Below are 57,671 nucleotides of genomic sequence, written 5' to 3' on the forward strand. Positions count from 1 at the left end.
GTACGTCCAAGGTACGTCCAAGGTACGTCCAAGGTACGTCCAAGGTACGTCCAAGGTACGTCCAAGGTACGTCCAAGGAAGGTAGTGAACTAATGAAAAAACAAATGCTTCCGAAGGCAAATTGCACACTCATTTTTCGCAGGACGTTACGACCGACGTTGTTTGGCTGAGCCGTTTTATCTTCAGCTGTTGGCGTAATATACAGATAATCATGCGCAGCGTTAGATTATGCGGTTTTTAGGGTCTACGAATAAGAACATTCCGACAATATCGAAGATTAAAATGCTGTAATTGTAGATTGTTGCCATTATGAACTTTTCCCTCATATCTTTAGTGCTCATGGCGCAATCGAACTCTGTGAATTTTCTTTGGGCTATTATATCAGTAAAGATGCTTATTACAAACAACATAACACCTGTGGCAATATATATTATAAAGAGAAGATTTTCTTTTTGGGGTAAGAAGAGGTTCATAAATAATGTCTCGATAACAAAAAAAGTCAGAAGTGAGAGAAATGAACGCAGACCGATGGCATTGCAAATAATGTAATCTCTGTCGTAAGAACCGTGAGAAGTATTTCTTAAGAAATTGAAAATAACATAGTTTGTCATCAAATAGAAATCTATCATCTTTTTTATGCTAAATACGTTTTTGCCTAATTCATGAGAATATTGCAAAGTTATACAAAAAACGCCAAAGTTTAGTGGATATTAGCTTTATTTTATCGAATAAGTGATATTCGCTTAGTGAGTCGGCAGGGAATGCAACGCCGGTGCTATAAGGCTGTCGAACCGTGCAATGTCTTGCGGTTTAAGCCAAAGAATATCGGCTATGGTAAAATCTCTCCTGAATGTGTGTCTTGTCCTGATGTTGTAGACAAGGCATACCTTTTCTTTGATTCTAAGTGTGGCATAGTTAGTCTTTGCGCAAAGCGGCTCAGCAGTAAAAATGAAAGTATGGCAAGTGCTTTCTTCATTCCTTTAATTCTGAAGTCTTGGCTTTGTAGAACAAATTCGGTCCATCCCATTTCTTGCACATCATAAAATAGAAGTCGTGATTTTGGCTGAAGAAATAGCAGCCAGAAACGCAATAAGTGAAAGTCGAAGCAATCTCGGCACATAGCGTTGCGCCTGATGTTGACAGGCGATAGAAGCGAAACCACACAAATTCGTCGGAGTCGAATTCTTCGGAAGCCGCGCAAAGTGTGCCGTCAAAATTGTAGGAATTAAACATGTCTTGGCTTATGCGCTGAGCCTTTGAGTTGTAAAGGTAGCTTCGGCTTTCCATCGGCATTGGAATGTGCAGAATGTAGAGTGAGTCGCCTTCGTCGGTTATTATTCTGTGGGCTTTGTCTATTTTTAAGTCATCGCAACCTACGGTGAAGAATATTCCGTTTTGTTTATGGACATCGTAAATTTTCCGAAGCGAGTCCTCCTTGTAAAACTCTCTTGCCAACCGTTTCACGAATGCGGTGTTCTGTAGCGGTTCGGGCTGTTTAAGAGGATGACGGGCGGCTTCTTCGTATTCTTCTTTTGTTATTCTTTCGATTTCTACTCCGGTGACTTTCCTCATCAGTTTGTTGGAAGATGTGGTGGATGCGTTGCCGATTGTGTCTGTTGTTATGTAGATTGATTCGGCATCGCATATTGTTTCTGGCTTTTCTGTATTGCTATGCGCCTGAGGTGCGATGCGTTTGCTTCTTGAACACGAAGTTGCTTGCAACAGCATTGCGATTGTTAAGATGTAAAAGAGTGCTTTCATTTTTTGTGTTACTATTCTGTTAATAATAAATAAAATCATCATGACTGACGTAAATCACATTGTCGAATTGAGGCTCGGTAATAAAATTACTGTCCATGTCAATGATTCCCCATTTGCCGTTTTGCTTGGCGAAGATAACGTTTTTGTGTATTGTTACATCCTCGAATTTAGGTTCGATGACGAATTTGCCAGTTCGGTCGATGCAACCGGATTTACCGTTAAGTCTGACTTCTGCCAGACCGTTTTCTTTAAAAATGCCATGTCGTGCAAACATAGGTTTGACGAGCACCCTTCCTGTACTGTCAACAATTCCCCATTTGTTGTCTGTTTCAATAAATACGATGTTTTTGTCTGAATAACTGTCTATTTGGTCGAATTGAGGCTCTGTGGTGAAGTTGCTGTTTTTGTCAATGATTCCCCATTTGCCGTTTTGCTTGGCAAATATTGCGTTTTTGTGTATTGTTACATCCTCGAATTTAGGTTCGATTGCGAATTTGCCAGTTCTGTCGATGCAACCCGTTTTTCCGTTAATGGTGACCATTGCCCAACCGTTTTCTTCGAAGTTGTCGGCTTTGTCGAAAATGGCTTCTGTAAGCATTTTGCCCGAAGTGTCGATGAAGCCGAACTTGTTGTCCTGTCTTATTTTAGCCAATCCTTTTTCGTCGAAATCGTAAACTTCGTCAAAAGAGGCTTCGGCAAGCATTTTTCCTTTTTCGTCTATGTAGCTGTGCTTGCCGTTTAGTTTTACTATAGCCATGCCATTCTTGCTGAAGTTTAAGGCATATTCGAATTGTGGTTTTATAACCGTATTGCCGGCTTTGTCTATGTAGCCCCATTTCCCGTTTATGGCAACGGCAGCCAGATTGTTTTCGGCAAAATTCCTTGAATAGTCAAATTGGGGTTTTATTACAAATTGGTATGTTGTGTCGATGATGCCATATTTGTTGTCGGATTCAACAACGGCTAAATCATTTTCGAATTTTCCGACAGACGTAAAGTTGAATATTTTCCCGTTTTTATCAATGTGGCATGTCTTTGAATTTAGCGTTGCCCTCGCCAATCCGTTCTCTTCAAATTGATTTATGTAATCGTATATCGGTTCTACAATCACTTTGCCTGTAGTGTCAATTATTCCGCACTTGCCGTTTAGTTCGATGCGTGCCAGTCCTGCTTCCGAGAAAGAGAATAAATCATCATATTTTGGTTTGATAATGGTTTTGCCATGCTTGTTTATGCAACCGTATTTCCCTTTCCGGCAAACACATGCCAGACCGTTATTCTGGAAGTAATATTCAGCTTCGTCGTACTTGGCTTTTATCGCCATCTTGCCAGCCATGTTGATGTAGCCCCATTTCCCCTTTCGTTTAATGCATGCCAATCCGTTTTCCGAGAAATGGAATACTGTTTCGTATTTTGGCTTTATTATTATTTTTCCAGATTCGTTTATTATGCCGTATTTATCGTTCTGTTTTACGATTGTCTGCCCGATGTCCGAGAAGTTAGTCACGTCATCATACTTAGGCTGAATAATCCATTTCCCAGTTTCGTTAATCATTCCGCATTTGCCATTTATCTTGGCTGGGATAAGGACGCGGTATTTGTTGCTGTCTTGAGCCGACAGATTAACCGATAGGACTAACATACAGATGAATAGCAGTTTAATTCTCATGTCTATTGTACTAAAAATAACGTTTTTGTGGTATGAGTTGTAAAAGTTTGTTCGATGACGGTAAGGTTCATCGCTTACAAAACACAAACAAAGATACAACAAATCTTTGTGATTGGTTGTATCTTTGTTGTTAAAAAGCAGTTCTGATGTTCTTTTTTAGTAATAGCAGATGATTCCGGCAAGTGCGCCGGCTGCCAGAACAATCAGAATGTTTGTCTTGAAGAAGCGTGTGGCGATGAAGGCGGCGACAAACAGCACAACGCTCACCACAAACTGGTATAGGTCGGTCTTTGGGTTGCCGAAGTTCTCCTCCGTCATCAGCACGAGGGCTGCAGCCGCAATCAGTCCGACGATGGCAGGACGCAATCCGCCGAAAACCGACTTCACAACGTAACTTTCCTTATTCTTTATAAGGTAATGGCTAATCATCAGCATCAGAGTGAACGGAAGCCATACTACCGACAGCGATGCGAGCACCGACCCCACGATGCACCATTCGTATGAGTATCCTGCATTCTGCACGGCGGTGAATCCGGCGTATGTGGCGGCGTTTATTCCAATAGGGCCGGGCGTCATCTGGCTCACGGCAATCATGTCGGTAAACTCCTGCGGAGTCATCCAATGCTCCTTGGTTACCACCTCGTTCTGGATGAGCGAAATCATGGCATATCCGCCTCCGAAGTTGAATATGCCTATCTTGCTGAATATGAGAAACAGTTTCAGAAAAATCATTTTACTTCTTTTTTGTTGTTATAAATTCCGTAGAGATATCCGCCCACGGCAGCAACGATTATGATGTAGATTGGCGACACGCCCAAAAGCCATATCAGCATAGCCGACAGAACAGGAATCCATGCGTTGTGCCACGATATCTTTGCCGTCTGCATCATCTTGAACACCGGCGATGCAATAAGGGCTACAACGACAGGGCGCAGTCCCATAAAGATACATTGAACAATGTGGTTGTCTTTGAAATGCTGAAAGAAGAATACTATCAGCAGAATGCACACGATAGACGGCAGAAGGTTGCCAAGCAGCGCGATTATTCCCCCCTTTATGCCAGTTAGCTTGTAGCCTATATGACTTGCCATGTTGGCTGCGAAGATTCCCGGAGTTGCCTGCGACACAGCCATGATATCCATAAACTCGCCCCTTTCCAGCCATTTGTACTTGTCTACAATTTCTCTTTCCATCATCGGAATCATAGCATAGCCTCCGCCAATGGTTGTGGTTCCAATCTTAAGGAATGTAAAAAATAATGTTGTGTTTACTCCCATTTTTATACCTTATAATAATGCGTAATGTAATGCTCTGCAAAAATACAACTTTTTTGTTTACCGTGTATTTCGTTTGTGTTGCTATTTCCGATGATTTAAAAACGTTTTGTTATTGCTGATTTTTGCACTTTTGTGCGCTTTTTGAAAGGTTGAAAATCTTAATGCTTGAAAAATGTAATCAAAAATATGGTAAATAGTGATAAAATGTAATTGTAAATAAGAATTATCTATCAGATAATAATTAAGAGTGGGATTTGACAAATATAATCATAAAAATATATTTTATCTATCTAAATGTTGTGTATCTTTGCAAAAGAAAAATAAAAAGATATTCTTTTAAAGAAAAAACAAACCATAATGTAATTCAAGTATGAGAAAAATTGAAGCAATTATCAGGAAGACAAAGTTCGAAGACGTGAAAGAGGCTTTGTTGGCTGCCGACATCGAATGGTTTTCTTACTACGATGTTCGAGGCGAGGGTAAGATGCGTCAGGCACGCATCTATCGCGGAGTTTGTTACGATACAAGCTGCATCGAGCGAGTTTTGGTCAGCGTGGTTGTACGCGACAAGAACATAGAGAAGACAATCAAGGCAATTGAAGACGCCGCAATGACAGGCGAGATTGGCGACGGCAGAATCTTCGTAATCCCAATCGAGGATGCCATCAGAATCAGAACAGGCGAACGAGGAGATATTGCTCTATATAATGCCGAGCAGGAGAAATAAAAACGATTCCTGCCCAATTACCGAAAGGGGCTGATGCCCGACAGATTTTTTACAACACATACACAAAATAAAAACACTGACATTATGAAAATATTTATGAAATATAGAAAGATGCTTGCCGTGGTTGCGGCGATAGCATCATGCACAATGGCTCATGCCGACGAAGTAGCTGCAGCAGCAACACTTGCCGAAGACAACAGCGTATCTATCAACACCGTGTGGATGCTGGTTGCGGCAATGCTCGTATTCTTCATGCAGCCGGGATTTGCCTTGTGCGAGGCCGGATTTACACGTTCAAAGAACACGGCTAACATCCTGATGAAAAACTTCTGCGATTTTATAATAGGTACAATAGTTTTCTGGTTTGTGGGTTTTGGATTGATGCACGGAAGCGGTGATTTTGTAGGAATGCCAAACTTCGGCAGCCTTGATTTCTGGAAATCTGACGACGGACTGCCTGTTGAGGGCTTCCTGATTTTCCAGACCGTTTTCTGTGCCACAGCAGCCACCATCGTTTCGGGTTGTATGGCTGAGAGAACAAAGTTCTCGATGTATCTTGTATATTCGTTCTTTATCTCGCTGATAATCTATCCGGTAGAAGGACACTGGACTTGGGGTGGCGGATGGCTCTGCAATGATGCTGCCGACGGATTTATGATGAGCACCTTCGGGGCAGCGTTCCACGACTTTGCAGGCTCAACAATCGTTCACTACGTTGGCGGACTCTTGGGACTTGTTGGCGCAGCCTTCCTTGGCGCACGACGCGGAAAGTACACAGCCGACGGCAGAAGCCGTGCCATTCCGGGACACAACCTTACATACGCAGCACTTGGTGTTTGGATTCTGTGGTTCGGCTGGTTCGGATTCAACCCGGGCTCACAGCTTGCAGCAACAGGCGAGGTTAACCGCTTTGAGATTTCGCTCGTATTCGTAAACACAAACCTTGCAGCAGCAATGGGCGGACTTGCAACAATCGCTCTCAGCTGGGTTAAGTACGGAAAGCCATCGCTTTCACTTGCATGTAACGGTATCTTGGCTGGTTTGGTCGGCATCACAGCAGGTTGCGACTGCGTAAACGAGTGGGGTGCAGCAGTAATCGGTCTTGTAAGCGGCGTTGCAATGGTTCTTGCAGTCGAGTTCATCGATACAAAACTTAAGATAGACGACCCAGTTGGTGCAGTATCAGTACACGGCGTTTCTGGATTCCTCGGAACATTGTGCGTCGGACTCTTCTCAACAGGAGCAAACGGAGTAGCACCGGGCTTGTTCTACGGTGGCGGAACATCACTTCTTGGTGCAGAGCTCTGCGGACTTGTTGCAGTTGGAGCATGGACAGTTTTGACAGGCGTGATATTGTTCTACAGTATAAAGAAGATTCATGGTTTGAGAGTAGATAAGAGGATTGAAGATGAGGGACTTGATATTTATGAGCATGGAGAGGAAGCTTATAACTAAAATGTAAGAGAGGTATAACAAAAAAGTGAATGATGTATCGTAACTATGAAGAAGACATGGAAAAGGCAGGACGCAAGTCTTGCCTTTTTTCGTTTTGCTCAATCTGATTTTAAGGAAAGACGCTTTCTGTGAACTTGAAATTTGAAACTTGAAAAGGGGGATTAATAATTCAAAATTCAGAATTCATAATTCATAATTGATAACTTAGAATATATAACGGACAATTTTGCTAGAAATTGTCCGTTTGGTATATACGAAAAAAATAAAAGGTAGGAAGAAGGTAGGAAGAAGGTAGGAAGAAGGTAGATAGAAGGAAGGTAGAGAGAAGGTATACGCAAGGTATATGTTAGATATATGTTAGATATATGTTAGGTATATGTTGCAGAAATCCCGAACGAATCCCGAATGCATCCCGAAGGACTGAAGAAGTTTCCCAACTGACTATTGACTTATCCCGTACATACGTATTTTTCTTGTGCTGGCACACGCAAAATTTTTATGCTGAAAATCACCCCCAAGTTTCGGGATTGTGAAAAATAACCACCCCGAAAAGTTGTTTTATAACATATTTTTAATTAGTTTTGCGGTGCTTTTCTGAAAAGAGAAAAGTTCCAAAGTTAAATGCCAAAAGTTTATTTATATGAAGTTATCTAATTGTATCGAAAGTTTCGATGGTTACATCTGGAAACGAGAAATTAATGTGCGGGATTTCATTCAGCACAACTACACACCGTATTATGGCGATGAGTCGTTTCTGGTTGGTCCTACGGCAAAGACTACTGCCGTGTGGAACAAGTTGTCGGAGATGTTTAAGGTTGAGCGCGAGAAAGGCGTCTACGATGCCGAGCAGAAATATCCGCAGAGCCTTACAACCTATGGTGCCGGCTACATCGACAAGGAGAACGAGGTTATCGTAGGTCTTCAGACCGACGCTCCGCTCAAGCGCGGAATCTTTCCAAAGGGTGGTATCCGAATGGTAGAGCAGGCACTCGACTCTTACGGCTACAAACTCGACCCTGAAACTAAGACAATCTACACAAAGTACCGCAAAACTCACAACGAAGGCGTTTTCTCTGCCTACACACGCGACATCCGCGCCGCTCGTCACTCACACATTATCACTGGTCTTCCTGATGCCTATGGTCGTGGCCGAATCATCGGTGACTATCGTCGTATTGCTCTCTACGGAGTTGATAATCTGATAGATGAGCGCAAGCGTTACCTTGATCGTCTCGACATTCAGGAAATGACAGAGGAGTGCATCCAGAAGCGCGAGGAGACATCGGAGCAGATTGCAGCCCTGAAGGATTTCGTGAAGATGTGTGCCAACTATGGTTTCGATGTAACTCGCCCTGCGCAGAATGCTCGCGAGGCCGTTCAATTCGTCTACTTCGGATATCTTGGCGCGGTTAAGGATCAAGACGGCGCAGCAATGTCGCTCGGCCGTGTCTCTACGTTCCTCGATATCTTCATCGAGCGCGACATCAAGGAGGGCAGACTCACCGAGGCTGAGGCTCAGGAGCTTGTTGACCAGCTCATCATCAAACTCAGAATCGTGCGTTTCCTTCGCACACCTGAATATAACGACCTTTTCTCTGGCGACCCTGTTTGGGTAACCGAGTCGCTCGGTGGTGCTGGCGTAGACGGTCGTCCGCTTGTGACAAAGACAAGTTACCGTTTCTTGCACACTCTCGAGAACCTTGGTCCGGCTCCAGAGCCAAACCTTACCGTTCTGTGGTTCAACGCTGCTCCAGAGAACTGGAAGAACTACTGCGCAAAGATGTCTATCAAGACTTCGGCAATCCAGTACGAGAACGACGACCTTATGCGTCCTGACTACGGCGATGACTATGGAATTGCCTGCTGCGTTTCTCCGATGAAGATTGGCAAGCAGATGCAGTTCTTCGGTGCGCGCGCAAATCTTGCAAAGTGCTTGCTCTACGCTATCAACGGTGGTAGAGATGAGATTTCGGGCGAGCAGGTAGGTCCAGACTTTGAGCCAATCAGAGACGAATATCTTGAGTACGAAGAACTTATGTCTAAGTTCGAGAATATGATGCGCTGGCTTGCAAAGACTTACGTCAACGCCCTGAAGATTATTCACTACATGCACGACAAGTACGACTACGAGGCTTATCAGATGTCGCTTATCGACGGCGATGTAGAGCGAACCCGGGCAACAGGTATCGCAGGCCTTTCAATCGTAACAGACTCGCTTGCAGCCGTTAAGTTCGGAAAGGTTAAGATTATCCGCGACGAGCGCGGCATTGCCGTAGACTTTGAACGCGAGGGTGAATACGTTCCTTACGGAAACAACGACGAGAATACCGACAAACTTGCTCTGATGGTAACAGAGAAGTTCATGGAATATATGCGTCAGCACGAGACATACCGCCACGCAACTCCAACGCAGAGTATCCTTACAATCACTTCTAACGTGGTTTACGGAAAGCGCACAGGTGCAACTCCTGACGGTCGTCCATCTGGCGTACCTTTCGCTCCGGGTGCAAACCCAATGAACGGTCGCGATACCAAGGGCGCGGTTGCGGCTCTTGCATCTGTTGCAAAACTTCCGTTCCAGCATGCGCACGACGGAATCTCTTACACATTCGCCATCTCGCCATCAACTCTTGGCAAGGACGATGCAACAAAGGTTGGCAATCTGGTGAACCTGCTCGACGGATACTTCACTCCAGACGGCGGTCATCACCTCAACGTGAATGTATTCGACCGTGAACTTCTTGTCGATGCAATGGAGCATCCGGAGAAGTATCCGCAACTTACAATCCGCGTTTCAGGCTATGCCGTAAACTTCGTCAAACTTACACGCGAGCAGCAGCTTGATGTACTTAGCCGTACAATCAATAAGAGCTTGTAATTATTGTTTTATTTAAATATAATTACCGTCAATTTTGTGAAAGAAATTGACGGTAATTTTTTGTTTGTTTTAACGATAATTGTTACTTTTGTTCACAAAGCATCAAAAATCAAACAAAATGGAACGAAACGGAATAATCTGTTTGGAAACAGAATGGGAACACACAAAGAAAGATAACAAAAGATATTTGTCCTCTGAACCTTTAATGCGCTTTTTGGAGAAATGTTTTTGCATGCCCTACATTTATCGCATAATTGCTACACGTGAAGAATTGGTGTATTATTTAAGGCAGTTCAACAAGGCAGATTATAGGCGAAAATATGGCTTTATGTACTTCAACTTTCACGGTTGGACTCATGGCATTCAATTGGAAGGAGATGCAAATCTTTTGCCACTAAACGAATTGCAAGAAATCGGAGGGGATGTTTTTCGAGACCGATTTGTGCATTTCAGTAGTTGTAGAACGTTTTTAGGCTCACAATCAGTAATTGATGATTTCAAAGAGAAATCTGGTGCAATGATGGTGTCTGGATACACTAAGTCTGTTGATACTGTTTTGTCGTCAATTTTTGACATTGCTCTAATCCGAGAATATCAAAATAGTCAACAAATCAGAACAATCATCCAGCATCTTAACAATCGATATGGCGGGCTTCAAGAAGAATTGGGCTTTAGAACAAACACCATATAAAGTTCTTTTGGGGGATTTGCGACAACAAAATACAATTTGAATATGATAAGCGTTAACGACATAAATTCCACCACCTCAACCATTGTTGATGATATAAAAAATATCATCAACAATGGTCGTAGCGCAGCGTATGCTGCTGTTAATTCTACAATGATAACCACCTATTGGAATATAGGACGAAGAATTGTGGAAGAAGAACAGAACGGTAACCAACGGGCGGAATATGGCAGGGAACTTATAAAAATGCTCGCGAAAGAACTTACTTACGAGTATGGAAGCGGATATAGTGAGAGATATTTGGCATATTTCCGGAAATTTTATATAACAATTCCTGATTTGAAGATTTTGCAAACATGTTTGCAAAATCTAAAATGGTCGCATATATTGACAACATTGCGCGTTGACGACGAAACTGCGAGAAGGTGGTATCTCGAAACAGCCTCTCGTGAAATGTGGACTGTAAGGACGTTGGACAGAAATATAAGCACGCAATACTATGAGCGGCATCTTCGGCAACCGACATTGCCATCTCAATCCGTAGACAAGGATGTTTGTGCCAATGAATTGATGAAAAGTCCAATCGTCGCCGAATTTTTGGGATTTAAACAGGATGTGCATTTCTCGGAATCAGATCTTGAATCTGCGATTATAGAACACATTCAAGAGTTTATTATGGAGATGGGGCGCGGATTTGCTTTTATGAAACGGCAACAACTGATTCGTACCGACGCACAGGATTATTTCATCGACTTGGTTTTTTACAATGTTGTATTGAAATGCTATGTCCTTGTAGATTTGAAAGTTGGCAAGATTACCCATCAAGATGTAGGGCAAATGGATATGTATGTGCGTATGTATGATGAACTCAAACGGACTGACGGAGACAATCCGACAATTGGCATTGTGCTTTGTTCCGAAACAGATGCTGATATTGCCCGCTATTCTATTCTGAAAGGTAACGAGCAAATTTTTGCATCAAAATACAAGTTGTATCTGCCAACAGAAGAACAATTACGTGCAGAAATCGAGAAACAAAAGGAAATATTTATGTTGCAACACCAAAACAAAAATAATCTCTAATTATATGCTCGCTAATATCCACTCTTTAGAATCATTTGGCACAGTAGACGGACCGGGCATCCGCTTCCTTGTCTTTCTTCAGGGATGCCCGATGCGATGCCTCTTTTGTCATAATCCCGACACATGGGACATCAACGCGCCGGTGAAGTACAAGATGACGCCCCAGCAACTTCTCGACGAAGTGATGAAGTACAAGAATTTTATTCGCACGGGCGGAGTTACGGCAACAGGCGGCGAGCCGCTGATGCAGGCCGATTTCGTGGCGGAATTCTTCGAACTCTGTCAGCAGAATGGTTTGCATACTGCGCTCGATACATCTGGCGTGGTTTTTTCGGACAAGGCGAAGCGCGTGCTTCAGCATACCAACCTCGTTCTGCTCGACATAAAGACCGTTGATGACAACCTTCATCCGCGCCTTACTGGATGCGAACGCACCAACAACGACCGCTTCATGCACTATCTTCAGGAGATAGGGAAGCCCGTGTGGATTCGCCACGTCGTGACTCCGACAATAAACGATGATGACGAACATCTGCAAGCCGTGGCAGACTATCTGGCGCAGTTTCCGGTTATTGAGCAGGTGGAGATTCTGCCATATCACACCATGGGAAAATACAAGTACGAGAATCTTGGCATCGACTACAAACTCAAAAATCTCGACGATCTCGACGGCGAGAAAGCCAAGCGCGCAGCCGAGATTTTCCGCCGCACCCTAAGTTGCAAGGTGATTGTTTAGCCGCGTGTGTGCAAAATGTACTTAACTGTTTGTTAATATGAACAATAAGTGCGAAAAATATAGCGAATTTTTAACAAAATTTAAGAATGTTTTTTTGTTATTGTTGAAATATATATGTACATTTGCAACAGAATAAAAAGAAGAACTTTTTAGAATTATATAAACCGAGAAATTTAAAGAAACCTTTTTTAATTTAAATGTTTTTGCGCTATGAACAATCGTAATTATTTCGCTGTTTGGAACACAGCCGACAAGAATGGAAACATTGTAGTGTTTGACGAGTTGAGGAGCGGGGATAACCTCAGTTCAGTTGAGTTAGACTTTGGTGTCGGAAGTCAGGTTGTAGATCAGGAGGAAGAGGTTGGACCTGAGATGTTTCAGGAGTTGTATTACTAACATTGCAATCTTATTTTATCTGTTTTATTGTATAGGGTAAAAAGAGGGGCATCTTTTAAACATAGTAAAAGATGCCCCCCTTTTTTTGTTTGCTATAATCCAAGCATTTCCTCCATTGTGCCAACGGCTTTCGCCATGTCTTCGCTAAACCGCGTGTGGTCGAGTAGAAAGTTGGGCTTGCCGTCCGAAATCTTGGCATATAGTTCCTTGTCCATGTCCTCGATATACGACGAGATGGCATATTCAATGTCATCTTTCTGCCAGTCGAGGTTTGAATACTGATATACCCTCAGTTTCTGGTGAAAGAAACTGTATGCCGTTTCTATGTTGTGCCGCGTAATCATCTAAGCCTCGATGCCCACAGGACGCATTTGCTTTTGCGATTCGTTGTATTCGTATCCGTTCTCGAACAGATATTTCTTCAACTCGTCTATTTCGCGGTCGAAATAGCAGCAGAGTGATTCGAGTGAGTCGAACTCATCATCGCGAAGAAGCATGTTTATGCTTGAAACCAGCATGGCTGGGTCGTTTGGTAAATATTCCATAATGCGTGTTTGAAAATTCCGGATGCAAAGTTATGAAGATTCGGCGAAATAACCGAATTAAATCAGTTTATTTCTGTCCTAAACCGAATGTAGTGAAAATTTGCGCCAAAATCGCTTGCTTATAACAATAATTTTTTTGTATATTCGCAGCAAAACGTAAAAAGATTCTGAGTTATGGCTAAAGGTAAGTGGATTGGTTTATTGGCTGGAAGTTTTCTTGGCGGACCGGTAGGTGCGTTGGCTGGATTCGTGTTGGGTTATTTGTTCGACGATGAATCCGCAGGAAAGAGTAGTTTCTTTGGTGGCGGAACAGACGGCGACGGCGGAAAAAATTCGGCGTTCGATGACAAAACACGTGCGCAGCAGACCGAACGCAACGGCTTCCTCTTCTCGCTGATGATTCTGGCAGCCCATGTCATAGCTGCCGATGGCAGGATAATGCACAGCGAGATGGAGTATGTGCGCGGTTTCCTCAAACACACGTTCGGCGAGGATGCAAGTCGTGAGGGTGACGAGATTCTGAAAAAACTGTTTGCGCAGAAAAAGCAGATAGGCGATTATAACTGGCAGAACCAGACAGCGCAGTGCTGTATGCAGATGGCAGGCGTTATGACCGTTGAACAGCGCACCCAACTCATGGCTTTCCTTGTTGAGATTAGTAAGGCAGACGGCAAGGTTACCGACGACGAGATAGACGCTCTCCGCATGATTGCCGTGAGCATGAACCTTGGTGTAAACATCGTAAGCCAGTTGCTTAATCTTGGCGGCTCATCGCTCGACGAGGCTTACAAGGTGCTCGGCATCTCGCCAGATGCTTCAGACGAGGAAGTGCGCAGAGCGTACAAGAAGATGGTTCTTCAGCATCATCCCGACAGGGTGGCTACTTTGGGCGACGACATTAAGGCGGCTGCCGAGAAGAAGTTCAAGGAGATTGTAGAGGCCAAAGACCGTATTTTCGAGGCTCGCGGAATGAAATAACCGCTATTTTTTTTAATTTTTCTGCAAAAAAATCCAGAAAAAGTTTGGAGATTCAGATAAAAGCAGTATCTTTGCACCGCAATTCAGCAGTAAGGTTGTTGAAACTGAATGTTGAAAACAAGATGCGTTCTTAGCTCAGTTGGTAGAGCAACTGACTCTTAATCAGTGGGTCCAGGGTTCGATCCCCTGAGAGCGTACAAAAAAGGCTATCGGATTTATCCGCTGGCCTTTTTCTTTTTCTGTAATTAGGGTAAAAATGATTCATTCTATTTTCTTTGATATCGACGGCACGCTGGTATCGTTCAAAACGCACACCATTCCCGAAAGCACTCTGGCTGCCATCAGGCGCGCCCGAAAGAAGGGCATCCGCATTTTTATAGCCACGGGCAGACCCCAGTATTTCATCAATAATCTCGACGGACTCGAATACGACGGCATTGTGATGGTGAACGGTGCAGTTTGCAAGGACTCCAAGGGCAACGTGCTTTACAGCGACTATGTAAGTCAGAATGATTTGCAGAGCTTGGTAGAATATCATAAGTCTAACCCTTTCCCAATTACTTTTGCAACTTCGCAGGGGCTTTTTGCCACCGCTTTCAGCAAGGAGACCGACGAGGTTTTCTGTCTTCTCAACGTGAGCGTAAAGGAGGTTAAGCCGATAGAGTATGTCCTTGGCAAGAATGTTGAGCAGATTATCGCCTTCTTTCCCGAAGAGCGTCAGGAAGAGGTGATGACGAATGCCCTTCCGGGATGCGACACGATGCGCTGGCATCCGTTTTTTACCGACATCATAGCGCGCAACAACAGTAAGAGCCACGGCATTCAGATGATGCTCGACCATTATGGTCTGCCGCTCGAAGGCACAGTAGCCTTTGGCGACGGTGGAAACGACATAAACATGCTCCGCTACGTTCCGATGGGTGTAGCCATGGGCAATGCCACCGACGAGGTTAAGGCTGCCGCCAATTATGTAACCGACACGGTAGATAACGACGGCGTAGAAAAGGCTTTTAGGTTTTTGGGGATATAATTCAAAGGAAGTTTATCTTGGAGAAAAGAATATTTAACGGTGCATCAAGTTGTTATAAACTTTTGATGCACCGTTAGTTTATCTTATAAAATTCGTGTACTTACCGCGCTCTCTTTCAGGACGTTTAGCTGAGCCGGAGGCAAACTGCTTGAGCATATAAGCCATGTTGTCGGCAAGCGTGCGCATGGTCTGCAAGCCCTCTTCGTCTTGTGAAGCCTCGCCCTCGGCTGTTCCGTAGCCGATGTTCCAGTATTGCGAAGTAACGATAGGCATGTTGAGCATCTGGAAAGGCATTTGCAGAGTCTGGAAAGCGGCAGTTGCTCCTCCGCGGCGGCATACCGTTACGGCGGCGGCTGGCTTGCCTTGCAGTTTTGCTCCGCCCGAGTAGCACATTCTTTGCAGCACGGCGAGAACCTGACCGGCTGGCTGTCCGTAATAGACTGGCGAGCCGACGATTATGCCGTCACATTCTGCCATTTTGTCGAGAAGTTTGTTGCAAACATCATCGTCGAACACACACCTGCCAAGGTGCTCGGCATGGCATCGTCCGCAGGCAATGCAGCCATGAACAGGAAGGCTTCCGATGTTTACAATCTCGCTGTCTATCGAATTCTTGTTCAACTGACCGGCAATCTCGGAGAGTAGGGTGAAGGTATTACCATTTCGTCGTGCGCTGCCGTTGATTAGCAGCACTTTAAGACTCTTCTTGGCCTCTCCCGATGAGCCTACGGTCGAAGCCAATGCCTCTACTCCCGACATGCTGATGGCTGCCGTTGCCGTGAGTGCGCCCATCTTTTTCAGGGCATCGCGACGCGAAATGTTCTGATTTTTGTCTGTTTTGTCGTTCATAATCGTTTGTTTTTGAAAATCGCTGTTATCTTATTCATATTAAGTTCATTGTGCGAATATAGCAAAAACGGAATGAAAACTCGTCTTTTTCGGTTTGATTTTATTCCGAAGGACAGAAAAAAACGTCCTCGATGCCGAGATATGACACCGAGGACGCAGATTCTGATATGTTAAATATTAGTGCTTTACGCTGAAATATTCGGCCTCCTCGTATGGAATGTACAGACCGCAGACAGATGCTTGCGGATACATTGCGCCGTTCTCTGTAAGACTGATGCCCACGCTGCCAAAGTCTATTAGTTTGGCAATCTGGAAGATGCTGCGCTGGTCGGGCAGAGAAGGGTAGCCCACGGCTGGACGGATTCCGCCCCAGTTGTGCTTCTCCTTCAGTTCGCGGCTTAGATATTCGGCGGCAGCCTCGGCCAGTCGGTCTCCAACCGTTTGCAGCAGAAGAGCGTCGTAGTCGCTCGCACCATGCTCTTTCTTCAGTTTCTCAAGACGGTCTACGAATGTCTGGCTCACGGTGCAGGCAAATGCTCCAACGCAGTTGTTTATGTAGTCGCACAATGAAAGGCAAGTGCCTTCGTTGCGGTTCTGTCGTGGAGTGGCAAGGTCGATGCTCTGGTTGCAGCAAGGGCAGTTGCTGTCGTGCTCGCTCTTTCTGAGCGTTATGTGTATGCGGTCGTCGAGTCCTTCGGCAGGGTAGAACGCCTGAATCACTCGGGCGGCGTAAGCCTTGTCGTCAGCCAGTTCGGCAAGCAGGGCAAGAGCCTCCTCCTTTAGCTGGCGAGCCTCTTCCGTGCCGTCCTTAACCTTCCACGGCCAGTAGAAATAGTTCCAGTCGATGAGCGGGATGAGGTCGCGCACCATGATGCCCTCGTGCAGCCTTGCCCCGAAGAACGGCGGCGTGTGAGGCTTCTGCTTGCTCCAGTCAACCACAAGACGGCGTTCAAGAGGCGATGTTTCGCCAAGACTCTTGCGCGTTTGCGAGCAAACTTGTTCGCGCAACTGCTTCTGTTCCTGTTGCTTGCGTATGCGTTCCTGTTCCGTTTGGTTTTCCTCTACCACGGCATCGTGCTGAGCCTCGTCGAGCAGACGCATGGCTATGCCCGGATTGCTTGCCGCGTCTCTGACGTGGAACACCGGACCGTCGTAGCAAGGCGCAATCTTCATGGCCGTGTGTACGGCTGATGTGGTTGCACCGCCCACCATCAGCGGAATCTTCATTCCGGCTTCTTGCATGGCAGATGCAACGGTGCACATCTCCTCAAGGCTCGGAGTGATGAGGCCCGAGAGACACACAATGTCGATATTCTGCTCCTTTACGGTTTGTATAATCGTCTCCGTCGGAACCATTACGCCAAGGTCGATAACGTCGAATCCGTTGCACGAGAGGATTACTCCGACGATGTTTTTGCCAATGTCGTGAACGTCGCCCTTTACGGTTGCAATCAGAATCTTTCCGCAGCCGGCGCTGTTGGTATCCTGTCCTTTCTCGATGTAAGGCTGAAGTATTCCGATGGATTTTTTCATGTCGCGTGCCGCTTTTACAACCTGCGGAAGAAACATCTTTCCTGCACCGAAGAGTTCGCCTACGCGGTTCATTCTGTCCATAAGCGGACCGGAGATTATCTCGAGCGGCGGCATTCCCTTGTCGAGAAGAGCCTGAACGTCAACGTCGGGCACTTCGTTCTCGGGCGCAGCCTTTTTTACAACTTCCTTTTTCTTTTCCGCCGGAACGATTGACGGCGCCATCTCAATGAGTTTGTCGCTCGCCTCGGGATAGGTGTTCAGAATAACCTCGGTTATTGCCAGCGCAAGATTAGGCTCGATGCTGAAATAGTCTACTTCGGTTGCCGGATTCATTATGGCCATGCCCATGCCGTTTGGTATGGCATGATGAAGGAATACTGAGTGCATTGATTCGCGCAGATAGTTGTTTCCGCGGAAGGCGAACGAGAGGTTGGATAGTCCGCCCGAGACGCGCGCCCCGTGCAGATTGTCCTTGACCCATCGGGTTGCGCGAATGAAATCGGCGGCGTATGCGGCGTGCTCAGCCATTCCGGTGGCGATGGTCAGCACGTTAGGGTCGAAAATTATGTCTTCGGGAAGGAAGCCGACCTTCTCGGTAAGCAGACGGTACATTCGGCTGCATATCCGCACGCGGCTGTCGTAGTCGGTTGCCTGTCCGTTCTCGTCGAAGCACATGGCGATTACGGCCGCTCCGAGTCGCTTCACAACCTTTGCGTGCTCCAGAAAATCCTCCTCGCCGAGTTTCAGGCTTATAGAGTTTACGATGCATTTTCCCTGACAGCATTTCAGACCTTGTTCAATAACCTCGAAGCGCGATGAATCGACCATTATCGGCACGCGGCTGATTGAAGGGTCGGATGCCAGAAGATTCAGGAATTTCTTCATCTCCTCGCCAGCCTCCAAAAGTCCGTCGTCCATATTTATATCTATTACCATTGCGCCGTCCTCAATCTGCTTTCGGGCAATGGTAAGAGCCTCGTCGTAGTTCTTTTCGCCAATCAGACGAAGGAATTTTCGGCTTCCGGCAACGTTGCATCGCTCGCCTACCTTTACGAACGTTTTGGCGTCGGCAACGAGCGGTTCGAGGCCTGCCAAATGCAGCGCGCCGTCGTGTGGTTTTGGCTGTCGGTGCTGATAGTCAGCCGGAAGAGCGTCAATCATCTGACGCATAGCGGCGGTGTGCTCGGGCGTTGTTCCGCAGCAGCCGCCAATCATGTTTACAAGATGTTCGCCAAAGTAGGGCTGCATCTGCGAAACCATGTCTTCGGGCGTGTCGTCGTATCCGCCAAACTGGTTTGGCAGTCCGGCATTAGGGTGACAGCTGATGTAGCAAGGTGCACATTCAGCCATCTGGCGCAGATAAGGAATCATTCCGTCGGCTCCAAGACCGCAGTTCAGACCAACGCATAGCGGATTTGCGTGTGCCACGGAAGTGACGAAGGCCTCGACAGTCTGACCGCTCAGCGTTCTGCCCGAAGCATCGCTCACGGTCATCGAAAGCAGAATTTCGGGCTCGGCATCGTTTGGCGACAGATGCTTGCATTTCAGAAATGCGCTGATGGCTGCCTTGGCATTGAGCGTATCGAAAATAGTTTCGACAAGAATGCCGTCAACGCCTTCTTCTATCAGAGCCTTTATCTGTTCAAGGTACGCATCTTCGAGTTCGTCGAACGATATGGCGCGTGCCGACGGGTCGTTCACATCGTCGCTCATCGAGAGCATCTTGCTCGTAGGGCCTACATCGCCGAGCACGAAAACCTTTCGTCCTTTGGCTTCTGAGGCGGCTTTCAGGGCAAGTCGGGCTGCTGCGCGGTTCAGTTCGTCAATCTTGTCTTCGAGATGATATTCGTGCTGCGAAACGCGCTGCGATGAGAATGTGTTGGTGGTGAGGATGTCGGCTCCAGCCGCAACGTAACGGCGGTGAATGTCAAGAATCAGTTCGGGCTGCGCGATGGACAGTTGGTCGTTGTTTCCCTTCATCAGCAACGAGCCCATACCGCCGTCGAGCAGCATTATTTTTTCAGAAAAGGCTTCTCTTAATGTCATTATTTTCTTTTGTGTGTTGTTTTTCTTGTGGTTACAGATTTTTCATGATGGTTTCAATCTGAGCCGCCGCGTTCATTGTGTAGAAGTGCAGTGACGGAACATCGTGCTCGCGCAGTTCGCGGCATTGCTCTATGCACCATTCAATTCCAACCTCTTTCACATCGTCGTTGTTCTGGCATTTTGCCAGTTTCTGCGACAGTTTTTCAGGAAAATCAATGTGGAATGTTCGCGGAAGCATCGTCAGATGGTTTATCGTGCTCAGCGGCTTCAGTCCTGGAACGATAGGCACGTTTATGCCCACCTCGCGGCATCGTTTCACGAAGTCGAAGTATTTCTGATTATCGAAGAACATTTGCGTAACGATGTAGCCTGCGCCGAGTTCAACCTTCTTCTTCAGGGCTTGGATGTCGACAGTCATGTTCATCGCCTCCTCGTGCTTTTCCGGATATCCGGCAACGCCGTAAGAGAACTGATGCGGAAGTTCGTGCTGACCGCCGTAGACCAGTTTACCGTTGTTAAAGTCGTTTATCTGCTGGCACAACTCGCTTGCGTAGCGCAGACCGCCTTCTTTCGGAATGAAGCGGCTGTCTTGCTTCGACTTGTCGCCTCGCAGCACCAGAAGGTCGAGGATGTCGAGGAATGAGAGGTCGAACAGTTCGTTCTCGGTTTCCTGCTGCGAATATCCCGAGCAGATGATGTGGGGAACTACTGGAATGTTGTATTTCTGCTTTATTGCGTAGGCAATGGCAACGGTTCCCGGGCGCAGACGCTCTTCCACTCGTTTGTAGATGTCTTTCTTTACCTCTTTGTACACATAGTCGTTACGGTGGGTAGTAATCTCGATGAATGCCGGATTGAAATCAATCAGACGGTCTATCGTCTTGTAAATCTGTTCGATACTCTTGCCTCGCAGAGGTGGCAAGACCTCGAACGAGAATAGTGTTTTGTCGGTGTTTCGTAAAATCTCTGTTACAGTCATTATTTGATTTTTTCTTTTATGAATCCGTTTCTGTAGGCATGCAGAAGTTTGTACAGCTCGTTGATTTGTTCAATGAGTTCTGCACCCTTGTCTGTGTCGCGCACCATCATGCGGTGGCTGTTCATCTCAACAATCTGTCTTGTAGAACGGATGTCCGTTCCTGATTTTATGGCGTCTTCTGTTGATGTGAATGGCTGATGCTGAACCAGTTCGAGTCCGCGAGAGTGGTACACAAGAGTGTATCCGGCGATGCCCGTTTCTGGCTGATAAGCCTTCGAGAATCCGCCGTCGATGACAAGCAGTTTTCCGTTGGCCTTAACCGGACATTCGCCCGAGCCGGCTTTTACCGGAACGTGTCCGTTTATGATGTGGCGGTGCTTGCCCTTAACGTCAAACTCGTCCAGAATCATGTCGACGATTTCTTCTTTGTTGCGCAGGGCGTAGTATGCGCCTTTCTCTTCCTTGTAAAGTTCCTTGTCGCTTACGAAGTAGCGTTCAAAGGTTGTCATCTTTTCCTTATCGAACAGCGGAGAATCCTTTCCGCACCACAAGTAGTACATATAGTCGATGTCGTACTGCTTCTGTTCAATATCGGTATCATTGTTGAATGCCGAGCGCACAAGCTGGTCTATCTTCTCCAAAAGAGCCTTGCCGTGATAGCGCTTGTCCTCAACGAAAACGTCCTTGAATGTTCCGTCGGCATTCATCGGAATAGACGCGTGGAACAGAAGGTTGCTGTTGCAAATCGTAAACATTGCGCCGTGGTGGAACATGCAGCGGACGTGCTGCTTCAGTTTCTCGCTCACGCGGAACGAGTGGTGAATGCGGCTCACTACATCTTTTTCCTCCTCTGTTAGTTCGTAAGGATTTGCCGGGTCGATGGTAGGGAATACTGAATCTCTCATCTCGTATTCCTTGCCGGCTATGGTTATCACGCCGCGTTCAAAGTCGATGTGGTGCAGAAGTTTGCGGTCGTCCATCTTCCATTCGGGATGACGGTCAATCAACTTTGCCTCGAGTTTGAACTGGATGATGCTCGCCGCCTTGTGCATCTTTGCAATCAGCTGGCGAGTCTTCTCGTCGTGCGTATCTTCCTGGCTTACTTTTGGATAGAAAACCTTGCAGTCGTCGTCCTTGTAAGCATCGAGGGCGAATGTTGCGAGCGGCAGAAGGTTAATTCCGTATCCGTCTTCGAGCGTTGCAAGATTGGCATATCTGAGGCTCAGTCTGAGCACGTTGAAGATGTTGCAGTCGTTTCCGGCGGCTGCTCCAATCCAGCCAATATCGTGGTTTCCCCACTGGATGTCGAAGTTGTGATACTTGCACAGAACGTCCATTATTATGTGTGCTCCCGGACCGCGGTCGTAGATGTCGCCCACAAGATGGAGTTTGTCTATTGCCAGACGCTGTATTAGTCGGCACATGGCAATTATGAAGTCGTCGGCACGGCCTGTCTTAACAATCGTGCTGATGATTACGTTCACATAGTCGTGTTTGTTCTTCTCTTCGAGACTTTCGTGCAGAAGTTCCTCGATGATGTACGAAAATTCGTCGGGGAGCGACTTTCTCACCTTTGAGCGGGTATATTTGCTCGATACGTTCTGGCACACCTTCACGAGCATGTTAAGCGTCGTCAGGTACCAGTCGTTTATGTTCGGGTCTTCAATCTTTACGAGTTCGAGTTTCTTTGCCGGATAATAAATCAGCGTGCAGAGTTCCTTCTTTTCACTCTCGCGTATCGAGTTTCCGAACAGTTCGTTAACCTTTCTCTTTATGTTTCCTGAAGCGTTCTTCAGCACATGCTTGAATGCCTCGTATTCTCCGTGCGGATCGGCTATGAAATGCTCTGTAGGCTTTGGTAAATTAAGAATTGCTTCAAGATTTATAATCTCGGTGCTTGCGTCGGCAATGGTCGGAAAATTCTGTGCCAACAGGTTCAAATATCTAATATCTTCTGTAATCTCTTTGGAAGTCGTTGTTGCTTTAACCATAGTAGAATCGTTTTGTTTTAACCTCTGTTTTTGCCGAAAAGACTTCGTAAGTGTTGCGTAACTTTTATGCCTATCATCACGCCGTCGAAAATGGTGAAGGCGTTGCCAACGAGCGCAGCCACCTGCTCGCGCTTGTCCTTTGGCTTTGGCGGCGATATAAGTTTCTGGCTGATGTCCTTCAGTCTTTCCTGCGATTTATCGAGCAATGCTTTCACTCGTTCCTTTTCTTGCTGAATGTATTCGAGTGATATATCTTTAGTCTCTTTGTTTTTTTCCGTCATAACTTATCCTCTTCTTCGTTAGATGAAAGCAGAATGTTGGCAAGTATTCGCGTTACGGGCCTGATTATCAGCCTCTGCTTGTTGAAGAAAACCAGCAGCAGAAGCAGCAGGAGCGCAAGCGTTATGATGCCGAATGCCATGGCAAGTCCGCCAACAAGCGGAGCTATCATGTAGGCTATGGTAAACGACATGTAGAATAGCACGCACAGCACGAGTACAAGTACGATTGTGCCCGTAATGAGTGCCGACAGCAGAAGCGTCAACTTTTCGACCAACTGCAGTTGGGTGTATTGTTTGTACAACTTGAGATAGTTCTTCAGTTCTTCTACAAGTTGTTGAAGATTATCAACAGTATTATCGTATTTCGACATAATGATAAATTTAGGGTTCAGCAGTTAAATATAATAGCACCTAAACGTTCTATTCAGGTGCTAAAATATGTGTGTAAATCTTATGCCAAATCCTCTTCAGGCTCTTTCTCGAACTTTTTCTTGATGTCCGAAACAAGGTCCTCGAAATCTTCCTTGCTCAGCTTGATGCCTTTCTTGCGCAAAGCCTCTGCGATCTTCTCGCGAGTGTCAGAACCCTTCTCTGGAGCGAAAAGCACTCCAAGTGCTGCGCCTACTGCAGCGCCGCCTATGAAGGCAGCCAGTACATTTAATGCTTTCATATTTATTATTTTTTATGTTCTATTTAGCAAAGGTACTTTTTTTTTTGAATAGGATAATATTTTTGAAGATATTTTTTCGTTATTAGTGAAAAATAGCGAATTTTATTCGGAAATTATTCGTTTGAACCGTTTTGTTGAGTTATTTTTGCAAATGGCTTTATAAAAACATTGTTTTTGTTGTAAATTATAATTATGAACAAATATTGGTCGATAGGTTGTACATTTTGCATCGTCTTGGGATTTACGGCTTGTAACTCTCAGAAGATTGCGTATAAGAAGGCATACGAAAAAGCAAAAGAGCGCGAGGTTGCAGAACAGAAGAGGGAATACAATTCGTATACCCAAACTCCAGTTGTTACGCAGACGCCGGTGGTTACTACTCCGGTTGTCACGACTCCTGTGGTTACCGAAACCAAGCCTGTTCAACAGCAGACTTACCAGCAGCCTGTTCAACAGCAAGTTTATCAGCAACCGGTGCAGCAACAGACTTATCAGCAGCCTGTTCAGCAGCAGACTTACCAGCAGCCTGTTCAACAGCAAGTTTATCAGCAAACCACTACTGCCCAGCAGATGGCTTATCAGCAGCCTGCACAGAGACCGGCGGCAACAACACCTCCAGCACCAACGGCACAGAGTTACAGCGCACCTCAGCCTGCAAAGCCAGCAGTGGCGCAGACTCAGACTCAGCAGCCAACGACTCCAATCGTTTCGGGCAACGGCAAGTATCAACTTGTCGACGGCACTCCGCTGAAGATGTATAGTGTGGCTTGTGGCGCGTTCGGCAGTCAGGCTAACGCACAGAATCTGTTCCGCGAGCTGTCGCAGTACGGATATGCTGCAACCATCGTCCTCGACTTGTCAAAGAATATGTACCGAGTTCTTGCCATGACATCAGACAACCGCGCCGATGCCGACCAAGCAAAGGCAAGTCTGGCAGAAAAATATCCAACGGCGTGGATTCTCATAAACAAGTAAACCGATGGGACGCATTCTTTCTATCGACTATGGCAAGAAGCGAACGGGCATAGCCGTTACCGATACGCTCAAACTCATAGCAAACGGATTGTGTACGGTCGAGACGAGCACGTTGCTCGACTTTCTTGCCGATTACATGAAGAAGGAAGATGTTGAGCGCATTGTCGTAGGACTGCCGAAGCAGACAAACGGCGAACCTTCGGAAAACATGAAGAGGATTGAGCCCTTCGTGAACCGATTGAAGAAACTCTACCCGAATCTTCCGATTGAGTATTTCGATGAACGGTTTACATCGGTTCTTGCGCATCAAGCAATGCTCGACGGCGGTCTGAAAAAGAAACAAAGACAGAACAAAGGGCTGGTTGATGAAATCAGCGCAACAATAATTTTGCAGGGCTATATGGAGAGCAAACGCTGCTCCGAATTAGATTTTTCAGGTTTAAAATAATTAACATACAAGATGATATTACCGATTTATGTATTAGGTCAGCCGGTTCTTCGCAAAGAGGCTGAGGAAATTACAACAGATTATCCTGATTTGCAGGAACTGATAAAGAACATGTACGAAACAATGCTGCACGCCGACGGTGTTGGACTGGCTGCGCCTCAGGTGGGACTCGACATCCGTTTGGCTGTTATCGGCCTTGATGTTATTTCTGAAGACTATCCCGAATACAAGGGCTTTCTTCATGCTTATATAAATCCGGAGATTATCGAGACAAACGACGAAATGGAGTCGATGGAAGAAGGCTGTCTGAGTCTGCCGGGAATCCATGAGCCGGTAAAGCGTCCGACTAAAATTCGCGTCAGATATATCGACGAGAACTATAAGGAACACGACGAGTGGGTTGGCGGCTTCCTTGCAAGAGTAATGCAGCACGAGTTCGACCACCTCGACGGAAAGGTCTTCATCGACCATCTTTCAGGCTTGAGAAAGCAGATGATAAAGAGCAAGGTGCAGAATCTTGTGAAAGGAAAAGTTCACTGCAACTACAAGACTGTACACAACAAAAAATAACCTATACCTTCAATTATAAGAAAAAATCTGATGTTCAGAAGATACATATCCTTCGTAGCATTGTTTCTGTATGTGTCTGTTGCCGCCGTGGCGCAGATAAATACAGAACGTGTTACGCGCATGGGACGCAATGCCATGTATTACGAGGACTATGTGGTTTCAATTCAATATTTCAATCAGGTGATAAGTGCCAAACCTTATCTTTACGAGCCGTATTACCTGAGAGGACTTGCCAAGTTCTATCTTGGCGACTATAAGGGTGCCGAGGCTGACTGCACGATGGCGATAGAACGCAATCCGTTTGTCGTTACGACATACAACATCAGAGGCTTGGCACGAATAAACATGAACAATTTCGACGGGGCGGCACAGGATTACTCGAACATAACCCGAAACGATCCCGACAATCAGACTATCTGGCACGACTTGGTTATCTGCTATCTCAACGCAAAGCAATACAATCAGGCCGATTCGACTCTCAACGTGATAATAGGTAAGTGGCCTAAATATTCGAAGGCTTTCACGCTCAAGGCACAACTTGCCTTGCAGCGGCAAGATACCATCAAGGCAGAAGAAAACCTGAGCAAGTCGCTCGAGCTGAACCCTTACGATGCCGATGCGTGGAGCGTTCGCGGAGCACTTCGTCTTGCCCGAAAGAAATACAAGGAAGGCGAGGCTGATTTCGACCAAGCCATCCATCTGAATTCGAAAAATGCAAACAACTACATCGACCGCGCGCTGTGCCGCTATCATCAGGACAACTACCGCGGAGCGATGGAAGACTACGATATCGCCCTCGACATCGACCCGAAGAATTTCCTTGGACACTACAACCGAGGAATGTTGAGGGCTTATGTTGGCGATGACAACAGAGCCATCGAGGATTTTAACTTCGTCCTTCAGATTGAACCCGACAATATGTTCGCCCTCTTCAATCGTGCCCGACTGCTCGATGCAACCGGCGACTATCATGCCGCAATCCGCGACTATTCCAAGGTTCTGAAAGAATATCCGAACTTCTGGGAAGGCTATCACATGCGTGCTCAGGCCCGAAAGAAGGTGGGCGACACGAAGGGTGCGGCTGCCGATGAATTCAAACTCGTGAAGTACAACTTCAATATGATGTACGGCGGCAACAACGTGAGGGTTAAGACGAAGACAAGAAAAAAATCGTCGCGCAACCTCAACGAGTACGAACAACTTGTCGAAGACGACAACGACGAGACAATTCAGCATTATGCCAGCGCATATCGCGGAAGAGTTCAGGAAAACAAGGCTAATTCAAGTTTTCTGCCGATGTTCGTCCTTACATTCTACCCGAAAAAATCCGAAGTGCATAACTCCATCTACTACAACAGCGTCGTAGATGCTCTGAATGCCCTCTACATTCTCCCTGAGAAGATGTACATTTCAGGAGATGAGGCAAGTATGACAGAAGAACAAATTGCTTTGCATCAGGAAGATGTCGATGCGCAGACAAGGGCTATTCTGAAGGATGGAGGTAGTGCTATGCGTTATTTTGCCCGTGCTGCCGATTATGCGCAACTAATGGATTTCGAAAGCGCAATGGCAGATGCCGACAGTTGCATTGCACGCGACAATCGTAATCTTCTTGGCTATTTCATGAGGGCTGTAGTCCGATTCAAAAAGATGAAGAGTGCAGCTCCTGAGCAGGCAAAAGAGCAGAGCGCGATAGCCCAACTCGAATACAAACTCATTCTGAAGGATTTGGACGAGGCTATCCGTATTTCCCCGACATTCGCCTATACCTATTATAATAGAGGCAATGTGTTGGCAGAGATGCAGAACTATCCGGCTGCCATTGCCGATTACGACCACGCCATCGCCCTCGACCGTAACTTAGCCGAGGCATATTACAACCGGGGATTGGTTTACATCAAGACAAATCACATAGAAAAGGGTGTTGCCGACCTTAGCAAGGCGGGCGAGATGGGCTTGTATTCTGCATATAGCCTTATAAAAAAGTATAATATCGAAATGAAGAAAAAACAAAATTAACATTTAAAATGTTTTTTTTACGCTAAAATAGTGTGTGAAAACGAAAAGTTAGTTAATTTTGCGAATTGAATTTGAGAATATAAATTTAATTATGATAAAAATTACATTTCCAGACGGATCTGTTCGCTCGTATGAACAGGGCGTAACTGGACTTCAGATTGCCGAGAGTATTTCGCCTGCTCTGGCACGCAGCGTGGTAGCCTGCGGCGTGAATGGCGAAACGGTGGAGTTGAACCGTCCTATCAACGAGGACGCAAAGATTGAGCTCTATAAGTTCGAGGACGAGCAGGGTAAGCACACATTTTGGCACACCTCTGCCCACTTGCTGGCTGAAGCACTTCAGGAATTGTATCCTGGCATTCAGTTCGGTTTCGGTCCTGCTGTAGAGAGCGGTTTCTTCTATGATGTGTTGCTGCCAAATGGCGAGAGCATCAAGGAGAGCGATTTCGCTACTATTGAGAACAAGATGCGTGAACTGGCCTCTAAGAAGGAGCCTGTGGTTCGCAAGGAGGTGGCTAAGGCCGATGCTCTGAAGGAGTTTGCTGCCGATGGTCAGACTTACAAGTGCGAGCACATTGAACAGGACCTTGAAGATGGCACTATCACCACTTATACCCAGGGTAACTTTACCGACCTCTGCCGTGGTCCGCACCTTGTGGATACCGGCGAGATTAAGGCCATCAAGTTGACCAGCGTCGCTGGTGCTTTCTGGCGTGGCGATGCTACTCGTGAGCAGATGCAGCGTCTGTATGGTATCTCGTTCCCAAAAAAGAAGATGCTCGACGAGTATCTTGTAATGCTGGAGGAAGCCAAGAAGCGTGACCACCGCAAGATTGGCAAGGAGATGGAACTCTTTATGTTCTCTGAAAAAGTAGGTAAGGGCCTGCCAATCTGGTTGCCAAAGGGTACCGATATGCGTTTGCGTTTGCAGGATCACCTACGCAAGGTTCAGAAACGTTACGGCTATCAGGAGGTTATCACTCCACATATCGGCTCAAAGAATCTCTACGTTACTTCTGGTCACTGGGATCACTATGGCAAAGACTCGTTCCAGCCAATCAACACCCCTGAGGAGGGCGAGGAGTATCTGTTGAAGCCTATGAACTGTCCTCACCACTGTGAGATTTTCGCTTCGAAGCCTCGTTCATATAAGGATCTGCCTCTGCGTATCGCAGAGTTCGGTACTGTATATCGCTATGAGCAGAGCGGTGAGTTGCACGGCTTGACCCGTGTACGCTCGTTCACTCAGGATGATGCCCACTTGTTCTGCCGTCCCGACCAGGTGAAGCAGGAGTTCCTCAACGTGATGGACATCATCAATGTAGTGCTTTCTGCCTTTGGCTTTAACTTTGAAGCACAGATTTCACTCCGCGATCCAAACAACCACGAGAAGTATGTTGGTAGCGATGAAGACTGGGCATTGGCAGAGAAAGCCATCCAGGAGGCTTGCGCAGAAAAGGGCTTGGCTGCAAAGGTAGAATACGGCGAGGCTGCCTTCTATGGTCCTAAGCTCGACTTCATGATCAAGGATGCCATCGGCCGTCGTTGGCAGTTGGGTACTATTCAGGTGGATTACAACCTGCCTAAGCGCTTCCAGTTGGAGTATACCGACGAGGATAACCAGAAAAAGACGCCTGTGATGATTCATCGTGCGCCATTCGGCTCATTGGAGCGATTCACAGCCGTTCTTATAGAGCACACAGCTGGTCACTTCCCGTTGTGGTTGACTCCAAATCAGGTTTCAATTCTGCCAATCTCAGAAAAGTTCAACGATTACGCACAGAAACTTCAGGAGTATTTTGCTCAGTATGATGTCCGTGCCGTTATCGATGACCGTAACGAGAAGATTGGACGTAAGGTTCGCGACAACGAGATGAAGCGCATCCCTTACATGCTTATAGTTGGTGAGAAGGAAGTTGCTGAGGGTAAGGTTTCTGTGAGAAAACAGGGCGGAGAAGACCTCGGTTCAATGAAATATGAAGATTTTGCAAAGAAAATCTGCGAAGAAGTTCGTGAAATGACAAAAAATTTCTAACTTTGCAGCTCAAAATAATTGATTAACTAATAACAGAGCAAATTAAGGTTCAAAAACCATTTAATGAAGAAAGACGAAAAAAAACAGGAATATCGAATCAATGAACAGATTCGTGTCCGTGAAGTCCGCATTGTGGGCGATAATACAGAGCCAGTTGTAGTGCCTACTTTCAAGGCAATCCAAATGGCAGAGCAGCAGGGTGTAGACCTCGTAGAGATCTCTCCAAACGCTAACCCACCTGTTTGTAAGTTGATTGATTATTCTAAGTTCCTTTATCAACTGAAGAAGAAGGCTAAGGAGCAGAAGGCTAAGCAGGTGAAGATGGAAGTTAAGGAAATCCGATTCGGGCCTCAGACCGACGACCATGACTACAACTTCAAGCTTAAGCATGCTCAGGAATTCTTGGCTGAAGGTAACAAGGTCAAGGCTTATGTTTTCTTCCGCGGTCGTTCAATCCTCTTTAAGGAGCAGGGCGAGGTTCTTCTTCTTCGTTTTGCAAACGACCTCGAAGAGTACGGAAAGGTAGAGCAGATGCCTATTCTCGAGGGTAAGAGGATGATTCTCTTTATTGCACCTAAGAAAGATGCAGGAAAGAAGAAGCAGGCAGACAAACCGGCAACTGATGTTGTCGCACCAAAGGCAGAGAAGGCTGCTCCAAAGGTGAAGGAACGCAAGGAGTACACCGGACCAAAGGTTGAGGGTGAAGACTTCTAAGCAAATACAGAAAGAAAATGCGTAACGTTTGGTATATACGTTGCCATTCATTATTAATAATTAAAATTAAATTAAAAAAAATGCCAAAAGTTAAGACTAACTCCGGTGCTAAAAAAAGATTCGTTCTTACCGGATCAGGTAAAGTGAAGAGACAGCATGCTTATCACAGTCACATCTTGACAAAGAAGACTAAGAAGCAGAAGAGAAACCTTGACCACTCAGGTCTTGTTGTTACAAGCGACATGAATCAGGTTCGCCTACTTCTTAACTTGAAGTAATCTCAATTCACTTTTTAACTAACAAAATTTTATTAACCGAGTGTTTAGCCTCAAGTTCGTTTCATAATTAGGAGCGACGCTAACATTCAAAAAGAATTAAATTATGCCAAGATCAGTTAATCACGTTGCATCAAGAGCAAAGAGAAAGAAAATTTTAGGTCTTACCAGAGGTTACTTTGGTGCTAGAAAGAATGTTTGGACTGTAGCCAAGAATACTTGGGAGAAGGGTCTTACATACGCTTTCCGCGACCGTCGTAACAAGAAGCGTACATTCCGTGCATTGTGGATTCAGCGTATCAACGCTGCTGCACGTCTTGAGGGAATGTCATACTCACAGTTGATGGGTGGCCTTCACAAGGCAGGTATTGAGATCAACCGTAAGGTTCTCGCTGACCTCGCTCTTAACAACCCAGAGGCTTTCAAGGCTATCGTAGCTAAGGTTAAGTAATCAAAGCCCCGAAGGGCTAAGATATAACGGGATGATTCTTTTAGAGTCATCCCGTTTTTTATGTTAGCAAGCATGTGGGTGATGTGCAAAATCTTTTGCTCTTTTCTTGGTTTTATGAAATATTATACTTATATTTGCATTATCAATAAACAACAATATTGAAGCAGAAAAAACAGCTGCGCTGGGCTAGATCGGGAAACTCATCAAATTTTTATGAATAACCGAGACAGCTTCTTCTTCCGATGGCGTGCCGCCCCCCTTTTGGGTACACTACGTTAGCGGATTACAAAGGAAGTAGGGCCCTCAAATCTTGTATTTACTCGGAGATTTCATCACATCACCAGTGCGGCTTTACTATAAGCTATGGTTATGCTTAGCATCGCCATAGCTTTTTTACTTTGCAAATACTTTAATACATATACGATGAATCTTAAAAAACTATTTTTTGCATTTGGCATTGTCTTTTTAGGCGCTGTTCCTGTGGGGGCGCAGACGTTCCCGTATCAGGACAGACAACTATCTTCGCGGGAAAGAGCGGAGGACTTGGTTTCAAGGCTGACCCTCGAAGAAAAAGCGAGACTTATGATGGATAACTCGGCTGCTGTTGAACGTCTTGGCATAAAGAGTTATTGCTGGTGGAACGAGGCTCTGCACGGAGTGGCGCGTGCCGGACTGGCAACCGTTTTTCCGCAGCCTATCGGAATGGCGGCCTCTTTTAATCCCGATTTGCTTAATCGCGTTTATACAACTGTGAGCGACGAGGCGCGCGCCAAGTACGCATATCAGGCAAGTCGCGGAAGTCGTGAAAGATATCAGGGTGTAACAATGTGGACTCCGACTGTAAATATTTTTCGCGACCCTCGCTGGGGTAGAGGCATCGAGACATACGGCGAAGACCCATATCTGACAAGCATGATGGGACTTCAGGTTGTGAAGGGACTTCAGGGATATAAGAAAGGTGGATACGACAAACTTCATGCTTGCGCAAAGCATCTTGCTGTTCATTCAGGACCGGAGTGGAACAGACATTCGTTCGATATCCAGAATCTGCCTGCGCGCGACTTGTACGAGACTTATCTGCCTGCTTTCGAGACTCTTGTAAAAGAAGGTGGCGTGCGTGAGGTTATGTGTGCCTACAATCGTTTCGAAGGCTCTCCTTGTTGCGGAAACAACAAGCTTGAGGTTCAGATTTTGAGAAACGACTGGGGGTACAAGGGCATCATCGTTGCCGATTGTGGTGCGGTTGCCGACTTCTATAACGAGGGTTCGCATCATGTGTTTCCTGATGCTGCGCAAGGTTCGGCTTCTGCCGTGCGTCATGGAACAGACTTGGACTGTGGCTCGAGTTATAAGGCTCTTGTTGAGAGTGTGCAGAAAGGCTATGTAAGCGAGAAGGAGGTTGATGTTTGCGTAACCCGACTTATGCGCGACCGTTTCGATATTGGCGAGATGGATCCGTTTGAGTGCAACCCGTGGAATAACATTCCTTATTCTGTCGTTGCATCGGATGAGCACAAGGCTGTTGCCAACGAGATGGCGCACCAGTGCATGACTCTGCTTTTGAACAAGAACAATACGCTTCCGTTGCCAAAGAATCTGAAGAAGATTGCCGTTGTTGGTCCTAATGCCAACGATTCGGTTATGATGTGGGGAAACTACAACGGTATGCCGCGTCACACAATTACGATGCTCGATGGCATCAAGAATATTGTATCGGCAATAACCGATGTGGTTTATGAACAAGGCTCGACTTGTACCGACAACGAGTTGGTGTTCAGCGTGTTTAACCAATGCACATCTAACGGAAAGAAAGGCTTTACGGCATATTATTGGAACAATCTTAAGCAGGAAGGCGAGCCTGTTGCAACGATGCAGATGACAACGCCTTTCCAACTCTGCACATCGGGTGCAACGGTATTTGCTCCGGGAGTAAATCTGACGGATTTCTCGGCCAAGTATGTCGGAACGCTGAAGCCTGAAAAGGACGGCGAGATTGTTATCGACAGTTATGTTTACGGCGCAGGTCGCGTTTTGGTTAACGGCAAGGAATTGAAGAAATATTCGAATACGCACGGCGGTCGTCCGTTGGTTTGCAGTTTTCAGGCAAAGGCAGGAAAAACTTATGACATTCAACTCGATTTTGCATATACTCGTACTGATGCTCAGTTGAACTTCGACCTTGGTTACAAGAAGAATGTTTCTATCGAAAGCGTGGTTGATAAGGTTAAGGATGCCGAAGTTGTTATATATATAGGTGGAATCTCTCCACGTCTCGAAGGTGAGGAGATGGGTGTGAATATTCCGGGATTCAAGAGAGGCGACAGAACAGACATCGAACTTCCGAAGATTCAGCGCGAGACTCTTGCTGCATTGAAGAAGGCTGGCAAGAAGATTGTTTATGTAAACTGCTCTGGCTCGCCAATCGGACTGATTCCGGAGTTGGAGACATGCGACGCTATTTTGCAGGCTTGGTATCCGGGACAGGAAGGCGGCGAGGCGGTTGCCGATGTCCTCTTTGGAGAATACAATCCTTCGGGAAAACTGCCTGTTACATTCTATAAAAACGTAAGTCAACTTCCAGATTTTGAGGATTATCGAATGCAGAACCGTACTTATCGCTACATGAAGGAAGAGCCGTTGTTCCCATTCGGCTACGGATTGAGCTATACCACATTCAAGATTGGTGCTGCAAAACTTTCGTCAAGCAAGATTGGCAAGGAAGATTCGCTTACTGTTTCGTTCAGTGTTCACAATACCGGAAAGATGGACGGTGCAGAAGTCTGTCAGATTTATCTCCGCAAGGAAGGCGATGAGACTGGTCCTTTGAAAGCTCTGCGCGGATTCAAGCGCGTTGAACTGAAAGCCGGCGAGAAGAAGAACGTTAGCATCACTCTCGGAAAAAAAGAACTCGAGTGGTGGAACGAGGAAGTGAACTGCATGACAATTGTTCCGGGAACATATCACCTAATGCTCGGAAACAGTTCGGACAGCAAGGCTCTGAAAACGCATAAGTTTACAATTACCAAATAACAAACAAAAAATCATGAAACTTTTGTCACTAAAAACATTATTTATGGCAGTCTTCAGCACCTCATTTTTGATGGCAGGTGCTGAAGACTTGCCTGCTTTTCCGGGGGCTGAGGGCTTCGGAAGATACACCACGGGAGGCCGTGGCGGAGCGGTTTACCACGTTACATCGCTCGAAGATACAAACACGAAGGGCACGCTGAGATGGGCGTTGAACCGAAACGAAAAGCGGACTATCGTGTTTGATGTAAGCGGAACGATTCATCTGACGTCGGCAATGGATTTGAAATATGGCAACGTAACGGTTGCCGGTCAGACAGCGCCGGGCGATGGCATCTGCATTGCCGACTATCCGTTTACAATAAAGGCGAGCAACGTTATTATCCGATTCATGCGCTTCCGCCTTGGAAACAAGAATGTTGACAAGCACGAAGGCGACGGACTTGGCGCGATGGATCAGAAAAACATCATTGTAGACCATTGTTCGGTTAGTTGGAGTGTTGACGAGTGCCTTTCAATCTACGGAAACCACAACACAACGGTACAATGGTGCATCGTGTCGCAGAGCATGAACAACAGCGGACACTCAAAGGGTGCGCACGGCTACGGCGGAAACTGGGGCGGCGCAGGTGCAACGTATCACCACAATCTGATGGCGCATCATGCAAGTCGCGTGCCTCGCCTTGGTCCGCGTGCCTCTACTCAGACCGACGAGCGTCTAGACCTTCGCAACAATGTGTTCTACAACTGGGCCGGAAACGGCTGCTATGGTGGCGAGGGCATGAAAGTGAACATCGTAAACAATTATTACAAGCCGGGTCCCGGAACGGCTACGCGAAATTCAACAATTCAGCGGCGCATAGCATCGGTAAATATCAGAACTACGGAATATTGCAAGCGAGTTGAAAATGCCGACGGAACGGTTACGGGTAACGACTGGCTGCCAATGTGGCATGTGTGGGGCAAGTATTATGTTGATGGCAACGTTAATCCGAATTTCAGCGATGTGACAGGCGACAACTGGACTTACGGAATGTATAATCAGATTGATGCGTCGGGCAACGACGGCACTTACGACAGTTATGTTAAGGATTCGATAAGACTAAGCGAGCCTATTCCGTACTATTTCGTTACCACTCACACAGCCGAGAAGGCTTACGAAAAGGTGCTTCAGTATGCTGGAGCATCGCTCGCGCGCGACAGTCACGACGCTTTGATGGTGAGCGACACTCGCGATGCCGTTGCCACATATACAGGTACTAACGGCTCAAAAGTGCCGGGAATCATCGACTCGCAAGAGGATAACAAGCCTGCCGATGCACCAGCCGATTGGAGCGCGTGGCCAACTCTTGAAAGCAAGGAATGTCCGGCAGATGCCGATGGCGACGGAATGCCCGACGTATGGGAACAGGCAAACGGCTTGAACCCGAACGATGCTTCGGACAGAAATACAACCAATGCCGAGGGCTACACGATGCTCGAAGTCTACATGAACAGCATCGTTGCCGACATTATGGCAAACGAGGTTGCCGATGGCGTGGCTGACGGCATCCGTCAAGGCGAGCAGACTACCGATGTGTCTTCGGTAAGCAAAAGTGTGATTAAGGCTGAATGTGTTGATGTTTATTCGCGCAACGGCTTACTGCTGAAGAAAAACGTAAGCCGCAACGAGGCTATGAATCTGCCAAAGGGTGTTTATGTAATCGGCGGCGAAAAAGTCTTGGTTGACTGATTATTTTCGCTTGAATATGAAAAATCCCTTCTTTTTTCCGACAAAAGGAGAAAGAAGGGATTTTTTGCAAGAAACTTTTGCGCTATTTGTCTATGCTAAGTTTTTGTCGCTAATCTACGATGCTGAAAAATCGAACGAAACCCGAAGGCATCCCGAAGGGTCAGCAGCAAACTTCGTATTCCTTTTTCATTTCGTGCAAGAGAGATTTTATTTCCTCTAAGGCTGGAAGAAAGTCATTTGCTTTTTTCTTGAAAATTGTTTCAACATAGTCGAACTTGTCCTCGAAGTCGTTGTCGTTACACAGCTTTATGAAAACGATGCCGCGCAAAACTCGCTCGGGAGGAGTCACGCCAAAGAGAAGGCGCTCCCAACTTATTGATTTCTTTGAATAGGCGCAAAGCCTTTCCCACAAATATTGCGGAGACGAATAGTTCTCTGCAAAGTCGTCGAACTTGTCTTCGATAAACTGCCATGTGGCAAGGCAGAGCTGCTTTATATTCTCGTCGGTTGCAGAAGCCTTGACAACGTCGTTAAGTTCGTCAAGCGGCTTTGGCAGTTGCAGAGTGAATGTTCCGAAACAGCCGAAATTGCCGGGCTTGAAAGGGTAGAAGAGCTTTTGCATCCATTCTTCGACCTTGTCGAGGCGGATGCTTGGCGGATTGATGCAGAGCCGACCGTTGTCGCCGACCGTAAACGAGAAAATGAGGTTGCCAACATCGGTAGGACGTGTGTAGTAGAACACGTTTTTATCGCGATGCACGTTGCAGAAGCCGTGGCTGCGGAGGCTGGCATCGAGATAGCAGCCTACAATCTCTAAGGTTTGCTTTTGTGGCGAAACCTTCTCTTCAGCCTTGTTGCCAAAGATTGATTTTATACGGCTTAGCAGACTTTCCTTCTCACCCTGCGCGCCACCAAGTAAAGCCAAAAGTTCCTTGTTTACCAGCTCTGGTGGAGTTGGCACAAATGTCCTTTCCGTCTTCTTTTTAGACCTCTCTGTTGGAGCAGATATTGGCGTGAAATTTTTCGCAACCATTGCTTTTATTTTCTCCATCTCTGCCTCTTCGTTTGGTGAGTCCATGCTATATTTTGGCTCGATGGTTGGAAGTATTTCCTTCATTCTTTCAAAATCACGACGGAAATTTTCGCATCCATAATGTTCTTCTTCTTTTTCATCTTCGATAAGTTCTGTTTCTACAAACTGTAACTTATCTTCATATAAAGGGTCGTTGCAAAGTTTTGATATAATCAGTCCTCTGAAGTATCCGTCATAACTGCCAAATAATTCAATATCACCCTCATCGTAGTTCCACATCCATGAGATTTTATTTTGAATAAAGTCGTCAATTTTTCGGACAATATTCGGAAGATACAAATAGGTTTCAACAAACTTCTTTGCTGTACCAAAAAGATAGTCCAAGAAGTAATCAACAACCATATTTGCATCATCTTCGGTTTCGATAACAAAATCATCATACTTTGTCAAGTCGGTCTTGTCAAAAAGAGTTCTACGATACCTATTGGTTTTGACATCAATGTTCCCCATATTTGAATTACCACAGAGTAATGTTTCTCCTATACATTCTGAGATGTACGATTCAATTTCCTTGATAGTTATATCTATCCTTGAAAATTTAAGATTGTAAATTCCGCCATGAAAAGATACATGGGGAACTATGAAGTCGAAGGATATCTTAAAATATCCTATATCAAGCGAATAGACAGGAAAATATCCACTCTTATACACTTTCCATCCGAGTGGTTTCAGTTCAGCGTCAAGACGCTTGCAAACCATCTTCTTGATTTCATTTTTTTGTATGTTTGCCATGATGAATTTCTTTGGCTAAGTTTGTTTTCAATAATTCGATAAAATCACACCAACAACTTGCTTCTTCTACAGAAAAATCCGTATTGCCTGCAAATAGCATAAATTTCTGCCTTATCTCCAGTCGAGTTTAAGATTGCGGATTATGCAACTGCCGTTGGCTACCGTTCCCGTGTGCTGAATGCCAAATCCGCCGAATTTGTTAGGCTTTATGGTGGCTGAAAGTTCGGCATTTACGGGCAAGCCCTTGTCCTGAGGGTCGCCGGCGGTATTGTTGGTTACCGATGCCGTGAAAATCTTGCCCTTTATCTTCAGACTGATGGTGCATCCTGTGCGGAATCCCGTTGCAGATACAGGCGCGCCAAGTTCTTCGGCCATGCCGTTGCTAAAGTGCATCAACTGGAAGTCTACTGCCGAGTTGAACCTCTTTGTACGCATAATCCTCAGTCCGTAGCCAGTCTGTGTGGCTGGGTCGAACTTTATGTAAACGTCCATATACTGCATGCTTGTTCCGGAGAAGCCCTGCCCTGCATTCTTGCATGGTGCGACCTCCATTGTAACGTCCATTTCGGAGTATTTGCCATCCATAGGCGTGTACATCATTCGTGCGCCGCGATGCGCCTGATTGAAGCCTATGATGTCTGCCGCGCCGTCAATTCCGTATTCGTAACTGTACACATCGTCGTCCTTCTTCTCGAAAGCCCATTTGTACTCGTTTGTGTCCTCGGGCTTGTTGATGGTAAAAGTCCACAATCCGGCGGCGATATCCGGCTGGGTTGTTCCCGGTATGTCGCTAAAATCGGTACTTAGCGACAGCATCTTTTCGGCGCAACTGATAGGCGATTGTGTTACAACCTTTACAATATTTTCGTTAGCCTCGCACCTTTGGTGTTTTGTGGCAATGGTAGCCATTATGTAGCAGCCGTTGTCTTCTTCGGTTATGTTGTAATTTTTCAGAGGTTCTTTTCGCGAACATCTTATTTTGTACCATTTTGTGGTGTCGGGGTTGCCGTTGGCATCGCGGCGGCAACGGTACCAGTCTATAACCGACATGTCGCGCAGATTGTCGTCCATCTTTAGTGCGTACAGTAGGTTGAGTTCGCTTCCGTTCTGTATTATCGAAGGCGTGCCGATTATAGCAGGCGGAGGAAGTTGTTTTGGAATGAGGTTTACGCGGCAAGCCGTCTCGAGTCCGCTCGATGTTCTTGCTGTTACTATAACCGTGTGCGGTTGGTCGTCGGTAGAGATGCCTTTGACAACGCACTTGCTGCCGTCCTCGTTGGGGCGAAGGCTTACCAGTTTGGCTTTCTCCTTGTTGTCGACGCACCACGTTACCTTGTACGGATTTTCGGGCTTCTCGTTGTTTCCGTAGTAGTACTGGTGGGTTGTAAGAGTGTACTCGTCAACCTCGCTCTCGATGGTGATGTTGCGCTGCGAAGCCACAATCATCGACGGCTCGTGATGTACGGCGAGATAGTTCTTCATCTGCGGATTCCAGCCGTCGTCGCCCGAGATGAGGTTGTAGACGTTGTACGTTCCGTTAGGGTTCTTGAATGCCGAAAGAATCTTCTTGCCCGTCATGTCTATCGTAAACCACGGCTCTTCCTTCTGCCATTCTATGTTCTTGTTGTCGTTTCCCGTAACGTTGAATATGTAGTTGCGCTGGTCTGTTATCGGCTTCAGAGCCCATCGGTATGTAGGCTTTACGCTTATGTTGTCCCAATGGCAGTCTACCATCACCACCGAGCCGCCCGAGCGCGTTATGTACTGTTCTCTCATTACGGCGTAGAACGTACAGTTAAGGAACACCACGCCCGAACTGATGGTGCTGTGCAGAGGCTTGTTGCTGTAAAGGCTAATCTTGCAGTTTTCGTAGACCGCCATGCTGTTCAGGCCGTTCTCGCTACATTCCATTTCGCAGTTTTCGTAGAGCGTGCGATATGCGCCTACGAAAGGCGACATGTGTGCCCTTCCGATGAAGCGGCAGTTCTTAAAGTAGAATCTGTCGCCCATTGCTATTCCGATGGATGCCTGAACGTTGGTGTTGGTGCGCCTTTTGCGGCTCAGTTCGGGCTTGAGTTGGTAGACGAGGTCGGTAGAGCAGTAGTTTCCGAAGGTGATGTTCTCGGCAGTAACGTCTTCGCCAATCCAGTAGAACATACAGAAGTTTTTGTTTGCTCCGAAGCCGTTTCCGCGGTTGCTTGCCAGAACTACGTTGTGAGGGTCGGCACTCAGCCCGATGAGTCTAACCTTGCTCAGATTAACCTTCATGCCAACGGCAGGCATCGACATTGTGCTGCTTTTCCTTATCGAAGGGTCGTCGGGGTCGTCAATCCAGTAAACGTTTGGGGTTATGTATATGTCAATCGTGCCCAGTTCTCTTATTTTCCGGTTCTGGGCTGACTTAATGGCATCGTTTACGTTGTTGTATACGTGCTCAATCTCGATAGGCGTTCTGCTTGGATCTACAAGATACACGCTCATGCCCGTGGTAAGGGTTTTACCTTGGTACATGAACTTTTGCTGCGCCGTGGCATTCAGGCAAAAGACAAAAATGGTTAAGAATGTCAAAAGTCCTTGTTTCATCACATCTTGTCTTTAATGCAACAAATATACAAGAAATGTTTAATATAAAAGTGCTGTTTCGGAATTTGTTTTTTACAAAATGACATGAATTTTGTTTCTTTTTCCGAGAAAGAGAATTTTTTTTGCATTTTAAATCAATTTTTTTGCCGGAATATTTGGAATTAAAAAAGAAACCCTTATCTTTGCAATGTGTTTTTCATAGTATTAGATTTAAGGTTAACAAGGTTGGGTGCAGGCGTGCACCCTTTTTTCGTTTTATGCCCTTTCTGATACTCAATCTTTCTGAAAATCTGGCGGAAAATCCTTTGGACGAATCATTTAAATGACAGATTTTTAGCGCATGCCGCGCCGAAAGTCATTTTTTTTGTCTATTTTTGCACCTCAACTGAAAGATTATAACATGAAAGTAAGAAAATTATTTCTTTTTGTTTCTGCCATGTTCATGGTTTGTTCTGTCGAAGCCAAGGATGTGATTGTTGAAATGCAGAACAATGTCAGTATGATTCGCGAGAATGAGATTGTTGAAATTCCTCTTGAACGCATTAGCGCAACTCTCGGACTGAAGGCGGGCGACCGCATATCGGTGATGGATGCCTTTCACAAAGAGGTTCCTACTCAGATAACTTACGACCGCAAACTTATCTTCCCGGCAAACGTGGGAGCCGGAACTCGCGCGGTGTACACAATCCGCTTGGCATCGGGCGTTCCTGCGCCAGAGCAGGCTGTGTTTGTATCGCAGTACACAAAGCATCAGGGCGATGTGGTTTGGGAGAACGACAAGATGGCTTATCGTCTTTACGGCCCGAACAACAGCCGCATTGGATTGAGCGAGTGGGGCAACGACGTGTGGCTGAAGCGTGTGCCAGAACTGGTGGTTGATGCCCGCATGTCGAACGTTCTGAGCGACGATAACCGAAACAAGGTGCGCACGCTATCTGCCATAGACGGACTGGTGGGCGAGCAGTATGCCGCATCGTTCGACCTTGAGCACGACCACGGAAACGGAATGGACTGCTACAGCGTTGGCGCATCGCTCGGATGTGCCGGAACGGCTCTCGTTGACAATGCCGGCAGAATTCTTTTCTCTGGCTACTACAAGAGTTTTAAGATTCTCGACAACGGACCTCTCCGCCTCACATTTCAGGTTGTTATGAACCCAGTTACGGTAAACGGAAGCGTTGTTACCGAGACTCGCACTATTCAGTTAGACCGCAACAGCCAGTTTAACAAAACGACTATCTCGTACACCGGACTTGGCAAGGCGGCAAGCGTAATTACGGGCTTGGTTATGCACAGGGACAACACTACAAGATATGGCATTGCAGCCGACAAGTCGTACATGACTTACGAGGATTTGACTTGCAATCCGCAGAACAATAACGGTAAGATTTTCGTTGCCGCAATGTTCCCACAGACTCCGATGAAGATTGAGCCTCAGATGCTTGCCGTTGCCGAATCGCAGGGCGGTGTTGGCCATGTGGCAGCCTTCAGCACAATAAATGGCTCGGCTGCATACACATATTATTGGGGGGCAGGCTGGACAAAGTTTGGATTCCCAACCCTCGAGGTGTGGAACAACTTTGTGCGCGACTTTGCCGCCAAGGTTAAGAAGCCAATCATTATAACGTTGAAATAATTTTTCATTTTGATAGTTTATACGAATCCTGCAAGTGCGAGAATATCATGCGTTTGCAGGATTTTTTTTTGTTTTGTGAGATTGTTTTTTGGGGGAGAGAAGGAATTTTTCTGATAAAAAACTTTACAAAATGTTTGTAGGTATTGGAAAAAGTTGTATCTTTGCATCGCTTTTCGAAAGAAGAGTACTTCTCAATGAAGTTTGGAGAGGTGGTAGAGTGGTCGATTACAGCGGTCTTGAAAACCGCCGAACGGCGACGTTCCGGGGGTTCGAATCCCTCCCTCTCCGCAAAAAAGTGTTAAGCGTTAGTTCTTTAAGAGAATTGACGCTTTTCTTTTTTCTAAAAACTTACTTTAAATTGAAAGAAATCGTTGTCTGATTCTGGCTTCTGCTTACCGTGCTTTTGTTTGTGTTCTTTCTGCCATGTTTCATCCTATTCCATATTAGAAAAGACGAAGCGATTGGGGCAGATTTCTTGTTTGAATAGAAGTCTGGCACAGGGACGCTACAATGAAGCTGGAGCGCAAGTTTTTTGAGAAAGTCTATTGCGTAGAAGGTTGGCAGAGATAGGCTCTCTTTACCGCCTTCTATGCGATATAACATCAGTTCCACCAGAAATGCCATACGGTTGATTTGCGCAGACTGTCGGCCAAGTCGTTGATAGTGCTGAGTCCTGTCTGTGCAAGAATGTCGGGGCAGAAGGTGTGCTGTTCTTTGGCAAGGTGCAGGCTCTGTGTTCCTTCGACAGGCTGCGGAGCAGTCATCTCGATAGTGTTGTATGTGATGAATGCCGGCGCGGCTCCGTATTGCTTAAACCAGTATTTGCCAACGCTGACAAAGGCTTTTTTGCTGGGGCAGTCGTTCCATCCGCCAAACGAAAACCATGCGAGAGCCTGCCACGGCTCACTTACTGGAATCTCTGCCAGAATTGCAGCATCAGAACTGTTGTAGTCGTCGAGGCACAAGTCGTGCAGTTCGTAGCCTTGGTTTGACGGCTTGCCCAGAAGTTCGTTGTATCTGTACGAACCACCGTATTCGTTCCATTTTTTTTGCAGCGTGTATTCGAGCCATTTTTTGCCTTCGCTAACCGATGCCTTCTCTATAAGTTCCCTGCGCTTGGAATTGATGTACTTCATGCTTATTTCTTCTCCTGTTACGATGTTGAATTCTTTCATAATCTCGTCGTACAGAATGTCGCTTATAAAGACAATAATAGGAACGAACCCTTCCTTTTTGCCGCGTTCAAGTGCCTCGTGGTAAGTCTTTTCTATCTCGTCGGCCATGTTGAGTCCGAAGAATGTGCAAGGACAGTCGGCCAGTATTCTGAATTTGTCGAACAATTGTTTTTCGGCTTCAGCTTCTTTGGCTTTCAGTTCTTTAACGTAAGGGTTGTTCTTTCTGAATTCCCGTTCTTCCTTTTCGTCAGGGCCAAACATAATCAAATCTATCAGTTTTTCCGATTCATCTTGTTTTTCGTCTTCTTCTTTTAAGGAAAACTCATTTTCGTTGCCGGCTTTGTTATATATAACGCCTATTAAAATGACAACAAATATTATTATTGTTAGTGCGATAGGAAGGTTGCTCACGCAAATAAATTTGCCATATACTAAGAATTTTATAGCAAGTACTATTGTTGCAGAAATTATGAAAGTGATATATCTGTCTTTTTCCATAATGTTTGGTTTTAATGTTGATTATTTTTGAAATGATTCTCTCTTTGTTGTCGAAACGTCCGAACCAATGTGCTTTCAATGATTCGGACGCTGTTAATGTGGAAATTCGGTTTAGTCCCACCAGAAATACCATACGGTTGATTTGCGCAGACAATCAGCCAAGGTATTTACATAGCCTACTCCTTGAGAAACAATGTCTGTGCAGAACGCGTATTGTTCTTCGGCAAGTTCGAGGCTTTGATTGTTGCTTACAGGCTTAGAAACGGTCATCTCAAGAGTGTCGTAGGTGATAAGCGAAGGGACTGCGCCATATTTCTCGTACCAATATTTGCATACGTTTACAAAATCCTTCTTCTCTGGGCATGCATTCCAGTTGCCAAATGGGAACCATGCTATTACTTGCCAAGGTTCTTTCACCGGAACTTCAACGATGAGCATTGGAGGAGTTTTCTCTTGGCTGAAAATAGATAGTTCTTTCATTCCTTGCTGGTCGTTTACCGGTTCGCCCAAAATCTCATTGTATGAATCGTCTTTAAGGTCTTTCAACTCTTTCTGTAGCCATTTCTTTCCCTCTTCGACAGATGCTTCGGCTATCAATTTTTTGCGTGTCGAACGTATTGTCTGAATATCAATCTTGTTTTCATCCTCCAAGCCTAATTCAGAACTGATAGCCGTGTATAGTATGTCGTTTGCATATATAAGCAATGGCACGAATCCTTCTTTCTTTCCTCGTGCAATGGCGTTGTTGTAATGGCGCAAAAACTCGCTTCCCGATGTTGGAGGATAGTAAGTGCATTTGCAGTCGGCTATTTCCTTGAATTTCGCAACCAGTTCGGTGTTGTCTTTCTCCGAATCGTTTTTCATTATCTCTTTCTTGATGAGTTCGTCTGTGAGAATCTGAGTGTTGTTCGAGTTTTTGCAAGACTGTAAGGTTGTTGATGCGACCAAAATGGCGCATAGAGTAAAGTTCGCTTTAAAGTTAAAATTAGTCATAAAGGTTTGTCTTTTAATTATTTAAAATAATTTTCTCTGTATTGTTGTGGCGTTACGCCGACGTTTTTTCTGAACGCGCGGATAAAGTACGAATAATCTTCGTAGCCGAGCGATGTGGCGATGTTCTTTATCGGCTTGTTTGTTGTTACCAGCGCAAGTTCGGCAAGTTCGAGTTTGCGCTTGGTTACGAACTGGTTGGGTGTCTCGCCGGTGTGCTCTCTGAACGTGCGGAAGAAATGCCCCTTCGACATGCAAGCCATGCTGGCAAGATGGTCGAAATCTATGGTCTGACCGATGTTTTTGCGGATGTAGGTAAGCGTCTGCTGAATGCGATTGTCCTTGACCTCGCTCTTTGCACTCGCCAGTCTGAGAAAGCGCGACAGAAGGATTATCATGATGCCGTGCGACTCAACTTTTTTGTGAAACGCGCTCTGCTGATTCTTCAGATAATTGTCTACGAGAGTCTGATGATTGTCGTAGGTGTTCGGGTTGGATGCCGGAATCTTCAACTCCGGATTTATATCGCACAGCCGCTTAATCAGTTCGAGGTCGCCGGGCTGAGCCTCGACCTCTACGGGCATTTCCAAGTCCTCCAGAATGGCTGGCTCGTTCTGTATATCTTCGAAAATATGAATGTAGTAATGTACGAAATGCGAATTGCAGAAGCAGTTGTGAACCGTGTATGCCGGAATCATGTAAAGATGATGCGGTGTGAGCCTGAATCTGCCCGAAGGCAGTTCAACTTCGGCTGTGCCCTCGGTAACGTAATAGAGGCGGAGGAAGGGACTTCGCACATTTGTCCAGTTCCAGTCGCCGTTGTGGTAGCAGCATCCGGCGTTGAGGGCAAGCAAGTGAAGCCGTTCGACAGGAATATTCATTTTTTTGTTTATTTGTGAAAACTTCTGCAAAGAAACAAAAAAAGACAAAATATCAAGGCTTTATGCCGTGTTTTTCTTCAGAAATGTTAAGATTGTCCTATTCTTTGTGCTTTTTGTCTGACACTTTTTCTGCTGTTAATCCGTATCTTTGTGGCAGAAATCAGATATTTGAATATGAAGATAATAGGAAGAAGGATAATCGTTGGGTTATGCGCATTTCTTGCCTTATGTGGCAAGGCTGGCGCACAGAATGTTGTGGAAGAAAGTCTTTCTCGCCACAACTTTTTCTATGCAGGGCAGAGTAAGCGTCTGAGAATGTTCAAGGTGCAGAATGGAGCCGTGGCGTGGACTTACGACAATGCTCAGCTGCCAAAGTCGGAGAGGCTGAAGGGCGAGATTAGCGATGCCATCTTGATGAACGACGGACACATTCTGATGGCGCATCAGTTTGGAATAACCGAGATTGACGGCAGCGGAAAAAACGTGTGGCACTACGATGCGCCGCAGGGATGCGAGATTCATACCGTGCAGCCGATAGGCACTACGCACGTTGTTTTTGTGCAGAACGGAAAGCCTGCAAAGATTGTGGTGATGGAGATTCCGTCGAAACGCATCGTGCGCGAGTTCGAGGCGGCTACAAACGAGAAAGGCTCGGTTCACGGACAGTTCCGCAATGCCCGGTTGACATCGCGCGGCACTCTTCTTGTTGCCAACATGGGACTTGGCTGCATCAGCGAGTACAACTGCGAGGGCAAGGAACTCGAACGCTGGAGCGGATTCAAACCGTGGTCTGTTCAGGAACTGCCGAAGGGCAATATTCTGATAACAGGCAGAAAGGGAGAAATTCAGGAGATGAACCGTCAGGGACAGATTGTCTGGCAAATGAATGTTGCGCAGATTGGCGTTACTCAGCCGCAGAAAACCGTCAGACTGAAAAACGGGAATCACATTGTAAACAACTGGTACAACGAGTGGAACAAGACTCCGATGGATACGGCAAACGCGCCGGTTCAGGCGGTGGAGATTGACCGAGACGGAAAGGTGGTTTGGCAACTCCGCGCATGGAAGAAGCCAGATTTAGGGCCTTCGACCACCATTCAACTTTTGGGCGAGGCTGTTAATCGCAAGCGGATGTTTTTCGGCGAGTTCAACCCAGTCAGCCCTAATCTTTTCGTTGCGCCAAACCAGCCGCTGGGCGAGGGCAAGGGTATCAATCCCGGCAGAGTGGCATGGATTCACAATCCCGGCGTGGCATCGTGGGACGGTCGCACCGGTCTTTGGGTAGAAGACCGATGGAACAATCAGCAGAAGGCCGATGACATGATTCGCGAGGCCATCATCCAACTAACCGGCGAAACTACGGCGCAGAAGGCTTGGAAGGCTCTCTTCTGCCACTTCAACAAGGAGCATGGACGCGGCAGCCGTGGCTACAAAAAAGGCGAGAAGATTGCCGTAAAACTGAATATGAATAACGCCATAACGCACCACGATACCATCGAGTTGAACTCGTCGCCGTTTGTGACGCTGGCTCTCGTGCGCTCGATGGTTCGCGACGGCAGAATACGCGAGCAGGACATCATTTTGTGCGAGCCGAGCCGTGCCATAACCGACAGCATCTACAACAAGGTTCACCGCGAGTTTCCGAAGGTTGTGTTTATCGACAATATCGGCGGAGACGGCAGGCAGAAATGCGAATATTATCCAGAGCAGATAACCTATTCGGCTGATAACGGCAAGCTGGCGCGAGGATTGGCAAAGTGCATCGTCGATGCCGACTATCTGATAAACAGCGCGTTGCTGAAGACTCATTCTGGTCCCGGCGTAACTCTGACGACGAAAAACTGGTATGGCGCAACCGACATTTCGCTTATTTGGCGACGAAATGCACACAGCAACTTCAGTGCCGACAAACGCCACGGAAAGCCGGGCTACAAGACGTTTGTCGACTTTATCTCGCACAAGAATCTGGGGCAGAAATGTTTGCTCTTCATAATTGACGGAACGTACGGCTCGCGCGATGTGAACGGAGCACCGAATCCGAAGTGGCAGAAAGAGCCGTTCTGCGGCGACTGGGCCTGCTCGCTCATCGTGTCGCAGGACGAGCTTGCTTGCGATGCCGTAGGGGCTGACATTCTGATTGGCGAATGGCCGGAGTTCGGAAGTCTGAACTATTGCGACGAGTATCTTCGCGAGGCAGCGATGATTCCTAACGCGCCGAGCGGAACGGTTTATAAGCAAGATGGCAAGCCGCTTACTGCGCCTCTTGGACTGATGGAGCACTGGAACAATCCGAAGGAAAGACAATACAAGAAAATAGATTTGAAATACAAAAAAATGTAAGGAAAAATGTATATTTGCGGACTAATGTCTTTGAAAATCTTTTTATAAAACACAAAACATTATTTATGACAAACTCAAGAGTTATTGCTGGCTTGCTGTGCTTTGTCTGCACAACAGGTGTTTTTGCCGACGAGAACGACAATCCTGCACAGATTGTAGACAGCATTTCTGAAGTAAAAGTAACGGCAGCACGAATCAGAAGCAACAGCAGTCATGTGCCGCTGAACATCTCGGTTGTGGGAAACCATACGCTTAACCGACAGCACAGAACAAATATCTTGCCAACGCTCAACGAACAGATTCCGGGACTGATGATTAACGGCCGTGGAGTTATGGGATACGGCGTAAGCACGGGCGGAACGGGCGGCATGATGATGCGAGGCATATCGTCGGCTGCCGGTCAGGTGATGGTGCTTATCGATGGACATCCCCAGTACAACGGAATATACGGTCATTCAATGGCCGACAGCTATCATACTCTCTGGGCAGAGAAGGTCGAGGTAATCAGCGGCCCGGCAAGCATTCTGTACGGCTCAAACGCAATGGGCGGCGTTATTAACATCATCACGCGCGAGGCTGGAGAGAACCGTAGTCCGTGGGGCACAACGCGCATCAACATTGGCGGTGGATTTTACGGAACGCTCATGACCGACGCATCGCATCAGTACAAGAACGGCAGATTCTCGAGTAACGTGGCTGTTGAATATAACCGCTCGGACAATCACCTTCAAAACATGGATTTTGAGCAGTACGGCGGATTGGCAAACCTCAAATATCAACTTTGCGAGAGTTGGAATGTCTACGGAAATGCCGACATCACGCACTTCAACGCATCATATCCCGGCACGGTGCAAAGCCCTATGCTCGAGGCCGACCAGTGGATTACTCGCGGAGCGGTGAATCTGGGCGTTGAGAACAATTACGAGAGCACAAGCGGACGCATCAGCATATACGACAACTTTGGTCGTCACAAGATAAACGACGGTTACGTCAACGCAGTCGGAGCAACTCCGCAGACACGTTTCTTCCGCTCGCGCGACCATCTCTTCGGCATCAACGCCTATCAGAGTGCGAGTCTTTGGAAGGGCGGAAAGGTGAGTGTTGGTGCAGACTATCAGCGCATCTACGGAAAGGCATTCTACACAAGTCGCGAGACTGGCGAGGTGCTCGAAACGCAGAACAAGCAGTCGGGCAAGGAGAATATGTACGAGTTTGGCATTTATGGCGAGGTTAGTCAGGAGATTAGCCAGTGGCTTACGCTCGATGCCGGTCTGCGATACGACCGTCATTCGGTAAGCGGTTCGGAGGTTGTTCCGCAGGGAGGAATTGTTGTGCGCCCTATTAAGAACGGCGAGTTGAAGGCACTTGCCGGCAAGGGATTCCGCAACCCGACGATGCGTGAGATGTATCTCTATCCACCGTCAAATACCGACCTCAAGCCAGAGCGACTTTACAACTACGAACTGTCGTGGAGTCAGCGCATCGACAACGGCGGATATCCGTTCTTCGACTATAAGGTTTGCGGCTATTACATCAAGGCCGACAACATCATCCAGACTGTAAACCGCAAGAATATCAATACCGGCGAACTCACAAACAAGGGTGTTGAACTTAGTCTTAGAGCAGGTCTCAACAGTCATTGGAATCTTGTTTCGAACTACAGTTATCTCAACATGAAGAACGCTGTTGTAGGTGCGCCAAAACACAAAGGCTATTTCGGAGCAGAGACAAATTACGGCAAGTTCAGCGCAACGGTAGGAATGATGGTTGTAAACGGACTCTACACCTCTGTGGGCGAGAGCGAGAAAACCGAAAACTTCGCGCTTCTCAACGCTTGCGTAAACTACGCAGTTTCGTCATCTGTAAAGTTGTGGATAAGCGGCGATAATCTTCTGGCACAGCATTACGAGTATGTGTTTGGCAATCCAATGCCAAAGGCTACATTCATGGGTGGCGTAAGCTTTGAATTCTGATAATCAGAAAGATATTTTCCATAAAAGGGAGTAAGATGCAAAGTCTTGCTCCTTTTTTTGTGCTTGTCTGAATGAGAAATATGTATTGCCGAATTTAAGTCGGGAGTTTGTAAAATCAGAATGGCAATTTGTCTACTGCTGATTCTTTTTCATTTGTTTCATTGGATTCTTTTTTTAACCCAAAACGGTCATTAGAAAAAATAAGTAGCAAAATGTAAGTTGGTTTAATATTCAGAGTCAATCATTAGCACTTTTCGCTTATATTTTCATAGGCTCCGAATACTTATCTGAACATTATGTAAGGCAAAATTTCTAATGACCGATTTGGGTTTAACATTACGGCGTTCAGCAAGACATTAAGACAATGATAAAGAAAACATCAATACAGATATTTGAGGAAAAGAAAGTTCGCTCCGTGTGGAACGATGACGAGGAAAAGTGGTATTTTTCCGTTTTAGATGTTGTTGAGGTTCTTACCGACAGTGCCAATCCGACAGACTATTTCAAGAAAATGCGCAAACGTGATCCTGAGTTAGCAGAGTACGTAGGGACAAATTGTCCCCACGTAGAAATGATGACACCAACAGGAAAAAAACGCAAAACCATAGCAGGTGATACGGTTGCTATTTTCCGCATAATTCAATCAATTCCATCTCCAAAGGCAGAGCCGTTCAAACAATGGATGGCAGAAGTGGCAAGCAATCGCGTTGACCAAATGCAAGACCCCGAACTCTCGATAGAACAAGCTGTTATGGATTACAAGCGTCTTGGGGATTCCGACAATTGGATTAATCAGCGTATCAAATCCATCGAGGTAAGGAAATCTCTGACCGGCGAATAGAAACGTTGCGGCGTAGAAGAAATGCAATTTGCCACGCTAACAGACATTATAACAAAGACTTGGAGCGGAAAAACGACCAAAGAATACAAGCAATACAAAGGGCTTATAAAGAGAATCTCCGCGACAATATAACAAATACAGAACTGATTCTTAATATGTTAGCCGAAACAGCAACCACCGACCTTTCAAAAGAGCACAACCCCGAAACTTTTGACGAAAACATTGACGTAGCGCAAAAAGGCGGCAATGTTGCACGTTCGGCGCGTCTTGAGTTGGAAAAACAATTGGGGCATTCCGTCGTTACGCCGCTAAATGCAAAAGAATATATTAATCAGATAGACAATAACAAAACCGACAAGTCCGATGAAAAATAAGCTTATGCTTGTGTGTTAATATTGGTTTTTATCCTTAACTCGCATAGAGTTCTGAACGCAATTTCAAGAAAGAACAACTCGCGCAGAAAGTCCCGAAAATCTTTCTGTGCGAGTTGTTTGTTAGAGCCAGAACTTATATCCCAGAGATATCTGTACAACGCGGTTTTTGGCATCTCCCGATTCCGTATATTTGTCGCGAGTTGCATTTGTTATTCCGATATTGTAGCGGATATCAAACTGAAGATTGTTGAATTCGTATGACACACCGAGCGGTATTGCGAGGTCAAAATTACGGGTGAAATTATCTGCATTTATCGTCGTGCCATCAGCCGTGAGCTTGAATTTGCTTCTTATCCGAAATCCAGGCTGAATGCCGGCTTTCACCGCTAAACCGTTGGATGCGTATATGTTTGCCATTATCGGAATGTTAATGTAATCCAGAATGAAATTACAATCAGCATCGGGTTCAGCCATATCTGTAATTCCAATTTCTTTGCTGTCTCTAAATCCTTGCTGCGAATATATTGCGCCGACAGAAAGTGATAAGCTCTGATGGACGAAATACTCGGCTTCAACGCCTGCAGCAAAGGCTTTGCGTGACTTGGCATCCCCAGCTGGCATTGTAGCGATGTTAAGTCCGATTTTAGGCTGAATGTTGAGGCTGCCGACCTCACTTTGCGCATTTGACATTAGCGGCATCAGAGCCACTATTATCGGTAAAAGATGCTTGTTCTTCATGAATTGCTTTAATTAGTAAAATGTTATTCATGAATATAACGGAATTTATCATTATTTTGTATGTCGAAGGTGTAGATTTAGAAAACAACTCGTGCAGAAAGTTCGAAAATCTTTCTGCACGAGTTGTTTATTTTGTAAGGCAAGAAAATGCTTACATCTTTACTTTTACCTTCTTGCCGTCATATTCTACGACTTTGCTCTTGCCGTCTGGCAATACGACTTTGAAAGAACGATGCTTCAACATTCCGTCAAACGAGCCTTTTATGTCGTTGATTGTGAGAATTTTGGCGGCATCGTTCCAAACAAATTGGATTTCGGTGTATTTGCCCTGCTCGTAATTGTAATTGTCGCCCTCGTCCTCGTAAAGCGTAAAACTTCCGTCTTTGCCGGGATAAACGCGGATTTCGAGGTTGCTCCAATCCTTTTCTGTAACATACTGCATTTCAGGTGCTAACGGCAATATTCCGCCCGCTTTTATGAACATCGGCGACTTGTCGAAAGTTGTGGTCAACGTAACCTTCTGACCGCCTTTGTAAAGTTTTCCGGTGTAGAAATCGTACCAGTCGCTGCCTTTCGGAAGGTATTTGACAGTCTGTTTTGTCTGAGTGAAATCAACTTCTGCAACCGCCTTACCGTCAGCATTATCGCGATTCCAGCCCGACATCTCGTCGGTCTTGATGATTTTTTCTTCTGTGTACTGAGCCTCCACAATCGGAGCAGCAAGGATGATGTCGCCCATCAAAAATTCGTCTGCCATTTCCCAAACATTTCTGTCGGCGGCAAAATCGCAAATCAACGGACGAAGATAACTGCCGTTGTTGCTCGTTACCTGCCAAGCCGTGGAATAGATATATGGCAACAGTCTGTACCTCAGACGGATAGTCTTTTCGATGGCATCATATACAATGTCGCCCTTATTGCCAAACTGCCAAATCTCCCTCGGAGCGTCTGCGCCGTGGCTGCGGAACACAGGACAGAACAATCCGTATTGCATCCAACGTACATAAAGTTCCTGATACTGAGGATTTTTTGGCGCGCTGCCGGGACCAGTTACGTTGTAAGCGTTGCAGAAAAATCCGCCTATGTCGGTGTTGAAATTCGGGTTGCCGGTCAGGGTGTAATTAAGACCGGCTGGCACTTGTTTGCGCAACATATCCCACGTGGAATTTACGTCGCCGCTCCACATATTGCTGCCGTAGCGTTGCTGACCCGCAAACGCACTGCGAGTCATTATGAAAACACGTTTTTTGCTCGATTCCTTGCGCTGAGCGTCATACACGCCGCCAACGGTGCAGAGCGGGAAGGCATTTCTCAACGAGCGGAATGTGCCGTCGCCGTCGCCCGCCTTGTGGTCGTAATTTTCCTTTTTGGGATAGAAACAATCGGGGTCGGTGGAATCCATCCACCAAGCGTCGATGTCGTAATCAAAAAGCGTCTTCAAATTTTTCCAATAAATCCTGCGCGCCTCCTCGCTGAACGGGTCATACACGCAAACGCCTGACGGATAATCCATTACCGGCGGCCAAATGTGCGAGATGCCGCTCTGTGGCCAAGTCTGGAAGTCAAACAACAAATCCTTCTCCTTCAACTCCCTGAAAGCCTTGGTCATAGGTCCAAAACTTGCCCAAATGGAAATCATAATGTGGGCGTTTTGCTGATGGACTTTCTGAATCATTTGTTTGCCGTCCGCAAAATCTTCGGAGAGGAAATCCATTGCGTTCCAGAGGTAATTGCTGCCCCAATACTGCCAATCCTGAATGATTCCGTCGAGCGGCACTTGGAGTTCGCGGTACTTATTGAGGACGGTGAGGAGTTCCTTGCTACTCTTGTAACGCTCCTTCGACTGCCAATAGCCGAAAGTCCACAGCGGGAACATCGGCACTTGTCCCGAGAGCGTCCTCATCTGCGCAATAACGCCGTCTGCCGAGCCGCCATACATAAAATAATAGTCTTCATACTTGGCAACTTCCGAGGCAAACTGCATACCGTCTGCCGTGCCGTCAAACTGGGTCGGGGAATAATTGTCCCAAAACAAACCCCAGCCCTCGATACTCTGCAACACATTCTGAAAGTCTTGAAGATTAGACTGTTCCATCAAAATATGTGCGTCCCTGCGGCTGAGTTTGCCGTCCTGAATGGTGCCGAGTCCGTAGATTTGCTCGTCCTTTTTGAGGAGAAAACTCTGAGTGAGTTTGTAGGTGTTGCGCTCCACCGCGCCGGGGCGGTCTTCGAGAGAGAAGGATTTTTCCGCCAACAGGAGTTTGCCCTTAGCGTCGTAGAAACTGAGCGCAAAGGTCTGCGGATTGAATTTGACCTTAATCTTGCTGCTTGAAACAGAATTCTGCTTCTTTGTAAGTTTCACGTCTTGCGGAACAGCCGTAACCACAAGGCTTTTCCCCTCAGGAGTTTTTCCTGCCGGATATTTGGTTATTCGCACAATTTCGGGAGTGTAGAATTCGGCTTTTATGCACGTCTGTTCCGATTGCCAAATCTGGCTGCTCTGCGCCATAAGTCCCGACGGAATGAGGCTCATGCTGGCCGAGACAAATAGAATTTTGAAAATTTTCATTTTGCTGCTATTAGGATTTTTGTTCGAGTTATATATTTGTATTTCGGAGAGCAAAGATACTGATATTTTTTTGTTTGACAAAGTTTTTATGTCCGAAAATGACTGCTGAAAGTTGAAATTATCAAGATATATGGCTGGTATATGGTAAGGCGGAAAGTTGAAAGCCGAAGGGGAGCGGTTGGCAATCCACAATGTTTTTTCAGTTAAGCCGATAGCAAGGGGGTAGCAAGGGGATAGCAAGGGGATAGCAAGGAGGTAGCAAGGAGGTAGCAAGGGGCAAGCAAGTCGGAAGTTTCGGGATTTCTTCGGGATGCCTTTGAGATTTATTCGAGTTTTAGTGCCATCCCTCACAAGGAAATTATAACTCCCGACGGACTTGTGGTGAGCGATGACATCAGCGTCGGTATGTATAACTTCGACGACAGTTTCGAGGCAATGAAAAAGAAGATAGAGCAATAACGAATTGTGCTCTGTCATCATCTTGCAGAAATACAGAAAAGAAATCGGGCAGAAGAACGCTTTGTTCTTTCTGCCCGATAATTTTATTTCTTGAAAATATATCCAAAAGATAATTGGATGACTCTGTGTCTTGCGCCTTCGCGAAGGGCGTCGTTCAGTCCGAAATTGTATCGGGCATCAACCTGAAATCTGCCAAATTCGTATGAAATTCCGACGGGGATTGAAAATTCTAAACGAAATTCTGGCGTGATGCTTTCGTCCTCATCGTAACTCCAATGTTCTGTAAGTCTGTTTCCTTTTTTCTTGCCGTAAACAAACATGCCAGGTTGAACACCTCCTTTTATAGCCAAACCTTTCCAGAGATAGACATTAAGCAGTAAGGGCAGATTGATGTAATCCATCTTGTATACACCAAAGCCTTCAGCATGGCTGCCTTGCTGAGAATACATGAGTCCTATGGAGTAGACACATGGATTTGAAGTCGGAATCTGTGCCTCAAATCCAACGTTGAATCCGTGGCGGGTGCTGAACTTGTCGTAATAATCGTCGCCTGTGAGCCTTGAACAGTTAAGGCCGGCTTTTAATAACATGTTTTTGTGAGTTTTTTCTTCTTGTGCGCTGCAAATTAGCGACAAAAATGCCGCGAATACGGTTAAAATAAATCTTATTTTCATGATAAAATTGGATTTTAAAGTGATGCTTTTACCTTTTTTGTGCGTAAACGTTTCTTTGGTAATGTTGATGCACTAATCTGTTTCTAAGTTTGTTGGAAGAATTTATGACACATAACCAATGGCTTGTTTTGCGCTTTCCTGATTTTAGTTTTTTTCTGAAAAAATCCGGGCAGAACGAGTAGTTAATCTCTTCTGCCCGGCTCTTTATTTAGTGAAGTATTGAATTACTTTTTAAGCTTTGCAAGACTCTCCTTCAAGGCTGCAATCTTAGTCTCGGCATCGCTCTGCTTCTTGCGCTCAAGGGCAACAACCTGCTCAGGCGCATTTGCTACGAAACGCTCGTTGCCAAGCTTCTTCATTACGCCGGCAAGGAAGCCTTCGAGATGCTTCAGTTCTGCCTCTTGCTTTGCAATCTCGGCATCCATGTCGATGAGGTTTCCAAGTGGAACGGCATATTCAGTTGTGCCGACAAGGAATGCGGCTGTGCCGTCGCCCTTTGCTGCAACCACCTCGATGCCCGAAAGGTTAGCCATCTTGATGATTACGCTGTTGAATGCCTCAACAGGATTGTTTTCAACCACCTGAAGGTCAACAACTTCTTTCTGCGCGATGTTCTTGCTGTTGCGAACTGCACGAACGCCAGCAACAACATTCTTAACGTCCTCAATCTGAGCGATAAGCTTGTTGTCAGCCTCGGTTGCAGCTGCAAGTTCGAGCTTAGAAACCATGATGCTTTCGCCGTCCTTGCGGTCGTAGATGTGCTGCCACAACTCCTCGGTGATGAACGGCATGAATGGGTGAAGCATCTTAAGCAAGTTGTCGAAGAATTCGAGTGTCTTGTTGTATGTCGTTGCATCGATAGGCGAGCCGTAGGCAGGCTTAACCATCTCGAGATACCAACTTGAGAACTCGTCCCAGAACAGTTTGTATACAGCCATCAGAGCCTCGCTTAGACGGTATTTTGTGAACAAGTCTTTCAACTCCTCGTTAGTCTTCTTTAACTGCGCCTCGAACCATTCTGTTGCAATCTTGCTGCTCTCAGGCTGAGCAATATCTGCTGTGTTCCATCCCTTTACAAGTCGGAAGGCATTCCATATCTTGTTGTTGAAGTTACGTCCCTGCTCGCAAAGACTCTCGTCGAACAATATGTCGTTGCCGGCTGGGGCTGAAAGCATCATACCCATGCGCACGCCGTCGGCTCCGTACTTCTCGATAAGCAAGAGTGGGTCTGGCGAGTTTCCGAGCGACTTAGACATCTTTCTGCCCAGTTTGTCGCGAACGATACCTGTGAAGTAAACGTTGCGGAAAGGTACATCCTTCATGTACTCTTCGCCAGCCATAATCATTCGAGCCACCCAGAAGAAGATGATGTCCGGACCTGTTACGAGGTCGGCAGTTGGATAGTAATACTTAATCTCGTCGTTGCCCGGATTGTTTATTCCGTCGAACAGAGAGACAGGCCACAACCATGATGAGAACCAAGTGTCGAGCGCATCCTCGTCGCGTGACAACTGGTCGATGGTGATGTTCTCGAAGCCAGCAATCTTCTTAGCCTTCTCGAGAGCCTCCTCGGCTGTGAGTGCAACCACGAACTTCTCCTCCTCGCCCTCGGCAGTTGGAAGGAAGTAGGCTGGAATGCGGTGACCCCACCAAAGCTGGCGGCTGATGCACCAGTCCTGAATGTTCTCGAGCCAGTTGCGGTATGTTGTAACGTATTTAGTAGGGTAGAACTTAATCTTGCCTTCGAGTACCGGTGGAAGAGCGATGTCGGCAAAGTGCTTCATCGACAAGAACCACTGCTTGCACAAGCGAGGTTCAACGGCTGTGTCCTGATTTCTTTCAGAATAGCCAACCTTGTTGTCATAGTCCTCAATCTTCTCCATCAGACCTGCGTTCTGAAGGTCGATGGCAATTTGCTTGCGCACGTCCATTCTGTCCTGACCAACGTACATGCCGGCAGCCTCAGAGATTGTTCCGTCTGGGTTGAAGATGTCGATAGTCTCAAGATTGTGAGTCTTGCCAAGGGCATAGTCGTTCACATCGTGAGCCGGAGTAACCTTCAGACAGCCAGTACCGAACTCAATGTCAACATAGCGGTCTTCGATAACCGGGATAACTCTGTTTACCAGCGGAACGATAACCTTATGACCGCGAAGCCACTGGTTCTTAGGGTCTTTAGGGTTGATACACATTGCTGTATCGCCCATGATAGTCTCAGGACGTGTTGTTGCTACGACAGCATAGTAGCGGCCTTTCTCGTCCTTGTGCAGAACTTCACCTTCTTCGCCGGTTGGAAC

General features: G+C 46.3%; 45 protein-coding genes, 2 tRNA genes and 1 pseudogene (1 of these 48 cut by a window edge). 25 read left to right on the forward strand and 23 right to left on the reverse strand.

What is annotated here, in order from left to right:
* Positions 1 to 221 precede the first annotated feature (221 nt).
* The 5 genes from T538_RS0101715 to T538_RS0101740 form a co-directional block, all read right to left on the reverse strand.
* A complete protein-coding gene (locus T538_RS0101715; protein ID WP_031531764.1) occupies positions 222 to 629 on the reverse strand; it encodes a hypothetical protein in 408 nt (135 codons plus the stop codon).
* 343 nt (positions 630 to 972) lie between these two features.
* Complete coding sequence (locus T538_RS0101720) at positions 973 to 1,761, reverse strand: hypothetical protein (protein ID WP_031531765.1); 789 nt, start codon at positions 1,759 to 1,761, stop codon at positions 973 to 975.
* Between the two features lie 19 nt (positions 1,762 to 1,780).
* Positions 1,781 to 3,430 (reverse strand): WG repeat-containing protein, encoded by a 1,650-nt coding sequence (locus tag T538_RS16915; RefSeq protein ID WP_081836764.1) that lies wholly within the window; start codon positions 3,428 to 3,430, stop codon positions 1,781 to 1,783.
* Between the two features lie 156 nt (positions 3,431 to 3,586).
* A complete protein-coding gene (locus tag T538_RS0101735; RefSeq protein ID WP_031531768.1) occupies positions 3,587 to 4,162 on the reverse strand; it encodes a chromate transporter in 576 nt (191 codons plus the stop codon).
* Positions 4,159 to 4,707 (reverse strand): chromate transporter, encoded by a 549-nt coding sequence (locus T538_RS0101740; protein WP_031531769.1) that lies wholly within the window; start codon positions 4,705 to 4,707, stop codon positions 4,159 to 4,161. The genes T538_RS0101735 and T538_RS0101740 overlap by 4 nt, the downstream gene beginning before the upstream one ends.
* Before the next feature lie 370 nt (positions 4,708 to 5,077).
* Here T538_RS0101740 and T538_RS0101745 point away from each other — a divergent pair, with 370 nt between their 5' ends.
* From T538_RS0101745 to T538_RS0101775, 7 genes are all read left to right on the forward strand, one after another.
* The gene (locus T538_RS0101745) at positions 5,078 to 5,434 is read left to right on the forward strand and encodes a P-II family nitrogen regulator (RefSeq protein WP_031531770.1); all 357 of its coding nucleotides are present in this window, start codon (positions 5,078 to 5,080) and stop codon (positions 5,432 to 5,434) included.
* A gap of 84 nt (positions 5,435 to 5,518) precedes the next feature.
* The gene (locus T538_RS0101750; protein WP_369794955.1) at positions 5,519 to 6,889 is read left to right on the forward strand and encodes an ammonium transporter; all 1,371 of its coding nucleotides are present in this window, start codon (positions 5,519 to 5,521) and stop codon (positions 6,887 to 6,889) included.
* A 640-nt stretch (positions 6,890 to 7,529) separates the two neighbouring features.
* On the forward strand, positions 7,530 to 9,767 hold the full coding sequence (gene pflB / locus T538_RS0101755; protein WP_031531772.1) for a formate C-acetyltransferase: 2,238 nt from the start codon (positions 7,530 to 7,532) through the stop codon (positions 9,765 to 9,767).
* A gap of 118 nt (positions 9,768 to 9,885) precedes the next feature.
* A complete protein-coding gene (locus T538_RS0101760; RefSeq protein WP_031540745.1) occupies positions 9,886 to 10,458 on the forward strand; it encodes a DUF6642 family protein in 573 nt (190 codons plus the stop codon).
* 42 nt (positions 10,459 to 10,500) lie between these two features.
* Entirely contained in the window at positions 10,501 to 11,538 is a 1,038-nt protein-coding gene (locus tag T538_RS0101765; RefSeq protein WP_051655810.1) for a PDDEXK nuclease domain-containing protein, read from the forward strand.
* A gap of 4 nt (positions 11,539 to 11,542) precedes the next feature.
* On the forward strand, positions 11,543 to 12,274 hold the full coding sequence (pflA, locus tag T538_RS0101770) for a pyruvate formate-lyase-activating protein (RefSeq protein ID WP_031531775.1): 732 nt from the start codon (positions 11,543 to 11,545) through the stop codon (positions 12,272 to 12,274).
* Between the two features lie 210 nt (positions 12,275 to 12,484).
* Positions 12,485 to 12,670, forward strand: a complete 186-nt coding sequence (locus tag T538_RS0101775; protein ID WP_031531776.1) for a hypothetical protein — start codon at positions 12,485 to 12,487, stop codon at positions 12,668 to 12,670.
* 92 nt (positions 12,671 to 12,762) lie between these two features.
* On the opposite strand, the gene T538_RS0101780 is transcribed toward T538_RS0101775, so the two are convergent.
* Positions 12,763 to 13,014: a hypothetical protein gene (locus T538_RS0101780; RefSeq protein ID WP_031531777.1), complete on the reverse strand. Its 252-nt coding sequence runs from the start codon at positions 13,012 to 13,014 to the stop codon at positions 12,763 to 12,765.
* Positions 13,015 to 13,215: a DUF4250 domain-containing protein gene (locus tag T538_RS0101785; protein ID WP_031531779.1), complete on the reverse strand. Its 201-nt coding sequence runs from the start codon at positions 13,213 to 13,215 to the stop codon at positions 13,015 to 13,017. It abuts the gene before it with no gap.
* A 174-nt stretch (positions 13,216 to 13,389) separates the two neighbouring features.
* Between T538_RS0101785 and T538_RS0101790 the strand changes: the two genes are divergently transcribed.
* From T538_RS0101790 to T538_RS0101800, 3 genes are all read left to right on the forward strand, one after another.
* Complete coding sequence (locus T538_RS0101790; RefSeq protein WP_031531780.1) at positions 13,390 to 14,193, forward strand: DnaJ domain-containing protein; 804 nt, start codon at positions 13,390 to 13,392, stop codon at positions 14,191 to 14,193.
* 124 nt (positions 14,194 to 14,317) lie between these two features.
* Positions 14,318 to 14,390, forward strand: a tRNA-Lys gene (locus T538_RS0101795).
* Between the two features lie 59 nt (positions 14,391 to 14,449).
* Entirely contained in the window at positions 14,450 to 15,223 is a 774-nt protein-coding gene (locus T538_RS0101800) for a Cof-type HAD-IIB family hydrolase (protein WP_031531782.1), read from the forward strand.
* A 78-nt stretch (positions 15,224 to 15,301) separates the two neighbouring features.
* Here the strand turns inward: T538_RS0101800 and T538_RS0101805 are convergent, their stop codons facing one another.
* From T538_RS0101805 to T538_RS0101835, 7 genes are all read right to left on the reverse strand, one after another.
* A complete protein-coding gene (locus tag T538_RS0101805) occupies positions 15,302 to 15,982 on the reverse strand; it encodes a flavodoxin family protein (protein WP_051655824.1) in 681 nt (226 codons plus the stop codon).
* A gap of 267 nt (positions 15,983 to 16,249) precedes the next feature.
* Positions 16,250 to 19,651 carry a methionine synthase gene (gene metH / locus T538_RS0101810; RefSeq protein WP_031531785.1) on the reverse strand — a complete coding sequence of 1,134 codons (3,402 nt, stop codon included), beginning with the start codon at positions 19,649 to 19,651 and terminating at the stop codon, positions 16,250 to 16,252.
* 31 nt (positions 19,652 to 19,682) lie between these two features.
* A complete protein-coding gene (gene metF, locus T538_RS0101815) occupies positions 19,683 to 20,630 on the reverse strand; it encodes a methylenetetrahydrofolate reductase [NAD(P)H] (RefSeq protein ID WP_031531787.1) in 948 nt (315 codons plus the stop codon).
* A complete protein-coding gene (locus T538_RS0101820; RefSeq protein WP_031531789.1) occupies positions 20,630 to 22,621 on the reverse strand; it encodes a fructose-bisphosphatase class III in 1,992 nt (663 codons plus the stop codon). The genes metF and T538_RS0101820 overlap by 1 nt, the downstream gene beginning before the upstream one ends.
* A gap of 17 nt (positions 22,622 to 22,638) precedes the next feature.
* Positions 22,639 to 22,902, reverse strand: coding sequence for a hypothetical protein (locus T538_RS0101825; RefSeq protein WP_031531790.1), 264 nt, complete (start codon positions 22,900 to 22,902; stop codon positions 22,639 to 22,641).
* Positions 22,899 to 23,273 carry a hypothetical protein gene (locus T538_RS0101830; RefSeq protein WP_031531791.1) on the reverse strand — a complete coding sequence of 125 codons (375 nt, stop codon included), beginning with the start codon at positions 23,271 to 23,273 and terminating at the stop codon, positions 22,899 to 22,901. The genes T538_RS0101825 and T538_RS0101830 overlap by 4 nt, the downstream gene beginning before the upstream one ends.
* An 80-nt stretch (positions 23,274 to 23,353) precedes the next feature.
* Positions 23,354 to 23,572, reverse strand: a complete 219-nt coding sequence (locus T538_RS0101835) for a YtxH domain-containing protein (protein ID WP_031531793.1) — start codon at positions 23,570 to 23,572, stop codon at positions 23,354 to 23,356.
* 192 nt (positions 23,573 to 23,764) lie between these two features.
* Here T538_RS0101835 and T538_RS17510 point away from each other — a divergent pair, with 192 nt between their 5' ends.
* From T538_RS17510 to T538_RS0101885, 10 genes are all read left to right on the forward strand, one after another.
* Positions 23,765 to 24,547 (forward strand): SPOR domain-containing protein, encoded by a 783-nt coding sequence (locus tag T538_RS17510; protein ID WP_155992949.1) that lies wholly within the window; start codon positions 23,765 to 23,767, stop codon positions 24,545 to 24,547.
* 4 nt (positions 24,548 to 24,551) lie between these two features.
* The gene (gene ruvX, locus T538_RS0101845; RefSeq protein ID WP_031531795.1) at positions 24,552 to 24,995 is read left to right on the forward strand and encodes a Holliday junction resolvase RuvX; all 444 of its coding nucleotides are present in this window, start codon (positions 24,552 to 24,554) and stop codon (positions 24,993 to 24,995) included.
* A gap of 12 nt (positions 24,996 to 25,007) precedes the next feature.
* The gene (def, locus tag T538_RS0101850; protein WP_031531796.1) at positions 25,008 to 25,565 is read left to right on the forward strand and encodes a peptide deformylase; all 558 of its coding nucleotides are present in this window, start codon (positions 25,008 to 25,010) and stop codon (positions 25,563 to 25,565) included.
* 30 nt (positions 25,566 to 25,595) lie between these two features.
* Complete coding sequence (locus T538_RS0101855; protein ID WP_031531800.1) at positions 25,596 to 27,584, forward strand: tetratricopeptide repeat protein; 1,989 nt, start codon at positions 25,596 to 25,598, stop codon at positions 27,582 to 27,584.
* Between the two features lie 91 nt (positions 27,585 to 27,675).
* Positions 27,676 to 29,619 carry a threonine--tRNA ligase gene (thrS, locus tag T538_RS0101860; RefSeq protein WP_031531801.1) on the forward strand — a complete coding sequence of 648 codons (1,944 nt, stop codon included), beginning with the start codon at positions 27,676 to 27,678 and terminating at the stop codon, positions 29,617 to 29,619.
* Positions 29,620 to 29,682: 63 nt separating this feature from the next.
* The gene (gene infC, locus T538_RS0101865; protein WP_031531802.1) at positions 29,683 to 30,333 is read left to right on the forward strand and encodes a translation initiation factor IF-3; all 651 of its coding nucleotides are present in this window, start codon (positions 29,683 to 29,685) and stop codon (positions 30,331 to 30,333) included.
* Positions 30,334 to 30,413: 80 nt separating this feature from the next.
* On the forward strand, positions 30,414 to 30,611 hold the full coding sequence (gene rpmI, locus T538_RS0101870) for a 50S ribosomal protein L35 (protein WP_031531803.1): 198 nt from the start codon (positions 30,414 to 30,416) through the stop codon (positions 30,609 to 30,611).
* Positions 30,612 to 30,714: 103 nt separating this feature from the next.
* Positions 30,715 to 31,059, forward strand: a complete 345-nt coding sequence (rplT, locus tag T538_RS0101875) for a 50S ribosomal protein L20 (protein WP_031531804.1) — start codon at positions 30,715 to 30,717, stop codon at positions 31,057 to 31,059.
* Positions 31,060 to 31,482: 423 nt separating this feature from the next.
* On the forward strand, positions 31,483 to 34,089 hold the full coding sequence (gene xyl3A, locus T538_RS0101880) for a xylan 1,4-beta-xylosidase (protein WP_031531805.1): 2,607 nt from the start codon (positions 31,483 to 31,485) through the stop codon (positions 34,087 to 34,089).
* Positions 34,090 to 34,132: 43 nt separating this feature from the next.
* The gene (locus T538_RS0101885) at positions 34,133 to 35,818 is read left to right on the forward strand and encodes a pectate lyase family protein (protein ID WP_051655813.1); all 1,686 of its coding nucleotides are present in this window, start codon (positions 34,133 to 34,135) and stop codon (positions 35,816 to 35,818) included.
* A gap of 160 nt (positions 35,819 to 35,978) precedes the next feature.
* Here the strand turns inward: T538_RS0101885 and T538_RS0101890 are convergent, their stop codons facing one another.
* Both T538_RS0101890 and T538_RS0101895 read right to left on the reverse strand, forming a co-directional pair.
* Positions 35,979 to 37,643 (reverse strand): hypothetical protein, encoded by a 1,665-nt coding sequence (locus tag T538_RS0101890; RefSeq protein ID WP_031531807.1) that lies wholly within the window; start codon positions 37,641 to 37,643, stop codon positions 35,979 to 35,981.
* A gap of 111 nt (positions 37,644 to 37,754) precedes the next feature.
* Entirely contained in the window at positions 37,755 to 40,226 is a 2,472-nt protein-coding gene (locus tag T538_RS0101895) for a pectinesterase (protein ID WP_155992951.1), read from the reverse strand.
* Between the two features lie 400 nt (positions 40,227 to 40,626).
* Here T538_RS0101895 and T538_RS0101900 point away from each other — a divergent pair, with 400 nt between their 5' ends.
* Positions 40,627 to 41,862 carry a DUF4861 family protein gene (locus T538_RS0101900; protein WP_031531809.1) on the forward strand — a complete coding sequence of 412 codons (1,236 nt, stop codon included), beginning with the start codon at positions 40,627 to 40,629 and terminating at the stop codon, positions 41,860 to 41,862.
* 203 nt (positions 41,863 to 42,065) lie between these two features.
* A tRNA-Ser gene (locus tag T538_RS0101905) sits at positions 42,066 to 42,150 on the forward strand.
* 314 nt (positions 42,151 to 42,464) lie between these two features.
* On the opposite strand, the gene T538_RS0101915 is transcribed toward T538_RS0101905, so the two are convergent.
* The 3 genes from T538_RS0101915 to T538_RS0101925 all read right to left on the reverse strand — a co-directional run bounded on the left by T538_RS0101915 (position 42,465) and on the right by T538_RS0101925 (position 45,406).
* Positions 42,465 to 43,298, reverse strand: coding sequence for a DUF4253 domain-containing protein (locus T538_RS0101915; RefSeq protein ID WP_197025736.1), 834 nt, complete (start codon positions 43,296 to 43,298; stop codon positions 42,465 to 42,467).
* A gap of 348 nt (positions 43,299 to 43,646) precedes the next feature.
* Positions 43,647 to 44,528 (reverse strand): DUF4253 domain-containing protein, encoded by an 882-nt coding sequence (locus T538_RS0101920; protein WP_081834824.1) that lies wholly within the window; start codon positions 44,526 to 44,528, stop codon positions 43,647 to 43,649.
* Between the two features lie 17 nt (positions 44,529 to 44,545).
* Positions 44,546 to 45,406, reverse strand: coding sequence for an AraC family transcriptional regulator (locus T538_RS0101925; protein WP_031531814.1), 861 nt, complete (start codon positions 45,404 to 45,406; stop codon positions 44,546 to 44,548).
* Between the two features lie 174 nt (positions 45,407 to 45,580).
* Between T538_RS0101925 and T538_RS17515 the strand changes: the two genes are divergently transcribed.
* The 3 genes and pseudogenes from T538_RS17515 to T538_RS16920 all read left to right on the forward strand — a co-directional run bounded on the left by T538_RS17515 (position 45,581) and on the right by T538_RS16920 (position 50,934).
* Positions 45,581 to 47,746 (forward strand): DUF362 domain-containing protein, encoded by a 2,166-nt coding sequence (locus T538_RS17515; RefSeq protein WP_051663814.1) that lies wholly within the window; start codon positions 45,581 to 45,583, stop codon positions 47,744 to 47,746.
* Positions 47,747 to 47,811: 65 nt separating this feature from the next.
* A complete protein-coding gene (locus T538_RS0101935) occupies positions 47,812 to 49,719 on the forward strand; it encodes a TonB-dependent receptor plug domain-containing protein (protein ID WP_051655815.1) in 1,908 nt (635 codons plus the stop codon).
* Positions 49,720 to 50,083: 364 nt separating this feature from the next.
* Positions 50,084 to 50,934 (forward strand): annotated as a pseudogene (locus tag T538_RS16920) (Bro-N domain-containing protein).
* Between the two features lie 120 nt (positions 50,935 to 51,054).
* Here T538_RS16920 and T538_RS0101945 read toward each other — a convergent pair.
* The 4 genes from T538_RS0101945 to T538_RS0101960 all read right to left on the reverse strand — a co-directional run.
* On the reverse strand, positions 51,055 to 51,672 hold the full coding sequence (locus tag T538_RS0101945; protein ID WP_031531817.1) for a porin family protein: 618 nt from the start codon (positions 51,670 to 51,672) through the stop codon (positions 51,055 to 51,057).
* Positions 51,673 to 51,823: 151 nt separating this feature from the next.
* On the reverse strand, positions 51,824 to 54,241 hold the full coding sequence (locus tag T538_RS0101950; RefSeq protein WP_031531818.1) for a glycoside hydrolase family 31 protein: 2,418 nt from the start codon (positions 54,239 to 54,241) through the stop codon (positions 51,824 to 51,826).
* 542 nt (positions 54,242 to 54,783) lie between these two features.
* Positions 54,784 to 55,374 (reverse strand): porin family protein, encoded by a 591-nt coding sequence (locus tag T538_RS0101955; RefSeq protein ID WP_081834825.1) that lies wholly within the window; start codon positions 55,372 to 55,374, stop codon positions 54,784 to 54,786.
* A gap of 224 nt (positions 55,375 to 55,598) precedes the next feature.
* Positions 55,599 to 57,671 carry the 3' portion of a valine--tRNA ligase gene (locus T538_RS0101960; protein WP_031531820.1) on the reverse strand. Its footprint extends 636 nt past the window's final position, so only the last 2,073 of its 2,709 coding nucleotides appear in the window; its start codon lies off the right edge, out of view; the stop codon is at positions 55,599 to 55,601.

It is taken from the genome of Bacteroides sp. Ga6A2, from assembly GCF_000702225.1.
Taxonomy (GTDB): Bacteria; Bacteroidota; Bacteroidia; order Bacteroidales; family Bacteroidaceae; genus Ga6A1.

Coding starts and splice junctions, on each gene's coding strand:
- T538_RS0101935 (WP_051655815.1), top strand. CDS start 47,812: ATGACAAACTCAAGAGTTATTGCTGGCTTGCTGTGCTTTGTCTGCACA.
- infC (WP_031531802.1), top strand. CDS start 29,683: ATGAAGAAAGACGAAAAAAAACAGGAATATCGAATCAATGAACAGATT.
- xyl3A (WP_031531805.1), top strand. CDS start 31,483: ATGAATCTTAAAAAACTATTTTTTGCATTTGGCATTGTCTTTTTAGGC.
- metF (WP_031531787.1), bottom strand. CDS start 20,630: ATGACTGTAACAGAGATTTTACGAAACACCGACAAAACACTATTCTCG.
- T538_RS0101780 (WP_031531777.1), bottom strand. CDS start 13,014: ATGATTACGCGGCACAACATAGAAACGGCATACAGTTTCTTTCACCAG.
- T538_RS0101785 (WP_031531779.1), bottom strand. CDS start 13,215: ATGGAATATTTACCAAACGACCCAGCCATGCTGGTTTCAAGCATAAAC.
- T538_RS17515 (WP_051663814.1), top strand. CDS start 45,581: ATGAAGATAATAGGAAGAAGGATAATCGTTGGGTTATGCGCATTTCTT.
- T538_RS0101720 (WP_031531765.1), bottom strand. CDS start 1,761: ATGAAAGCACTCTTTTACATCTTAACAATCGCAATGCTGTTGCAAGCA.
- T538_RS0101745 (WP_031531770.1), top strand. CDS start 5,078: ATGAGAAAAATTGAAGCAATTATCAGGAAGACAAAGTTCGAAGACGTG.
- T538_RS0101900 (WP_031531809.1), top strand. CDS start 40,627: ATGAAAGTAAGAAAATTATTTCTTTTTGTTTCTGCCATGTTCATGGTT.
- T538_RS0101790 (WP_031531780.1), top strand. CDS start 13,390: ATGGCTAAAGGTAAGTGGATTGGTTTATTGGCTGGAAGTTTTCTTGGC.
- T538_RS0101735 (WP_031531768.1), bottom strand. CDS start 4,162: ATGATTTTTCTGAAACTGTTTCTCATATTCAGCAAGATAGGCATATTC.
- thrS (WP_031531801.1), top strand. CDS start 27,676: ATGATAAAAATTACATTTCCAGACGGATCTGTTCGCTCGTATGAACAG.
- T538_RS0101820 (WP_031531789.1), bottom strand. CDS start 22,621: ATGGTTAAAGCAACAACGACTTCCAAAGAGATTACAGAAGATATTAGA.
- T538_RS0101885 (WP_051655813.1), top strand. CDS start 34,133: ATGGCAGTCTTCAGCACCTCATTTTTGATGGCAGGTGCTGAAGACTTG.
- T538_RS0101775 (WP_031531776.1), top strand. CDS start 12,485: ATGAACAATCGTAATTATTTCGCTGTTTGGAACACAGCCGACAAGAAT.
- T538_RS0101760 (WP_031540745.1), top strand. CDS start 9,886: ATGGAACGAAACGGAATAATCTGTTTGGAAACAGAATGGGAACACACA.
- T538_RS0101950 (WP_031531818.1), bottom strand. CDS start 54,241: ATGAAAATTTTCAAAATTCTATTTGTCTCGGCCAGCATGAGCCTCATT.
- T538_RS0101945 (WP_031531817.1), bottom strand. CDS start 51,672: ATGAAGAACAAGCATCTTTTACCGATAATAGTGGCTCTGATGCCGCTA.
- T538_RS0101715 (WP_031531764.1), bottom strand. CDS start 629: ATGATAGATTTCTATTTGATGACAAACTATGTTATTTTCAATTTCTTA.
- T538_RS0101855 (WP_031531800.1), top strand. CDS start 25,596: ATGTTCAGAAGATACATATCCTTCGTAGCATTGTTTCTGTATGTGTCT.
- T538_RS0101920 (WP_081834824.1), bottom strand. CDS start 44,528: ATGACTAATTTTAACTTTAAAGCGAACTTTACTCTATGCGCCATTTTG.
- T538_RS0101800 (WP_031531782.1), top strand. CDS start 14,450: ATGATTCATTCTATTTTCTTTGATATCGACGGCACGCTGGTATCGTTC.
- T538_RS16915 (WP_081836764.1), bottom strand. CDS start 3,430: ATGAGAATTAAACTGCTATTCATCTGTATGTTAGTCCTATCGGTTAAT.
- def (WP_031531796.1), top strand. CDS start 25,008: ATGATATTACCGATTTATGTATTAGGTCAGCCGGTTCTTCGCAAAGAG.
- T538_RS0101915 (WP_197025736.1), bottom strand. CDS start 43,298: ATGTTTGGCCCTGACGAAAAGGAAGAACGGGAATTCAGAAAGAACAAC.
- T538_RS0101825 (WP_031531790.1), bottom strand. CDS start 22,902: ATGACGGAAAAAAACAAAGAGACTAAAGATATATCACTCGAATACATT.
- metH (WP_031531785.1), bottom strand. CDS start 19,651: ATGACATTAAGAGAAGCCTTTTCTGAAAAAATAATGCTGCTCGACGGC.
- T538_RS17510 (WP_155992949.1), top strand. CDS start 23,765: ATGAACAAATATTGGTCGATAGGTTGTACATTTTGCATCGTCTTGGGA.
- ruvX (WP_031531795.1), top strand. CDS start 24,552: ATGGGACGCATTCTTTCTATCGACTATGGCAAGAAGCGAACGGGCATA.
- T538_RS0101830 (WP_031531791.1), bottom strand. CDS start 23,273: ATGTCGAAATACGATAATACTGTTGATAATCTTCAACAACTTGTAGAA.
- pflB (WP_031531772.1), top strand. CDS start 7,530: ATGAAGTTATCTAATTGTATCGAAAGTTTCGATGGTTACATCTGGAAA.
- rpmI (WP_031531803.1), top strand. CDS start 30,414: ATGCCAAAAGTTAAGACTAACTCCGGTGCTAAAAAAAGATTCGTTCTT.
- pflA (WP_031531775.1), top strand. CDS start 11,543: ATGCTCGCTAATATCCACTCTTTAGAATCATTTGGCACAGTAGACGGA.
- T538_RS0101750 (WP_369794955.1), top strand. CDS start 5,519: ATGAAAATATTTATGAAATATAGAAAGATGCTTGCCGTGGTTGCGGCG.
- T538_RS0101835 (WP_031531793.1), bottom strand. CDS start 23,572: ATGAAAGCATTAAATGTACTGGCTGCCTTCATAGGCGGCGCTGCAGTA.
- T538_RS0101925 (WP_031531814.1), bottom strand. CDS start 45,406: ATGAATATTCCTGTCGAACGGCTTCACTTGCTTGCCCTCAACGCCGGA.
- T538_RS0101890 (WP_031531807.1), bottom strand. CDS start 37,643: ATGGCAAACATACAAAAAAATGAAATCAAGAAGATGGTTTGCAAGCGT.
- rplT (WP_031531804.1), top strand. CDS start 30,715: ATGCCAAGATCAGTTAATCACGTTGCATCAAGAGCAAAGAGAAAGAAA.
- T538_RS0101765 (WP_051655810.1), top strand. CDS start 10,501: ATGATAAGCGTTAACGACATAAATTCCACCACCTCAACCATTGTTGAT.
- T538_RS0101740 (WP_031531769.1), bottom strand. CDS start 4,707: ATGGGAGTAAACACAACATTATTTTTTACATTCCTTAAGATTGGAACC.
- T538_RS0101955 (WP_081834825.1), bottom strand. CDS start 55,374: ATGAAAATAAGATTTATTTTAACCGTATTCGCGGCATTTTTGTCGCTA.
- T538_RS0101895 (WP_155992951.1), bottom strand. CDS start 40,226: ATGAAACAAGGACTTTTGACATTCTTAACCATTTTTGTCTTTTGCCTG.
- T538_RS0101805 (WP_051655824.1), bottom strand. CDS start 15,982: ATGTCGGGAGTAGAGGCATTGGCTTCGACCGTAGGCTCATCGGGAGAG.